The organism is Micromonospora sp. Mcm103, assembly GCF_024519755.1.
GTDB lineage: Bacteria > Actinomycetota > Actinomycetes > Mycobacteriales > Micromonosporaceae > Micromonospora > Micromonospora aurantiaca.
In genome coordinates, this window is the sequence record NZ_JALJRJ010000007.1 from 1 (window position 1) to 54,132 (window position 54,132).

Annotated in this window: 62 protein-coding genes and 1 pseudogene (1 of these 63 only partly in view); 40 read left to right on the top strand and 23 right to left on the bottom strand. The window is 71.4% G+C overall.

Translation table 11 applies throughout. The annotated features are described in order from the left end of the window. The 6 genes and pseudogenes from OC439_RS10885 to OC439_RS10910 form a co-directional block, all read left to right on the top strand. A pseudogene (locus OC439_RS10885) lies at positions 1-349 on the top strand (histidine kinase); the annotation flags it as partial. Next, positions 346-810, top strand: coding sequence for a roadblock/LC7 domain-containing protein (locus OC439_RS10890; RefSeq protein WP_013288866.1), 465 nt, complete (start codon positions 346-348; stop codon positions 808-810). The pseudogene OC439_RS10885 and the gene OC439_RS10890, both read left to right, overlap by 4 nt. Beyond that, positions 807-1,256, top strand: a complete 450-nt coding sequence (locus tag OC439_RS10895) for a DUF742 domain-containing protein (RefSeq protein ID WP_018787957.1) — start codon at positions 807-809, stop codon at positions 1,254-1,256. The genes OC439_RS10890 and OC439_RS10895 overlap by 4 nt, the downstream gene beginning before the upstream one ends. Next, a complete protein-coding gene (locus OC439_RS10900; protein ID WP_262013294.1) occupies positions 1,234-1,995 on the top strand; it encodes a GTP-binding protein in 762 nt (253 codons plus the stop codon). The genes OC439_RS10895 and OC439_RS10900 overlap by 23 nt, the downstream gene beginning before the upstream one ends. Positions 1,996-2,040: 45 nt before the next feature. After that, entirely contained in the window at positions 2,041-2,535 is a 495-nt protein-coding gene (locus OC439_RS10905; RefSeq protein WP_262013295.1) for a hypothetical protein, read from the top strand. A gap of 36 nt (positions 2,536-2,571) precedes the next feature. Then, positions 2,572-4,812 carry an AAA family ATPase gene (locus OC439_RS10910; protein ID WP_262013296.1) on the top strand — a complete coding sequence of 747 codons (2,241 nt, stop codon included), beginning with the start codon at positions 2,572-2,574 and terminating at the stop codon, positions 4,810-4,812. Between the two features lie 4 nt (positions 4,813-4,816). Here the strand turns inward: OC439_RS10910 and OC439_RS10915 are convergent, their stop codons facing one another. From OC439_RS10915 to OC439_RS10930, 4 genes are all read right to left on the bottom strand, one after another. Then, entirely contained in the window at positions 4,817-5,848 is a 1,032-nt protein-coding gene (locus OC439_RS10915) for an SRPBCC family protein (protein ID WP_262013297.1), read from the bottom strand. Between the two features lie 3 nt (positions 5,849-5,851). After that, positions 5,852-6,307: a hypothetical protein gene (locus OC439_RS10920; protein ID WP_262013298.1), complete on the bottom strand. Its 456-nt coding sequence runs from the start codon at positions 6,305-6,307 to the stop codon at positions 5,852-5,854. Positions 6,308-6,456: 149 nt separating this feature from the next. Then, on the bottom strand, positions 6,457-6,966 hold the full coding sequence (locus OC439_RS10925) for a GNAT family N-acetyltransferase (RefSeq protein ID WP_262013299.1): 510 nt from the start codon (positions 6,964-6,966) through the stop codon (positions 6,457-6,459). 150 nt (positions 6,967-7,116) lie between these two features. After that, positions 7,117-8,019: a hypothetical protein gene (locus OC439_RS10930; protein ID WP_262013300.1), complete on the bottom strand. Its 903-nt coding sequence runs from the start codon at positions 8,017-8,019 to the stop codon at positions 7,117-7,119. Between the two features lie 152 nt (positions 8,020-8,171). Here OC439_RS10930 and OC439_RS10935 point away from each other — a divergent pair, with 152 nt between their 5' ends. Continuing rightward, positions 8,172-8,384 (top strand): hypothetical protein, encoded by a 213-nt coding sequence (locus OC439_RS10935; protein ID WP_013288875.1) that lies wholly within the window; start codon positions 8,172-8,174, stop codon positions 8,382-8,384. A 6-nt stretch (positions 8,385-8,390) separates the two neighbouring features. Here OC439_RS10935 and OC439_RS10940 read toward each other — a convergent pair whose 3' ends face one another. The 4 genes from OC439_RS10940 to OC439_RS10955 all read right to left on the bottom strand — a co-directional run bounded on the left by OC439_RS10940 (position 8,391) and on the right by OC439_RS10955 (position 11,903). Further along, positions 8,391-8,876, bottom strand: a complete 486-nt coding sequence (locus OC439_RS10940; protein ID WP_262013301.1) for a DUF3263 domain-containing protein — start codon at positions 8,874-8,876, stop codon at positions 8,391-8,393. Positions 8,877-9,012: 136 nt separating this feature from the next. Next, entirely contained in the window at positions 9,013-10,026 is a 1,014-nt protein-coding gene (locus OC439_RS10945) for an ABC transporter permease subunit (protein ID WP_262013302.1), read from the bottom strand. After that, positions 10,023-11,021, bottom strand: a complete 999-nt coding sequence (locus OC439_RS10950) for an ATP-binding cassette domain-containing protein (protein WP_262013303.1) — start codon at positions 11,019-11,021, stop codon at positions 10,023-10,025. Before OC439_RS10950 ends, OC439_RS10945 begins: the two co-directional genes overlap by 4 nt. A 96-nt stretch (positions 11,022-11,117) precedes the next feature. Further along, positions 11,118-11,903 (bottom strand): DeoR/GlpR family DNA-binding transcription regulator, encoded by a 786-nt coding sequence (locus OC439_RS10955; RefSeq protein WP_013288879.1) that lies wholly within the window; start codon positions 11,901-11,903, stop codon positions 11,118-11,120. 199 nt (positions 11,904-12,102) lie between these two features. Between OC439_RS10955 and OC439_RS10960 the strand changes: the two genes are divergently transcribed. From OC439_RS10960 to nagA, 4 genes are all read left to right on the top strand, one after another. After that, a complete protein-coding gene (locus tag OC439_RS10960) occupies positions 12,103-13,032 on the top strand; it encodes an SIS domain-containing protein (protein ID WP_262013304.1) in 930 nt (309 codons plus the stop codon). Beyond that, positions 13,029-13,343, top strand: a complete 315-nt coding sequence (locus OC439_RS10965; RefSeq protein WP_262013305.1) for a hypothetical protein — start codon at positions 13,029-13,031, stop codon at positions 13,341-13,343. Before OC439_RS10960 ends, OC439_RS10965 begins: the two co-directional genes overlap by 4 nt. A 152-nt stretch (positions 13,344-13,495) precedes the next feature. Next, positions 13,496-14,428 carry an ROK family protein gene (locus OC439_RS10970; protein WP_262013306.1) on the top strand — a complete coding sequence of 311 codons (933 nt, stop codon included), beginning with the start codon at positions 13,496-13,498 and terminating at the stop codon, positions 14,426-14,428. Then, positions 14,425-15,534 carry an N-acetylglucosamine-6-phosphate deacetylase gene (gene nagA, locus OC439_RS10975; protein WP_262013307.1) on the top strand — a complete coding sequence of 370 codons (1,110 nt, stop codon included), beginning with the start codon at positions 14,425-14,427 and terminating at the stop codon, positions 15,532-15,534. The genes OC439_RS10970 and nagA overlap by 4 nt, the downstream gene beginning before the upstream one ends. 12 nt (positions 15,535-15,546) lie before the next feature. Here the strand turns inward: nagA and OC439_RS10980 are convergent, their stop codons facing one another. Next, positions 15,547-16,755, bottom strand: coding sequence for a DUF4032 domain-containing protein (locus OC439_RS10980; RefSeq protein WP_120572862.1), 1,209 nt, complete (start codon positions 16,753-16,755; stop codon positions 15,547-15,549). A gap of 111 nt (positions 16,756-16,866) precedes the next feature. Between OC439_RS10980 and OC439_RS10985 the strand changes: the two genes are divergently transcribed. After that, the gene (locus tag OC439_RS10985; protein ID WP_262013308.1) at positions 16,867-17,658 is read left to right on the top strand and encodes a phosphatase PAP2 family protein; all 792 of its coding nucleotides are present in this window, start codon (positions 16,867-16,869) and stop codon (positions 17,656-17,658) included. 16 nt (positions 17,659-17,674) lie between these two features. On the opposite strand, the gene OC439_RS10990 is transcribed toward OC439_RS10985, so the two are convergent. Beyond that, positions 17,675-18,820: a hypothetical protein gene (locus OC439_RS10990; RefSeq protein WP_262013309.1), complete on the bottom strand. Its 1,146-nt coding sequence runs from the start codon at positions 18,818-18,820 to the stop codon at positions 17,675-17,677. A gap of 274 nt (positions 18,821-19,094) precedes the next feature. On the opposite strand from OC439_RS10990, the gene OC439_RS10995 reads away from it, so the two are divergent. After that, a complete protein-coding gene (locus OC439_RS10995) occupies positions 19,095-20,336 on the top strand; it encodes an APC family permease (protein WP_262013310.1) in 1,242 nt (413 codons plus the stop codon). A 54-nt stretch (positions 20,337-20,390) separates the two neighbouring features. On the opposite strand, the gene OC439_RS11000 is transcribed toward OC439_RS10995, so the two are convergent. Beyond that, complete coding sequence (locus OC439_RS11000; RefSeq protein ID WP_262013311.1) at positions 20,391-22,175, bottom strand: potassium channel family protein; 1,785 nt, start codon at positions 22,173-22,175, stop codon at positions 20,391-20,393. 87 nt (positions 22,176-22,262) lie between these two features. On the opposite strand from OC439_RS11000, the gene OC439_RS11005 reads away from it, so the two are divergent. From OC439_RS11005 to OC439_RS11020, 4 genes are all read left to right on the top strand, one after another. Further along, a complete protein-coding gene (locus tag OC439_RS11005) occupies positions 22,263-22,742 on the top strand; it encodes an MSMEG_6728 family protein (protein WP_262013312.1) in 480 nt (159 codons plus the stop codon). A 78-nt stretch (positions 22,743-22,820) separates the two neighbouring features. After that, positions 22,821-24,365 (top strand): FAD-dependent oxidoreductase, encoded by a 1,545-nt coding sequence (locus tag OC439_RS11010; protein ID WP_262013313.1) that lies wholly within the window; start codon positions 22,821-22,823, stop codon positions 24,363-24,365. A gap of 54 nt (positions 24,366-24,419) precedes the next feature. After that, positions 24,420-25,556 (top strand): hypothetical protein, encoded by a 1,137-nt coding sequence (locus tag OC439_RS11015; RefSeq protein WP_262013314.1) that lies wholly within the window; start codon positions 24,420-24,422, stop codon positions 25,554-25,556. A 216-nt stretch (positions 25,557-25,772) separates the two neighbouring features. Then, positions 25,773-26,213, top strand: coding sequence for an HNH endonuclease (locus OC439_RS11020; protein WP_262013315.1), 441 nt, complete (start codon positions 25,773-25,775; stop codon positions 26,211-26,213). Positions 26,214-26,288: 75 nt separating this feature from the next. Here the strand turns inward: OC439_RS11020 and OC439_RS11025 are convergent, their stop codons facing one another. Further along, the gene (locus OC439_RS11025; protein WP_262013316.1) at positions 26,289-26,912 is read right to left on the bottom strand and encodes a TetR/AcrR family transcriptional regulator; all 624 of its coding nucleotides are present in this window, start codon (positions 26,910-26,912) and stop codon (positions 26,289-26,291) included. Between the two features lie 69 nt (positions 26,913-26,981). Here OC439_RS11025 and OC439_RS11030 point away from each other — a divergent pair, with 69 nt between their 5' ends. After that, positions 26,982-27,524, top strand: coding sequence for a peroxiredoxin-like family protein (locus OC439_RS11030; protein ID WP_262013317.1), 543 nt, complete (start codon positions 26,982-26,984; stop codon positions 27,522-27,524). Here OC439_RS11030 and OC439_RS11035 read toward each other — a convergent pair. The 3 genes from OC439_RS11035 to OC439_RS11045 form a co-directional block, all read right to left on the bottom strand. Beyond that, positions 27,508-28,110, bottom strand: coding sequence for a hypothetical protein (locus OC439_RS11035; RefSeq protein ID WP_262013318.1), 603 nt, complete (start codon positions 28,108-28,110; stop codon positions 27,508-27,510). The genes OC439_RS11030 and OC439_RS11035 overlap by 17 nt on opposite strands. A gap of 62 nt (positions 28,111-28,172) precedes the next feature. Beyond that, complete coding sequence (locus tag OC439_RS11040; protein ID WP_262013319.1) at positions 28,173-28,940, bottom strand: enoyl-CoA hydratase/isomerase family protein; 768 nt, start codon at positions 28,938-28,940, stop codon at positions 28,173-28,175. 75 nt (positions 28,941-29,015) lie between these two features. Then, on the bottom strand, positions 29,016-31,412 hold the full coding sequence (locus OC439_RS11045) for a M4 family metallopeptidase (RefSeq protein ID WP_262013320.1): 2,397 nt from the start codon (positions 31,410-31,412) through the stop codon (positions 29,016-29,018). A gap of 188 nt (positions 31,413-31,600) precedes the next feature. On the opposite strand from OC439_RS11045, the gene OC439_RS11050 reads away from it, so the two are divergent. Both OC439_RS11050 and OC439_RS11055 read left to right on the top strand, forming a co-directional pair. Continuing rightward, entirely contained in the window at positions 31,601-32,032 is a 432-nt protein-coding gene (locus OC439_RS11050) for a hypothetical protein (RefSeq protein ID WP_262013321.1), read from the top strand. A gap of 80 nt (positions 32,033-32,112) precedes the next feature. Next, a complete protein-coding gene (locus OC439_RS11055; RefSeq protein ID WP_262013322.1) occupies positions 32,113-32,769 on the top strand; it encodes a type 1 glutamine amidotransferase domain-containing protein in 657 nt (218 codons plus the stop codon). Between the two features lies 1 nt (position 32,770). Here OC439_RS11055 and OC439_RS11060 read toward each other — a convergent pair whose 3' ends face one another. Beyond that, complete coding sequence (locus tag OC439_RS11060) at positions 32,771-33,382, bottom strand: histidine phosphatase family protein (RefSeq protein WP_262013323.1); 612 nt, start codon at positions 33,380-33,382, stop codon at positions 32,771-32,773. A 49-nt stretch (positions 33,383-33,431) separates the two neighbouring features. After that, complete coding sequence (locus OC439_RS11065) at positions 33,432-33,851, bottom strand: VOC family protein (protein ID WP_135242286.1); 420 nt, start codon at positions 33,849-33,851, stop codon at positions 33,432-33,434. 157 nt (positions 33,852-34,008) lie between these two features. On the opposite strand from OC439_RS11065, the gene OC439_RS11070 reads away from it, so the two are divergent. Further along, positions 34,009-35,889 (top strand): hypothetical protein, encoded by a 1,881-nt coding sequence (locus tag OC439_RS11070; protein WP_262013324.1) that lies wholly within the window; start codon positions 34,009-34,011, stop codon positions 35,887-35,889. Here OC439_RS11070 and OC439_RS11075 read toward each other — a convergent pair. After that, entirely contained in the window at positions 35,858-36,328 is a 471-nt protein-coding gene (locus tag OC439_RS11075) for a helix-turn-helix domain-containing protein (RefSeq protein WP_262013325.1), read from the bottom strand. The genes OC439_RS11070 and OC439_RS11075 overlap by 32 nt on opposite strands. 38 nt (positions 36,329-36,366) lie before the next feature. After that, positions 36,367-36,867, bottom strand: a complete 501-nt coding sequence (locus OC439_RS11080) for a GNAT family N-acetyltransferase (RefSeq protein ID WP_262013326.1) — start codon at positions 36,865-36,867, stop codon at positions 36,367-36,369. A 73-nt stretch (positions 36,868-36,940) separates the two neighbouring features. On the opposite strand from OC439_RS11080, the gene OC439_RS11085 reads away from it, so the two are divergent. Both OC439_RS11085 and OC439_RS11090 read left to right on the top strand, forming a co-directional pair. Then, entirely contained in the window at positions 36,941-37,387 is a 447-nt protein-coding gene (locus OC439_RS11085; protein ID WP_262013327.1) for a hypothetical protein, read from the top strand. 164 nt (positions 37,388-37,551) lie between these two features. Then, complete coding sequence (locus OC439_RS11090; RefSeq protein WP_262013328.1) at positions 37,552-37,791, top strand: hypothetical protein; 240 nt, start codon at positions 37,552-37,554, stop codon at positions 37,789-37,791. Here OC439_RS11090 and OC439_RS30340 read toward each other — a convergent pair. Then, positions 37,735-38,004 (bottom strand): DUF6959 family protein, encoded by a 270-nt coding sequence (locus tag OC439_RS30340; RefSeq protein ID WP_410054907.1) that lies wholly within the window; start codon positions 38,002-38,004, stop codon positions 37,735-37,737. The two genes, OC439_RS11090 and OC439_RS30340, sit on opposite strands and share 57 nt — an antisense overlap. A gap of 63 nt (positions 38,005-38,067) precedes the next feature. Then, positions 38,068-38,367 (bottom strand): hypothetical protein, encoded by a 300-nt coding sequence (locus OC439_RS11095; protein WP_262013329.1) that lies wholly within the window; start codon positions 38,365-38,367, stop codon positions 38,068-38,070. Between the two features lie 408 nt (positions 38,368-38,775). Here OC439_RS11095 and OC439_RS11100 point away from each other — a divergent pair, with 408 nt between their 5' ends. From OC439_RS11100 to OC439_RS11125, 6 genes are all read left to right on the top strand, one after another. Further along, entirely contained in the window at positions 38,776-40,605 is a 1,830-nt protein-coding gene (locus OC439_RS11100; RefSeq protein ID WP_262013330.1) for an N-6 DNA methylase, read from the top strand. Further along, complete coding sequence (locus OC439_RS11105; protein ID WP_262013331.1) at positions 40,602-41,777, top strand: restriction endonuclease subunit S; 1,176 nt, start codon at positions 40,602-40,604, stop codon at positions 41,775-41,777. The genes OC439_RS11100 and OC439_RS11105 overlap by 4 nt, the downstream gene beginning before the upstream one ends. Then, the gene (locus OC439_RS11110; RefSeq protein WP_262013332.1) at positions 41,774-44,710 is read left to right on the top strand and encodes a type I restriction endonuclease subunit R; all 2,937 of its coding nucleotides are present in this window, start codon (positions 41,774-41,776) and stop codon (positions 44,708-44,710) included. The genes OC439_RS11105 and OC439_RS11110 overlap by 4 nt, the downstream gene beginning before the upstream one ends. Further along, positions 44,710-45,048 carry a M48 family metallopeptidase gene (locus OC439_RS11115; RefSeq protein WP_262013333.1) on the top strand — a complete coding sequence of 113 codons (339 nt, stop codon included), beginning with the start codon at positions 44,710-44,712 and terminating at the stop codon, positions 45,046-45,048. The genes OC439_RS11110 and OC439_RS11115 overlap by 1 nt, the downstream gene beginning before the upstream one ends. A gap of 6 nt (positions 45,049-45,054) precedes the next feature. After that, complete coding sequence (locus OC439_RS11120) at positions 45,055-45,183, top strand: hypothetical protein (protein WP_262013334.1); 129 nt, start codon at positions 45,055-45,057, stop codon at positions 45,181-45,183. A gap of 810 nt (positions 45,184-45,993) precedes the next feature. Further along, the gene (locus OC439_RS11125; protein WP_262013335.1) at positions 45,994-46,962 is read left to right on the top strand and encodes a hypothetical protein; all 969 of its coding nucleotides are present in this window, start codon (positions 45,994-45,996) and stop codon (positions 46,960-46,962) included. A gap of 420 nt (positions 46,963-47,382) precedes the next feature. On the opposite strand, the gene OC439_RS11130 is transcribed toward OC439_RS11125, so the two are convergent. Both OC439_RS11130 and OC439_RS11135 read right to left on the bottom strand, forming a co-directional pair. Next, positions 47,383-47,931 (bottom strand): 2'-5' RNA ligase family protein, encoded by a 549-nt coding sequence (locus OC439_RS11130; protein WP_262013336.1) that lies wholly within the window; start codon positions 47,929-47,931, stop codon positions 47,383-47,385. Between the two features lie 109 nt (positions 47,932-48,040). After that, entirely contained in the window at positions 48,041-48,841 is an 801-nt protein-coding gene (locus tag OC439_RS11135; protein WP_262013337.1) for a GntR family transcriptional regulator, read from the bottom strand. 126 nt (positions 48,842-48,967) lie between these two features. On the opposite strand from OC439_RS11135, the gene OC439_RS11140 reads away from it, so the two are divergent. From OC439_RS11140 to OC439_RS11190, 11 genes are all read left to right on the top strand, one after another. After that, a complete protein-coding gene (locus OC439_RS11140; protein WP_030500671.1) occupies positions 48,968-49,288 on the top strand; it encodes a hypothetical protein in 321 nt (106 codons plus the stop codon). Positions 49,289-49,583: 295 nt separating this feature from the next. Next, entirely contained in the window at positions 49,584-50,474 is an 891-nt protein-coding gene (locus OC439_RS11145) for a hypothetical protein (RefSeq protein WP_262013476.1), read from the top strand. Between the two features lie 2 nt (positions 50,475-50,476). Beyond that, positions 50,477-50,626 (top strand): hypothetical protein, encoded by a 150-nt coding sequence (locus OC439_RS11150; protein ID WP_193599537.1) that lies wholly within the window; start codon positions 50,477-50,479, stop codon positions 50,624-50,626. Between the two features lie 87 nt (positions 50,627-50,713). Continuing rightward, complete coding sequence (locus OC439_RS11155; RefSeq protein ID WP_262013338.1) at positions 50,714-51,586, top strand: FtsK/SpoIIIE domain-containing protein; 873 nt, start codon at positions 50,714-50,716, stop codon at positions 51,584-51,586. After that, the gene (locus OC439_RS11160) at positions 51,583-51,792 is read left to right on the top strand and encodes a hypothetical protein (RefSeq protein ID WP_262013339.1); all 210 of its coding nucleotides are present in this window, start codon (positions 51,583-51,585) and stop codon (positions 51,790-51,792) included. Before OC439_RS11155 ends, OC439_RS11160 begins: the two co-directional genes overlap by 4 nt. 85 nt (positions 51,793-51,877) lie before the next feature. Further along, on the top strand, positions 51,878-52,318 hold the full coding sequence (locus tag OC439_RS11165; RefSeq protein ID WP_262013340.1) for a hypothetical protein: 441 nt from the start codon (positions 51,878-51,880) through the stop codon (positions 52,316-52,318). Then, positions 52,315-52,614, top strand: coding sequence for a hypothetical protein (locus OC439_RS11170; RefSeq protein ID WP_262013341.1), 300 nt, complete (start codon positions 52,315-52,317; stop codon positions 52,612-52,614). The genes OC439_RS11165 and OC439_RS11170 overlap by 4 nt, the downstream gene beginning before the upstream one ends. Continuing rightward, positions 52,611-53,015, top strand: a complete 405-nt coding sequence (locus OC439_RS11175) for an RRQRL motif-containing zinc-binding protein (protein WP_262013342.1) — start codon at positions 52,611-52,613, stop codon at positions 53,013-53,015. Before OC439_RS11170 ends, OC439_RS11175 begins: the two co-directional genes overlap by 4 nt. Then, complete coding sequence (locus OC439_RS11180) at positions 53,015-53,305, top strand: hypothetical protein (protein ID WP_262013343.1); 291 nt, start codon at positions 53,015-53,017, stop codon at positions 53,303-53,305. Before OC439_RS11175 ends, OC439_RS11180 begins: the two co-directional genes overlap by 1 nt. Further along, positions 53,295-54,044 (top strand): hypothetical protein, encoded by a 750-nt coding sequence (locus OC439_RS11185; protein WP_262013344.1) that lies wholly within the window; start codon positions 53,295-53,297, stop codon positions 54,042-54,044. Before OC439_RS11180 ends, OC439_RS11185 begins: the two co-directional genes overlap by 11 nt. Next, positions 54,041-54,132, top strand: partial view of a hypothetical protein gene (locus tag OC439_RS11190; RefSeq protein WP_262013345.1) — the start only. Its footprint extends 178 nt past the window's final position; only the first 92 of its 270 coding nucleotides appear in the window; it begins with the start codon at positions 54,041-54,043; its stop codon lies off the right edge, out of view. The genes OC439_RS11185 and OC439_RS11190 overlap by 4 nt, the downstream gene beginning before the upstream one ends.

Sequence of the window (54,132 nt, forward strand, 5' to 3'; positions counted from 1 at the left end):
CGATCTGCCCGCCGGACCGGCCGGACCGGCCACCGGCGGTCCACTGATCGGCGTCCCGGCGGATCCGTCGAGCGTCCGGGCCCTGGTCGAGGCGTTCCAGGACGGGGTACGGCGGGCCGAGGGCGCGGTCGATCCCACGCCCCCGGCGACGGAACGGCCCCGGCTCAGCCGCCGGGTGCCCGGCGCGAACCTGTCCGTCTCCCCGGCACAGTCCGCGCCCCCCACCAGTTCCGACCCCGGCGATCCCGTCGAGGTCCGCAACCGGATCAGCGAATTCGAGGCGGGCGTCGCCCGTGCTCTGCGCGAAGTCAGTACCGACCGCCGCTACGAAGAGGACCCATCACGGTGACCAGCCCCTTCCTCCACGAGAACGTCGAACAGAGCACCACCGGCGACCTCAGTCCCGAGGCACGCACCTTCAACTGGCTGCTCGACTCGTTCACCTCCAGCACCGCCGGGGTGATGGAGGCGATCGCGGTCTCCTCGGACGGGCTGCTGATGGCCATGTCCGCGATCAAGGACAGGTCCAACGCGGAACGGCTCGCCGCCGTGGTCTCCGGCATGACCAGCCTCGCCGGGGGCGCCGCGAGCTGGTACGCGCTCGGCGCGCTCAACCGGGTGATCGTCGACATGGCCGAGGGATACCTGCTGATCAGCGCGATCAGCAGCGGCTCGGTCCTCGGCGTCGTCGCCGACCGCACCGCGAACCTGGGCACCGTGGCGTACGAGATGACGCTGTTCGCCGGACGCGCCGGCGGCGCTCTGAGTCCGCGTCTGATCGCCGAGCTGAAGAACGCCGTACAGCAATGATCCCAGGGGCCGCCGGCGCGGACCCGGAGCCGGAGCCCGGCGTCCGGATCCGCCCCTTCCTGAACGCGTCCGCTCCGGTGCCGGAGCCGGACGCGGGCGACGGGGAGCCGACCGGCCCACGCCCCTTCGTGCTGACCTCCGGACGGGTGGACGGTGACCCGGCGATCGGCCTGGAGACCCAGGTCACCGCTCGTCCGGGCAGCACCTCGTGGGCGGTGACCGCCCGGTTGGCCCCGGAGCTGGCGGCGATCGTCGCGATCTGCGCCGAGCCCGTCTCGGTGGCCGAGATCTCCGCCCGGACCCGGATGCACTTCGGGGTGACCCGGGTGCTGGTCGGCGACCTCCGGGCCGCCGGCCATCTCGACGTGCACGTCGCGGACGTCGACGACGCCCTCGATCCCGACATCATCCTGCGAGTGATTGATGGACTTCGTGCGATCTCCTGAATGGCCGGTGGCCGCCACGGGCGGGCCGGCCGCGAACAGCGCCCCGAGCCGCTACGGCGGCCCGGCGCCGCTGATCGGCCGGGCCACGCCGCCCCCGCCCACGCCGCCGCTGCCGTACCTGCCGCCGGGTGTGCCGCCGGCCGAACCGGCCCCGATCGTCAGCCGGGTGCCGGCGCCCCGGCCGCCGATCCCGGTCAAGATCCTCATCGCCGGCGGGTTCGGGGTCGGCAAGACCACCACCGTCGGTGCGATCTCCGAGATCGCTCCGCTGACCACCGAGGCGGAGATGACCACCGCCGGCATCGGCATCGACGACCCGGGCGGGGTCGCCGGCAAGACCACCACCACCGTGGCCATGGACTTCGGCTGCGTGACCATCGACCGCAGCCTGAAGCTCTACCTCTTCGGTACGCCCGGACAGGCGCGCTTCGGGTTCATGTGGGACGACCTGGCCCGGGGCGCGCTCGGCGCGCTCGTGGTGGTGGACAGCGCCCGGCTCGACGACTGCTACCCGGCGATCGACTTCTTCGAGCGGTCCGGGCTGCCGTTCGCGGTGGGCGTCAACGCCTTCGACGGCCGGCTGGCCCTGGACCTGCCGTCGATCCGCTGGGCGCTGGCGATCGGTGAGCACGTGCCGCTGGTGCAGTTCGACGCGCGGGACCGCCTCTCGGTGCGGGACGCCCTGCTCGTCGTCCTGGACCGCGCGCTGGACCGGGCCACCCGATCCCGGGCAGGCTGAACCGGCAGTCGTTTCGATCCGTTGTCTGGCGAAGGGGTGGACGCCATGAGAGGTGATCTGGACGAGACACTGGCCCGGATGGCACGGCGCGAGGAGGCGCTGCGCCGCCGGGCACCGATGCCCGGCGAACCGGCCGGGACGCCCGAGCGGGACGTACCCGCGGAGGCGGCGGACGAGCCGGGCGACGGGCGGGCGGGGCACGGCGCGTACCGGCTGCGCGGTGGCGAGGCCCCGGTGCGGCGTGACCCGGTCGAGGAGGTCGCCGAGGCGGTCCGCCGGGTGGTGGCCGAGCACCCGGGGCTGGCCGTGACGCTGCGGGTGGAACTGGGCGAGCAGGCGTACCCGCTGCGGGTCTCCTGGTCCGGGACGGCGGTGACGGTGGGGCCGGCGGCGCCGCCCGCGCCGCCGCCGGCGTGGCCCATGTCGGTGAAGACGGTGCCGGCGCCCGGCCACGACCCGCTGGAGTCCGACCCGGCGGCCCGGCTGGCCGAGATGATCCGGCGCGACCCCTCGCTGCTGGACGATCCGGGACCGCGCTGACCGGCAACCGATGATCGGGGCGGCTACTGTCGGCGGGTGGCCGAACCCGACCTGACCCTGACCGCGACGCTGCGGCCGGCCGCGCTCGACGCCCGCCGCGGCGTGGTGCGCCTGCATCCCGAGGTGCTCACCGCGCTGGCGCTGCGCCCCGGCGACCCGGTCCGCCTGACCGGCCGCCGGGTCACCGCCGGCATCGCTGCCGCCGCCGAGCCGAGCACCAGCGGCGCCCTCCTGCACGCCGACGACCTGCTGCTGGGCAACCTCGGCCTGCGGGCCGGCGGCCAGGTCACGGTGAGCCCGCTGCCGGCGGCCCCGGCACGCCGGCTCACAGTGTCCGGCCCGGCCGCTGTGGTCGCCGCTGTCCCGCCGGAGATGCTGCGGCTCGCGCTGCTCGGCAAGGTGGTCACCGCCGGGGACGACGTCTCGCTGCTGCCGCAGGACGTGCTGCCGGACGCCGCCGTGCGCGGCCTGATCGAGGCCGCGCGGCGCAGTCTCGCCAGTTCCGTCGGGTACGCCTGGACGAGCACGCTGCTCACCGTCGTGTCGGCCGAACCGGCGGTCGGCGCGCTCGTCACCATGGACACGGTGGTGGGCTGGGAACACGGTCCCGCCACCCGCGGCTCCGGCCCGGCGTCCTCCGCCTCCACCGCGCGCGTCTCCGCCCCCGCCACGCCGCCCGGGACGGAACCCGACGGGGACCTGCTCGGCCCGGAGGACGCGCCCGACGTGGACGAACTGCCCGGCCTGCGCGCCCAGGCCGAGGAGCTGACCGAACTGCTGGACCTGGGCTTCCACCACCGTGAGGTGCTGGGCCGGCTCGGCACCACCGTCTCGCTCGGCGTGCTGGTGGAGGGCCCGGCCGGTTCGGGCAAGTCCGCGCTGGTGCGTGCCGTCGCCGCCAAGGTCGGCGCGGGCGTACGGCCGCTCTGGGCGCCGGAACTGGCAGCGCTCAGCAACGACGCGGCGGCCCGCCGGCTGCGCGAGGCGGCCTCGGCGGTACGCGCCGGTGGCCCCGCCGTGCTGCTGGTCACCGACGTGGAGTCGATCGCCCCGGCCGACGAGCCGGGCCCGCTGGCCACCGTGTTCCGCCAGGTGGTGGCCGAGACGCTGCGGGCCGGTACCGCAGTGGTGTGCACCAGCGGACGCCCCGAGGCGGTCGATCCGGCACTGCGCGGCCCGGACCTGCTCGCGCTGCGGATCACCGTGCCGCTGCCCGACGCGGCGCTGCGCCGGGAACAGTTGACGGTGCTGACCCGTGAGGTGCCGCTCGCCGGTGACGTCCGGCTGGACGAGGTGGCCGCCCGTACCCCCGGTTTCGTCGCGGCGGACCTGGCGGCGCTGGTCCGCGAAGCAGGGGTACGCGCGGCGCGGCGCCAGAAGGCGGCGGAGACGCCGACGGTGGCGATGGCCGACTTCACCGCAGCGCTGGAGGTGGTCCGGCCGACCACGATGTCCGCGTCCACGCTGGAGCTGGCGTCGGTGACGCTGGACGACGTGGGCGGGCTGCACGAGGTCAAGCAGACGCTCACCGAGTCGGTGCTGTGGCCGCTCACCTACCCGGACACGTTCGCCCGGCTGGGCGTGACGCCGCCCCGCGGGGTGCTGCTCTACGGTCCACCCGGCTGCGGCAAGACCTACCTGGTGACCGCGCTGGCCGGGTCCGGGCGGGCGAACGTGCTGTCGGTGAAGGGCGCGGAGCTGCTGTCGAAGTGGGTGGGTGAGAGCGAGCGGGCGGTCCGGGAGCTGTTCCGCCGCGCCCGCCAGGCCGCGCCCACGCTGGTGTTCCTGGACGAGGTGGACGCGCTGGCCCCGGTACGCGGGCAGGCCACCGACGGCGGTACGACCGACCGGGTGGTGGCGGCGCTGCTGACCGAACTGGACGGGGTGGAGGCGCTGCGCAACGTGGTGGTGGTCGGCGCGACGAACCGCCCCGAGCTGGTCGACCCGGCGCTGCTGCGTCCCGGCCGGCTGGAACGGCTGGTCTACGTGCCGCCGCCGGACGGTCCGGCCCGCACGGAGATCCTCCGCGCCTCGGCCCGGGACGTCCCGCTCGCGCCGGACGTGGACCTCGACGCGCTCGGCGCCGAGCTGGACGGCTTCTCCGCCGCCGACTGCACCGCGCTGGTCCGGGAGGCGGCGCTGGCAGCCATGCGGGAGTCGCTGGAGGCGAGCACGGTGACCGCCGCGCACGTCGAGGCGGCCCGGAACCGGGTCCGCCCGTCCCTGGACCCGGTGCAGCTCGCGCAGCTGGAGTCGTACGCCGCCGGCCGGTCCTGACCGGTCAGCGCTCGTCGCGGCGGCGGGCGGCGGGGCGGCGGGGGCGCTCCGTTACACGGCGGCGGCGCTCGGGTTCGCGCTGCCCGCGAGCCGTCCGGCTGCGGGCACGCTCCGGCTCGGTCAGGACCGGCTCGCCGGCGTACTCGTCGTCGTCGAAGTCGTTGCCCTCGTCGTAGGCGGCGTACTCGTCGTCCGCCGGCCCGGCGTCTCCCCGCTCCTCCCGCAGCGCGGTCTCGTGGTCCTTGACCACCTGGGAGTCCTCGATCTCGCCGCGCCAGCCCTCGACCGCGTCCGGGTCGAGCACGGTCCGGGTCATCACGTGCCGGACGAAGTGCTTCAGCTCCAGCCGGACCCGTCGGCCCTGGGCCCGCCACAGGTTGCCGGTGTGCTCGAAGAAGCCCTGCGGGTGGTACTCCAGCACGACCAGGATCCGGGTCAGCTCCGGGCCGACCTCGTGGAAGCTGACGGTGCCGTCGACCGAGCCCTTCTCGCCCGTCGACCGCCAGTGGACGAGCCGGTCCGGGATCTGCCGGACGATCGTCGACTCCCAGCTCCGGTGCGACCAGAGCACCTGCGCCTTCCAGGTCATCTTCTCGTCGGCGTCGCAGTCGGCCTGCTCGACCTTCTTCATGAAGCTCGGGAAGTCGCCGAACGTCGTCCACCGGTTGTAGGCGACCCGGACCGGCACGCCGACCTCGACGGTCTCGACGATGTTCGTGACCTTGAGCTTCTGGCCGCCGTCCCGGCCGCGCCTGCGACCGAACGCCGCCATCAGCTTCTCCTTACCGCCGGCCAGGCCGGCCCGGAACATGGCAGTCACCGGCGAGGCGCCCTCGGCGAGCCGTTGCGCGCCGGTGGCGGCGGCGACCAGGCCCGGGTCGCCGCCCCGCTTCGCGTACTCGCTCAGGCGTCCGGTGGCGTCGGTGATCCGGTCGGTGACCACCTGCACGGCCCGCTCGCCGAGGGCGGTGGCGAGATTGTGCAGCTCGCCGCCGATCTGGTCGCGGGCCCGGTCGGCCAGGCTGCCCGTCGCCACGGCTCACCGCCCCCGATCGGCTCGGGCCGGCACCGGCGCGGCGGGCTGGTCGTCCAGCTCCTGCTCCTCGTCCGGCGCGGAACGTTCGGCGCCCGGCCCGGAACGGTCCTTGTTCGGCCCGGACTGCTCGCCGTCCGGCCGGCCCGCGCCGGTCCTGCGGCGCAACGCGCCGGCGCCCTCCCGCAGTCGCCCGCCGATCGCGTCGATGCCGTTGCCGGCGGCGGCGGTCGCGGCCGCCCGGCCCGCAGCCACCAGCGGCGGCGCCAGCCCGCCGAGGTTGCGCAGCTGCGGGTTCGCGGCCATCAGGTCCGCGCCGAGCTGCTTCAGGCCACCCGGGCGTCGGCTGGCCCGCCCGGCGGCGACCGCCGCCGCGAGCGTCAACGCGGTACGCATCTTCTTCCGGCGACCCAGCAGGTAGCCGAACCCGACGGCGAACGCCACCCGTGATCCGCTCTTCATCCGCTCTCCTCCGCGCTCCCCGGGGAGGTCGGGTCCCGGAGACGCGGGCAGTACCCGTCACCCCCTCGGCAAAACACTTCCGTGCGAGCACGAAACCGCCCGGCGAGGCAGCTCTGAGCAGGAGAAACGTGATCGGGGAACGAAACGGGTCAGCGGATCGGCAGGGCCGAGTCCAGGGACATCCGGGCGTGCAGTCTGCCGTCCTCCGTACGCAGTTCCGCGCCGCATCTGCGCAACACCGAGATCGCGCCCGCGTTGTCCGGCGTGGTGTCCGCGACCACCGTGTGCATCCCGGCCGCTGCGGCGGCGTGCAGCAACTGCCGCAGCGCGGCGGCACCGAGGCCCCGGCCCCGCGCCGACCGGCCGAGCCACATGCCGGTCTCCACGGTTCCCGGCTCGTCCCGGCGGGTCATCCGCACCATGCCGACGACCTCACCGCCGGAGACGATCGCGTACATGGCGGTGCCGGTCGGGCCGTTCAGCCCGCCGAGGTTGGCGCGGTGGAACTCGCGGAACGCGTCACGGCGGGCCAGCGACCAGCCCGCCGGGGCGTCCACCGGAGGCATGACGTCCTCCGGTTCCGCCTCAGCCGCCGCTACGGAGAGCAACGGTTCCAGGTTCCGTTCGTCCACCGGCTCCAGCCGTACAGCACCCGTCACGTCGCGCAGTCTGCCGCGCGTGGTCCGGGTCGTCCACCCCTTTGGGGAGGGATTGCCGCTATGGCCGACCGCCTCGTCCGGTCGTACCCCCGGGGTGTTCCCGCCTCACGCTGCGTTGTCATCCGACCGGTCGTTCCGACGTGAGCGTGGTCACGGCCGATTGTCGAACTCGCAGAGCACCGCCGACGCGTCATCGGTGCGCTTGCGTCGCCGTAGCCGGTCCGGCTGGTCCCGCTCGGCCACCCGGACCCGGTCGATCAGCCCGTCCGGGCCCTCCACCGTCAGCACCTCCAGCAGCCCGGCCCAGTCGAACAGGCCGAACTGGTCGACAGCGCAGGAGGCGCCGTCGCTGAGCAGCGCGGCCCGCCGCAGCGCACCCGGACCGCGCAGCGGAAGCGTCCCGGTCAGCGAGTGGTACGCCGCGTCCGGGTCACTCGCCGCCGCCCAGTAGCCGTGGGTGCGGTTCATCCGGGTGCGCTGCACGGTCGTCGCGCGCCGGAACCGGGTCGCCGGGTCGGTCTCGCCGTCGGGCAGCGCGGCGGCGCTGCGACGCAGGTCCGCCACCGCGTCCGCGAGCCGGTCGTCGGTGACCACCTCGATCCCGCGGTCGGTGTCGAGCACCAGCGGGCTGTCGCAGAGCACCAGGTAGTCGACTCGGTCGCCGCCGGCCCGGAGCAGGCAGACGGTGGACGACGGGGTGCCGGGATGGTCGAGGTCGCACGTCCCGCCGTGGTCGGCCCGTACCGCGAGGATCGCCGCCGCGAGGCTGCTCATCAGCGTGGCTGCGGGACGGGCCGCGACCGCCAGGCCGATCCGGGCGGCCAGGTGGCGGACGTACCAGGCGGGGCCGTGCGCGCAGCCGGTGTCGAAGCCCTCGGGCACCGTGGCCCCGTCGAGGACGCCGACGAGCGGGCCGAAGCGGAAGGCCACGTCCTCGTTCTCCGGCCGGCCGGGGGCCGGGTCGGAGGCGGAACGCACCCGCATCACCGGCGCCTGCGCGGCCGGGCGGGCCGGACTGCTGCCGATCGCGTACCTGCGGTCTGGTGCCCCCATCGTCGGCCTCCGTTCGTCGTCGCCGGCCGCCTACCCGGACCGCGCCGGGTCATCCGCCGCCGACCCCGATCGCGGTAACCGTGCGTCATCTTCCCCCAACCTTCGGTAGCGTCGGATGCGACCGGGTCGGTCCCGGTGACAGGGGGTACGAGATGTTGGAGCGGTTGCACGAGGGCGGCATCCGGGCGGAGCACGCCTACCTCGCCGGATTCGTCAGCATCGGCCTCTCGGTCACCAGCTGGTTCCTCTCCAAGCACATGGAGCGCGCCGGGGTGGCGCGGGCGGACCGCTGGGGCATCTTCATCGGCGAATGGGCGCCGACGTTCTTCGCCATCGGCAACGGGCTGCGCACGTACGAGAAGTGACGCCGGTCAGCGACGCCGGTTGCGGGCGCGCGACGACCGCAGCCGGCGTAGCCGGCCGATCAGCATCGGCTCGGCGGCGAGCGCGGCCGGGTGGTCGAGCAGCACGTTGAGGAGCTGGTAGTAGCGGGTCGCGGAGAGCCCGAAGGTGTCCCGGATGGCCTGCTCCTTGGCGCCGGCGTGCTTCCACCACTGCGCCTCGAAGGCGAGGATCCGCTGCTCCCGCTCGGTGAGGCCGACGGGCGTCGTGCCCGCACCGGCCGCATCTGCGGCATCCGGACCGGCCTGCTCGACCGGCGCGGCGGACTCGACGGGCGGCGAGGCGGGCCCGGCGGCGGGCTCGGCGGGCCGAGCGGACTCCGACGGCTCCGAGGGCGCGGTGGACTCGACGGGCGGAGCGGTGCGCGGCGGCGGAACGGTCCCGCCCGCGTGGCGCGTACCCGCTGCCGGGCCGGACCGGTCGACGGCGGCCCGCTGCGAGGCGTCGGCGGACATGGCGCTCCTCTCCGACGGCGGGTGACCGGCACGCGGAGCGCGCCGGCCGGGGGAGCCCCAGCGTAACCAGGGCCGCCCCCGGCCGCATCGGACGCGGGGTCCGCACCGCCGGGGGGAGCCGGCGGCGCGGACCAGGTCAGGCGATGTCCCGCCGCCGCATCGTCCAGAACGCGGCCACGACCGCGCCCACCAGCGCCACGCCGAACACCACCGCCGACTGCTGCCAGGTGACCACGTACGTCGCCGGCTCGCAGGCGCCCTGGGAGAACTGGCAGGTGTCGTAGTCGAACAGCTCCGCCTGCTTCAGGAACCACGACTGGGCGTACGTGGACAGCACGTACCGGTCACCGAACTGGGCGCCGAGCACCGCCACCGCGATCCGGATGCCGATCTCGCTCACCGCGAAGATGCCCACCGCCGCGCCGAGCGCCATCGCCGTGTGCCGGCCGAGCGAGGCCAGCGCGAACCCGACCGCCGCCACGAGCAGCGTCATCCCCAGCGCCCGCAACCCGTCCAGCCCGATCGACTGCCACACTCCGGCGGTCATCTTCGCGGTGCTGCCGCGCTGGCTGGCGATCAGCCAGAACGCCGCCGTCCAGAGCGCGCCGAGCACCACGGTCAGGCCGAAGACGGTGGCGAGCAGGGCGGCCAGCTTCGTGCCCAGCACGGTCAGCCGTTTCGGCCGCCAGAGCAACAGGTTCATCATTCCGCCGGTGTTCCACTCGGCGCCCACGAAGGAGGCGCCGACGATGAAGCCGAACAGTGCCACGGAGGCGGCGAACACGGCGATGAACAGGGGGAACTCGGCCCGGAAGTCGAACTGGTACGGCAGGTACCACTTCGCCTCGAACATGTCGGGCTGCGGCTGGTAGTCCTTGCCGCAGTTCGGGCCGTACCGTTCCTCGGTCTTCTCGCCGCGCGCCTGGGCCGCCTCGCACTCCGCGACGGTGCGCTTCCAGTCCGTCATCGCGGACTGGTAGTCGTTGTTCGCCTTGGCCTCGGCCTCGGCCACGGCGGCGGGCGAGAGCTTCTCGCTGGAGAAGCTGAACGCGGTCGCGACGGTGGCCAGGCCGAGCACCAGCAGCACGAGCATCAGCCGGGTCACCCGGCGCTTGCCGAGCCGGCGCAGCTCGGTGACGAACAGGCTCATGCGCCCCAACCTCCTGCGGTGCCGGTCTGGTCGACCTTGGCGGACTGATCGACCTGACGGTGCTGGCCGGGGACCGGCGCGGTGGCGGTCAGTTCGAGGAAGACGCTCTCCAGGTCGACAGCGACCGGGGTGAGCTCGCTGACGTACAGGCCCTGCTCGGCGAGCAGACGGCTGACCGTGGCCGGCTTGTCCACGCCGGACAGCATCAGGTGGTCCGGCTCGGCGGCCACCTGGACCCCGGCCCGGGTGAGCGCGTCGGCGGCCTGGGGCAGGTCGTCGACCGCCTCCAGGCGTACCCGCACGGCGCCCTGGGAGTGGGCCGCGAGCACCTGGTCGACCGGCCCGAACGCGACCCGGCGGCCGAGCGAGATGATGGTGACCGAGTCGCAGATGAGCTGGATCTCGCCCAGGATGTGGCTGGAGAGCACCACTGTCATCCCGGCCTCGGACAGCTCCCGCATCAGCCCGCGCATCTCCCGGATGCCGCCCGGGTCGAGGCCGTTCGCCGGCTCGTCGAGGATCAGCAGCTTGGGGTTCTTGAGCAGCGCGGAGGCGACCGCGAGGCGCTGCTTCATGCCGAGCGAGTAGGTCTTGACCCGCTCGCCGGCCCGGTCGCGCAGCCCGACCAGCTCCAGCACCTCGTCCACGCGCTGCTTGGGCAGCTCACCGGCCTGGGCGAGCAGGCCGAGCGTGTCCCGCGCGGTGAAGTGCGGGAAGAACTGCGGACTCTCCACGATGGCGCCGACCTGCCCGGCGACCGCCGGCAGCGCGTGCGGCAACTCCTGGCCGAGGATGGCCATCCGGCCGCCGTTCGGCTTGATCAGGCCGAGCAGCGTCCGCAGCGTGGTGGTCTTGCCCGAGCCGTTCGGGCCGAGGAAGCCGTGCACCTGGCCGGCCTCGACTCGCATGTCGAAGCCGTCGAGCGCGTGGCGGACCCCGCGTTTCCGGCTCCGGTACGTCTTGCGGAGACCTTCGATCTCCAGGACAGCCGACACAGCTGACCTCCCCCGATAAGTAGGCGTCAGCGACACCATACGCGGTATGCACCGGAAGGCAATACCCGGTATGCAGTGTCGGTGTGTCGGGAGAGGTCAGGCGCAGACGACGTGGACGCCCGCCTCGCGGAACGCCGCCACGACGTCCGGCGACGCGCCGGAGTCGGTCACCAGCGTCTCGACCCGGTCCACCGGGCAGATCCGGGCGAACGCGTGCCCACCGAGCTTCGACGAGTCGGCTATCACGACGACCCGCTTGGCCCGGGCCACCATGAGGCTGTTCATGGCCGCCTCGCCCTCGTGGTGCGCGGCGGCGCCGAGCTGCGGGTCGATCGCGTCCACGCCGAGCAGCGCCACGTCCAGCGTGACCTCGCGCAGCAGCGCCCCGCCCAGCGGGCCGACCAGCTCGAACGACTTCGGCCGGACCACGCCGCCGGCCACCACCACCTTCATCCGCGAGCGCACCAGCAGCTCGTTGGCGATGTTCAGGGCGTTCGTGACCACTGTGAGCTGGGCACCCTCGGCGCTGGTGTTGAGATCAGGGCGGACCGCCAGCGCCCGCGCCACCTCGGTGCTCGTGGTGCCGCCGTTGAGACCGACCACGGTGCCCGGCGACACGAGCGCCGCAGCGGCGGTGCCGATCCGCTGCTTCTCGGCCGAGTGCTTCGCGGTCTTGTAGCGCAGCGGCAGGTCGTAGGAGACACCGTTGGCGACCGCGCCACCCCGGGTACGGGTGATCATCTGCTGCTGGGCGAGCTGGTCGAAGTCGCGCCGGATGGTGGCCTGGGAGACGTCGAGCCGCCCGGCCGCCTCCTCGACGCTGACCCGGCCGCTGTCGGTCAGCATCTCCAGCAGCGCGTTCCAGCGCGCGTAGCGGTCCACCGCGGGGCCCTCCCCAGACTGTGCGTGAACGGTGATCGGTTGCGTGCACACTAGTGCGCGAAACTGGGTCCGCGCAAAACCCTGCGCTGCGCGAACGGGGAGACGGTTGCCACGACCACCAGCTTTCGCGCAGAATGACGCGCGAAAGGCGACCGTATCGCGCCGTATTGCGCAAGGTCTCCCCTGGGGAGGAGTTGTCATGGCGTACGTGCACGCGGAGATCGCGAGCCAGCCCGACTGCTGGCGGGAGGCGGCGCGACTCGCCCCGACCGTCGCCGAGCACCTGCCGCGTCCCGGCGAGCGGGTCGCCGTGGTCGGTTGCGGCACGTCGTGGTTCATGGCGATGGCGTACGCCGGGCTGCGCGAGGCCGCCGGCCAGGGCGAGACCGACGCCTTCCAGGCCAGCGAGTTCCCGGCCGGCCGCCACTACGACCGGCTCATCGCGATCACCCGCTCCGGCACCACCACCGAGGTGCTCGACCTGCTCACCGCGCTGCGCGGGCGGATCCCCACCACGGTCCTGGTCGGCGACCCGGACTCGGCCGCCGTCACGCTCGCCGACGCCACAGTCGCGCTGCCCTTCGCCGACGAGCGGTCGGTGGTGCAGACCCGCTTCGCCACCACCGCGCTCGCGCTGCTGCGCGCCCACCTCGGCGAGGACCTCGGGCGGCTGGCCGCCGACGCCGAGGTCGCCGTACGCGCCCCGCTGCCGATCGACCCGGCCGGCATCGAGCAGGTCACCTTCCTCGGCCGCGGCTGGACCGTCGGGCTGGCCCAGGAGGCCGCGCTGAAGTGCCGCGAGGCGGCCACGTTCTGGGCCGAGGCGTACCCGGCGATGGACTACCGGCACGGCCCGATCTCGGTCGCCGCGCCCGGCCGGCTGGTCTGGGCGCTCGGCGAGATCCCGGACGGCCTGTCCGAGGACGTGGCCGCGACCGGCGCCGCGTTCGTGCACAGCCGCACCCACGGCTGGCGCACGGTGCTGACGAGCTGGTCGGCCGGCCGCAACCCGGTAGACCCGATGGCCGACCTGATCCTGGCCCAGCGCTTCGCGGTCGCGCTCGCCACCAGCCGCGGTCTCGACCCGGACGCGCCGCGTCACCTGACTCGGTCCGTGGTCCTGGCATGAGCGAACGCACCGAGCGAAGCGAGGGCCGTGAGCGCATGCCCAACCGGCACAGCATGACCGAACGCACCGAGCGCAGCGAGGGCCGTGAGCGCATGCCCAACCGGCACAGCATGACCGAACGCACCGAGCGCAGCGAGGGCCGTGAGCGCATGCCCAGCCGGCACAGCATGAGCGAACGCACCGAGCGCAGCGAGGGCCGTGAGCGCATGCCCAGCCGGCACAGCATGAGCGAACGCACCGAGCGCAGCGAGGGCCGTGAGCGCATGCCCAGCCGGCACAGCATGAGCGAGCGAAGCGAGCCCATGGCATGAGCGAGCGAAGCGAGCCCATGGCATGAGCGAGCGAAGCGAGCCCATGGCATGAGCGAGCGAAGCGAGCCCATGGCATGAGCGAGCGAAGCGAGCCCATGGCATGAGCGAGCGAAGCGAGCCCATGGCATGAGCGAGCGAAGCGAGCCCATGGCATGAGCGCAGGCGACGAGGTCGTCGTCGCGCTGGACGTGGGAGGCACCGGGATGAAGTGCGCCCTGGTCCGGCCGGACGGCACGACTGTGCACACCGAACGGCACGCCACCGGCGCGCAGCGCGGCCCGGAGGCGGTGGTCGGCACGATCCTCGACGTGGCCGAAGGACTCGCCGGCAAGGCCCGCGCCGACGGCCGTACGCCGGTGGCCTGCGGCATCGCCGTACCCGGAGTGGTCGACGAGGCGCGCGGAGTCGCGGTCTGGTCGGCGAACGTGGGCTTCCGGGACGTACCCCTGCGGGAGCTGGCGGGCACGCGGCTGGCACTGCCGGCGGCGCTCGGCCACGACGTGCGGGCGGGCGGCCTGGCCGAGGCCCGGCTCGGCGCCGGGCGGGACGCCGGCCACGTGCTGTTCGTCGCGATCGGCACCGGCATCGCCGCCGCCCACGTGGTCGACGGGTCGGCCGCCACCGGCGCGCACGGCGCCGCCGGGGAGATCGGCCACATCCTGGTACGCCCCGGCGGCCCGCGCTGCGGATGCGGACGGACCGGCTGCCTGGAGGCGGTGTCGTCGGCCTCGGCGATCGGGCGCCGGTACGCCGAGCTGTCCGGCGCGCCCACCACCGCCGCTCAGGTGGCCGACCGCGCGGCGGCCGGTGAGCCGCTCGCCGTGGAGGTGTGGCAGGAGGCGGTCGAGGCGCTCGCCGACGGACTCGCCACCGGGCAGGCGCTCTACGATGTCTCGACAGTGGTGCTCGGCGGCGGGCTGGCCCAGGCCGGTCCCCGGCTGTTCGACCCGCTGCGGGCGGCGTTGCGTGAGCGGCTGACGTTCCACCGCGAGCCGCGCCTGGTCGCGGCCGACCTCGGTGACGAGGCCGGCTGCCTGGGCGCCGCCCTGCTGGCCCTGGACACCCTGGCGAAGGAGAGTCGATGACCCGGCGCGTGACCGGCAAGGTGGTGACCCCGACCGGCGTCATCCGGCAGGGTTGCGTGGAGATCGCGGACGGGCGGATCACCGCCGTGGCCGAGTATCCGTCGGTGCGCGACGGCCACTGGATCGTGCCGGGCTTCGTGGACATGCACACCCACGGCGGCGGCGGGCACACGTTCACCACCGGCGACGCGGAGTCGGCCCGGCAGGCCGCCGCGTTCCACCTCGGGCACGGCACCACCACGCTGCTGGCGAGCCTGGTCAGTTCCCCGTTCGAGCTGATGCGCGACGCCACCGCCGCCTACCGCCCGCTGGTGGAGTCCGGCGTGCTCGCGGGCGTCCACTTCGAGGGCCCGTACCTGTCCGCGGACCGCTGCGGCGCGCAGAACCCGGAGTTCCTGCGCGACCCGTCCACCGCCGAGCTGAGCGAGCTGATCGAGCTGGGCGGCGGTGCCGTGCGCATGGTCACCATCGCTCCCGAGCGGGACGGCGCCACCAAGGCGATCGAGCTGCTGGTGTCGCACGGCGTGGTCGCGGCGGTCGGGCACACCGACGCCACCTGGGAGCAGACCCGGGCGGCGGTGGCGGCGGGCGCGACGGTCGGTACCCACCTGTTCAACGGGATGCGCCCGGTGCACCACCGTGAGCCCGGCCCGGTGGTGGCGCTGCTGGAGGCCCCGAACGTGGTGTGCGAGCTGGTGGCCGACGGGGTGCACCTGCACGACGGCATGCTCGGCTTCGCCACCTCGGTGGCCGGCCCGGAGCGGGCCGCGCTGATCACCGACGCGATGGCCGCCGCCGGCATGCCCGACGGCGAGTACGAGCTCGGCGGCCAGGCGGTCACCGTGGCCGGCGGGGTGGCCCGGCTCAGCCGCGACGGCGCGATCGCCGGCAGCACGCTCACCATGGACGCGGCGCTGCGGCACGCGGTCGGCGCGGGTGTGGCCCTGCCGGACGCCTGCCGGATGGTCGCCACCACCCCGGCCCGCGCGATCGGCCTGGGCGACCGGGTGGGCGCGCTGCGCACCGGGCTGCGCGCCGACCTGGTGGTGCTGGACGACGACCTGAACGTGGTACGGGTGATGCGCGGCGGCGACTGGGTGGAGTGATCCGCCCGGGCGTCAGACGGTGGGCACCTCGACGCCGAGCACCGCCTGCTCGTCGGGGCGGTGCACCAGCACGTCGGCCAGGTACGACTGCACCGCCCGGCGCATCCCGACGTCCCGACCGGCCTGCTCGGAGAGCAGCCACTTGTGCTCGATGATCTGGGCGAACAGCTCCTGCGGCTCCAGCTTGCGGCGCAGGTGCGCGGGCACCGCCCGGACCACCGGCTCGAAGACCTCGGTCAGCCAGCGGTGCGCCGCCTGCTGCTCGTCGGTGAGGTCGCTCTCCAGCCGGTAGGCGTCCAGGTCGTTGAGGAGCTTGCGGGCCTGGTTCTCCTCCGCGTCCAGGCCGGTCAGGCGCAGCAGACGCCGGGTGTGGTAGCCGGCGTCGACCACCTTCGGCCGGACCAGGTAGCGCCCGTTGTCGACTGTCGACATGGCCACCTCGGCCACGTCGAAGCCCAGCTCGTTGAGGCGGCGGATGCGGCGCTCGATGTCGTGCCGGGCGGCGCGCTCGACCTGCTGTTCGTAGGTGATCTCGTGCCAGAGCCGCTCGTAGCGCCGCACGACCTCCTCGCAGACCACCTCCGGGTCGATCGACTCGTGCAGCAGGCCGGCGGCCTGGAGGTCGAGCGCCTCGCCGAAGATGTTGACCCGGGCGATCTCCAGGTCCTCGCCGCGCTGGCCGTTTGACAGCGACGGGTACAGCGCCCCGGTCTCGGCGTCGACCAGGTAGGCGGCGAACGCGCCCGCGTCGCGCCGGAACAGCGTGTTGGACAGCGAGCAGTCGCCCCAGAAGAACCCCGTCAGGTGCATCCGCACGATAAGCGCGGCCAGCGCGTCCAGCAGCCGGTTCATCGTCTCCGGGCGCAGCGTGTTGGAGAACAGCGCCCGGTAGGGCAGCGAGAACTGGAGGTGCCGGGTGATCAGCACCGGGTCCAGCGGCTCGCCGTCGTCGGTCTGCCGGTCGGCCACGATCGCGATCGCCTCGACCGACGGGAAGTCGATCCGCTCCAGCGCCCGCAGCAGGTCGTACTCGCGCTCGGCGACCCGCTCGCCGGTCTCCTTGACCGCGTAGACGTACCCGCCGAGCCGGACGAACCGCACGATGTGCCGCGAGATGCCCTGCGGCAGCGCCACCAGGTGCTCGGCAGGCCACTGCTCCAGCGGGGTCGACCAGGGGAGGTCGAGCAGCGCCGGGTCGACGAGAGCCGAGGTGATCCGCACGGCAACCAGTGTGACCGCTGACCCCCGCGCCGCGCCTCCCTTCGTGGCTGGGCACACAGCCGCCGATGCCCGCGCCGCCCGGCCGCCGCGGACGGCCGGTAGCGTGGTCGCGTGCGTCAGACCTCGGGGGTACGCGGTGAACTGCGGCTGCGGCCGGTCCGGCCGGCCGGGTGGTGGTTCGACGGACTGCTGCTCGCGGCAGTGGTGGCGCTGACCGTCGCGCTCGCCTCCGGTCACCTGTTCGGCCTCGACCGTGCGGTCGCAGACTGGTCCGACGAGAACCGCCCGGCCGCCGCCCGCTGGGTGGCGATGACGCTGAACCTGCTCGGCCAGGGCACGCCGCTGACGCTGCTCGCGGCCGGGCTGGGCGTTCTGCTGGCGTGGCGGCTGCGCTCGGTACGGCCGCTGCTGCCGCCGGTGGCCGGTTTCGTGCTCACGTTCTTCACGGTCGGCCCGCTGAAGGTGTGGACGGCCCGGCCGGCGCCGAGCGCCTCGGTCAAGGAGCCGTTCCTGTCGCCCGAGCAGACGCTGCCGCTGTTCCAGCACGACCTGCCGGTGCGTTTCGCGCAGTCGTACCCGTCCGGGCACGTCGCCAACTCGATCGTCTGGTACGGCGTCCTGGCCCTGCTGCTGGCCCCGCTCGTGCGGACGCTCGGCCGTACCGTCCCGGCCGGGCTGGTCACCGCGGTCCGGGTGGTGCCCCCGGCGGTGGTCTTCTGCACCACCGTCTACCTGGGCTGGCACTGGCTGACCGACTCCGTCGCCGGGCTGCTGCTCGGCCTGCTGCTGGACCGCCTGCTGCGCCGGGTGCCCTGGGACGACCTGCCGCTGCCGCGTCGCCTCGGCGACCGGGGACGGCCGGTCGCCTGGTCCGCGCCGCCCGCCGCCTCCGGAACGCGGTGACGGGCGGGCGCGGCGCTCAGCCGGCCGGCCGGATCTCCACGATGCTGATCCGGGTACGGGTGCTGTAGGTGAGCTTGCGGCGGTGGTCGCCGTCCTCCGGCCGCACCGCCACCTGGATGCGGATCTGGGTGCCCTTCGGCAGCTCGACCCGTTCGTCCGGCGTGCTCACCACGAACACCCCGCCGGTGGTCTCCGGGTCGACGGACACCCGCTCCTGCCGCAGCAGCGGGGTGTCGTTCTCCGAGTCTCCGGGCCGGGTGTACTCGGCGCGGATCCGGACCAGGTCGTCGCGCCGCAACCCGCGCAGGTCGACTGTCGCCTGGATGCTCACCAGCCCGGTCTCCGGCACGGTCCAGTGGTAGAGGCCGGTGGCCCAGCGGATGGCGTGGAAGACGTCAGTGGTGCCGAGCGTGTCGCCGGCGTGCGCGGTGCTGTGGAAGGTGGCGATCACGTCCCGTTTCGTCGTCGTGGACGTCTTCTCCCCGATCATCTTCGCGAAGTCGTCGGTGGTGCCGCGGAACGCGTCCGCGTCGCAGGTGTGCTGGCGGCCGATGATCGCCGAATCGGTGAACTGCCAGATGCGCGGCGTCTCCGCCGGCTTGCCGTAGCGGGTCCAGCCCGGCCCGGAGTCCCCGCCGGCCCGCGCGTACGCGGCCTTGAAGTCCTCGGCCACCCGGTACGGGTAGTCGGCGTTCCAGCGCGGGAAGTCGCCCAGGTCGTCGTCGCCGTACTCACCGCGCGAGGCGTACATCACCGCCACCTTGCCGGTGCGCTCCTCCAGTTCCTTACCCACGTCGACGCCGATGTGCGGGGGCACGTCGTCGGTCGGCCAGCGCTCCAGGTCGATCTGCCAGAAGAACCCGTCGTAGGTGCGCCACCAGGGGGTGTGCTTGTCGGCGTAGTCGATGGCGGTGGTGGCCTGGTCCTCGATGGAGACGTCGGAGTGCACCACCACGTACATGCCCAGGAACGGGATGCCCGCGTCCTTCGCGGCGGTGAGCATCACCCCGTAGTACTGGCTGTGGAACGTGCCGTCGCGCGACTGCTCAGTGCCCTTGTAGGTCATGAAGTCGATGCCCGCGGCGCGGGCCTCCCGGATCCGGTCGGCCGTCAACCCCCGGTCGACGTCGTAGTCACTGGCGTCCCAGCCGAAAAGCGTCATGTGCGGTACCTCCCGCGTTCGCGGAGAAGACGTTCCCGAAATTGCCGGAGCCGATTCGAGGGCGCCATTGCCCGATCGACGCAGAAAGAATCTGATCATCGCCATCGGATAATCGGAACGGAACATTTGCAAACTGCTTGACCTGCGTAAACGACTCTACCCAGGCCCTCCGCAATCAGCCACCGCTGAGCACCGGTTAAATTACGCAAATCATTTTCGTCAATTTCCGGTCGCGGGGCACCTCCCGTTCACCCGAGCACCCTAGGCTGCCGGTGTGGAACAGCTGGCGCGGCGACTCGGCGTACTCGATGCGGTGGTCGTCGGTCTGGGCTCGATGCTCGGCGCGGGCGTCTTCGTGGTCTTCGCACCGGCCGCGGCTGCGGCGGGCGGTCCGGGCCTGCTGGTCGCGCTGGCGGTCGCGGGCTTCATCGCCTACTGCAACGCGACCAGCTCGGCCCGGCTCGCCGCCCGCTACCCCGAGTCCGGCGGCACCTACGTCTACGGCCGGGAACGCCTGCACCCGTTCGCCGGTTTCCTCGCCGGCTGGGGATTCGTGGTCGGCAAGACGGCGAGCTGCGCGGCGATGGCGCTGACCGTCGGGGCGTACCTGTGGCCGGGGCGGGCGCGGCTCGTCGCGGTCCTCGCGGTGGTGGCGGTGACAGCGGTGAACCTGCGCGGCATCGGCAAGACCGCCACCGCCACCCGGGTCCTCGTCGCGGTGGTGCTGGCGGTGCTCGCCGTGGTGGCGGTGACCGGCGCGCCGCAGATCGCGGCCGACCGGCTCACCGCGCCCGCCGGCATCGGGGCGGGCGGCGTGCTGACCGCCGCCGGGCTGCTGTTCTTCGCCTTCGCCGGGTACGCGCGGATCGCCACGCTGGGCGAGGAGGTCCGCGACCCGGAACGCACCATCCCCCGGGCGGTGCCGCTGGCGCTCGGCGCGGTGCTGGCGATCTACCTGACGCTGGCGGTGGTCGCGCTCGGCGTGCTCGGCGCCGACCGGCTGGCGTCCACCGACGCGCCACTGGTCGAGGTGGTGACCGCCGCCGGGCACCCGGGGCTTGCCTGGCTGGTCCGGGCCGGCGCCGCCGTCGCGGTGACCGGGGTGCTGCTGTCGCTGCTGGCCGGCGTCGGCCGCACGACGCTGGCGATGGCCCGGCGGCACGATCTTCCGGGCGCGCTGGCGGCGGTCCATCCGCGCCACCGGGTGCCGCACCGCGCCGAGCTGGCGGTGGCCGCCGTGGTCGCCGCCGTGGTGACAGTGGGCGACATCCGGGGCGCTATCGGCTTCTCCAGCTGCACGGTGCTCGTCTACTACGCGATCACCAACGCGTCGGCGCTGACGCTCGGCCCGGACCCGGACCGGCGCCTCCCGGTACGGCTGCTCGCCGCGCTCGGGCTCGTCGGCTGCCTGGTGCTGGCGGTCAACCTGCCGCTGCCGAGCGTGCTCGCCGGGTTCGGCGTGCTCGCCCTCGGCGCGCTCGGGTACGCGATCCGCAGCCGTCGTCGACCTGCCTGACGCGGCCCGGCGGCCCCTGATGCGCCCGGCGGCCCTGACCGCTGACGCGCCCGGTCACTCCTGCGGGCGGCGCGCGGCGGGCGGGCCGGTGGGCGCCGGCGGCGGCGCGGGCGTGGTCTCCCGGAGCAGCGCGGTCAGCCCGGCCCGCCGGGCCACCACCGTGAGCCGGTCACCGGCCTGGATCACCACACGCGGGTCGGCCGACCAGTCGGCCTTCTGGCTCGGCCGGGTGTGCGCGAGCAGGCGCACCTCGCCCGGCCGGGCCACCGCGCTCAGCGGACGCCCGTCCAGCGGCGAACCGGCCACCACCGGCACCTCGGTGACCAGCAGTGCGTGCCGGTCGACCGGGATGGTGGCGACCACCGCGCGATCCAGCAGGGCCGCCGCGAACGCCGGCGCGGCCAGATAGGACACGCTGCGCGAGATGCCGATGCCGAACGCCTGCTGGATCCGCTCGGCGAAGTCGCCGTCGAACAGCCGCAGCACCACGCGCAGGTCCGGGTCGAGGGACCGGGCGATCAGCGCGGCCCGAAGGTTCGTCCCGTCGTCGGTGGACACCACCACGAGCGCCTGGCAGGTGTCCACCGAGGCGGACCGGAGCGTCTCCTCCCGGCCCGCGTCGCCCACGATCAGCGGCACCCCCAGCCGGCGCGCCAGCGCGGCGCCGCGCGCGTCCGGGTTCTTGTCGATCGCCACCACCTCGACGCCGAAGTCGTGCAACTGCGCCATCACCCGGGTGCCGATGTTGCCCAGCCCGACCATCACCACGTGCCCGGAGCGGTCCGGCTGAACCCGGCCCGCGTGCAACGCCAGCCGGGCGTTGACGATGCCGTCGACCACCGCGGCCGTGATCAGCGGGATCAGCGCCAGCCCGGCCAGGTTGAGCACCACCTGCATCACCTGGGCCGCTACCGGCTTGCCGACGTCCGGATCCTGGCCGGTGAGCGTGGTGACAAGCGTCAGGTAGATCGCCTCGCTCCAGCTCACGTCGGCGGCCCGCGCGTTGAGCCAGCCCAGCGCCGCGATCACCCCGAGCAGCACCAGCACCGCGATGCCGATCTTGCGGGTGGCGAAGTGGCGGACCGCCCTCAGCAGCACCGCCACCGGCTGCCGGCGCCGCCGCGCGCGTACCAGCCGCCGGGCGGCGACCTCGGTGCCCGCCGGGCGCCCGGTCGCCTCGGCCAGCACCACGTCGGCCGCCGACTCGTCGGCGGGCAGCACCCGGACCAGGTCCGGATCCGTGGTGACGGCGAGGCCGCAGACCACGTCCTGCGGGCGTACGTCGTCCCGGCGGGCCACGTAGAGCGTGCGCCCCGCGTGCCGGAAGTGGGTCGGCGCCACCTCACCCAGCGCGGCGGCCACGAAGGCGGGCGCGGCCATCGAGGCGTCGGAGAGCACCGCCGAGTCGGGGAAGAGCTGCCGCAGCCCGTCCGCCAGGTTGGTGTTGAACATCCGCACCACCAGGCGCAGCCGCGACTCGACCTCCTGGGCGCAGAGCGCGGCGTGCATGTTGCCCACGTCGTCCTGGTGCAACAGGGCCAGCCCGGCCGCGCCGGCCAGCCCGGCCCGGCGGAACGCGGCCTCGTCGAGCCGTTCGGCAGTCACCACCCGTACCCCGGGCACGTCGCGCCCGTCGGGGCCCTCGGACCGGCGGCGGCCCGGCACCACGAGCGTCACCCGCACCCGGCCGTCGGCGTTGTCGGTCGCGAGCAGCGACCGGACCACCCAGTAGGCGAGCGGGTCGGAGCCGCAGACCACGTAGTGGGGGCGTTCGTCACCGTTCATCCGGAGCCGCCAGCCGGTCGCGCGGCGCGCGCGGTCGCGGAGAGGCTCGGCCATGTCCGGATCGTAGTCAGCCGCTCGCGATGTGCGCAGCCCCGGCGATCATGGACGCATGGCAGGGGCGGGTACGGGTAGAGCACCGGCATGCAGACGTTCCTGCCGTATCCGGACTTCCTGGCCAGCGCGCGCACGCTGGACCAGAAGCGGCTGGGCAAGCAGCGCGTGGAGACGATCCAGGTGCTGCGCGGGCTGACCCGGCCGGACTACGGCTGGCGCAACCACCCCGCGGTGAAGATGTGGGCCGGGTACGAGGAGGCGCTGACCCGGTACGGGCTGGACATGTGCGCGGTGTGGTGCGAGCCGGGCCGGGCCGACACCTGCGCCGGGACGCTCGCCACCGACCTCGCCGCCGCCTGCGGCATCACGCTGATCCGTACCCAGGACGAGCTGGCCGCCGCCGGTGAGCTGCCGCCCTGGCTGGGCCGCGACGACCTGCACCGCAGCCACCGGTCGTCGCTGCTGCGCAAGGACCCCGCCCACTATGCCCGGTTGTTCACCGACGTCTCCCCCGACCTGGAGTACGTCTGGCCCCCGTCGGCCCGCCCCCGCCGCTGCCTGCCGTGAAAGCCCCGTCGACGCGTACCCAGCGTGTTGCCCTTTCAAGCGGCAGACTGGGGGGACCGCCGACTGGAGGATGCCCCCGTGAGTCTGTCGCAAGTGGTAGGTCGTCTCATCGGCGTACGCGAGCACCTGGTGGACCCGGGCGGCGGTGGCGCCGACCGCGTGCCGCGACCGGTCCCGGCGCTGGTGGTGGGCGGCGGCATCGCCGGCATGTCGGCGGCGGTGGTGCTGGCCGAGCGCGGCGTGGCGGTGACGGTGCTGGAGGCGGCGCCGCACCTCGGCGGGCGGCTCGGCGCCTGGCCGGAGGAGCTGTCCGACGGCGTCCAGCGCAACGAGCACGGCTTCCACGCGTTCTTCCGGCAGTACTGGAACTGGCGGTCGATCCTGCGCCGCGTCGATCCGGCGCTGGGCTTCCTCAAGCCGATCCCGGGCTACCCGATCCTGTCCGAGCAGTGGCCCACGGAGGAGTTCGGCAAGCTGCCGCCCGCGCCGCCGGCCAACCTCCTGGCGCTGCTGCTGCGCAGCCCGAGCCTGCGCCTGGCGGACCTGCGCACGATGGATCGGGACGCGGCGCTGCCGCTGCTCACCTACGACCCGGTACGCACCTACGAGGAGTTCGACGAGCGGACCGCCGACGAGCTGCTCACCTCGCTGCGGCTGCCGGACCGGGCGCGGGCCATGCTGTTCGAGGTCTTCTCCCACTCGTTCTTCAACCACGAGGCGGAGATGTCGGCCGCCGAGATGATCGCGCAGTTCCACTTCTACCTGCTCGGCAACCCGGAGGGGCTGGCCTTCGACTGCCCTGATCGGGACTACGGCACCGCGATCTGGGAGCCGCTGACCCGGTACGTGGAGAAGCACGGCGGCCGGGTGACGACCGGCGCGGCGGCGGCCCGGCTGGACCGTACCCCGGCGGGGTGGCGGGTGACCGGCGCGGACGGCGACGTCTGGGAGGCGCCGCACGTGGTGCTCGCGGTGGACCCACCGGCGCTCGCCGCGCTTGTCGGCGCCTCGCCCGGCCTGGTCGCGGCGGCACCCGAGCTGGTGGCGCGGATGCCCGCGTTCGGCACGCCCGGGCCGCCGTACGCGGTGGCACGCTACTGGATGGACGGGGACGTCCGGGCGGACCGGGCGGTGTTCAGCGGCGTCTCCCGGCAGCCCACGCTGGACTCGGTGACGCTCTACCACCGGCTGGAGGAGGAGCCCCGCCGCTGGGCCGAGCAGACCGGCGGCTCGGTCGTGGAGCTGCACGCGTACGCCTGCGAGCCGGACGTGCCGGCCGACGAGCTGGCAGCCCGGATGCTGCGGGAGCTGACCGCGCTCTGGCCGGAGGTGGCCGACCTGCGGGTACGCGAGCTGCGCGCCCGGGTCGAGGCGCAGGCGCCGGCGTTCACGCCGGGCAGCCACGCCTGGCGTCCCGGGGTGGAGACCGACGCGCCGGGCCTCTACCTGGCCGGGGACGGCATCCGCACGGAGTTCCCGAGCGCGCTGATGGAACGGTCGGCGGCCACCGGGATCATCGCCGCGAACCACATCCTGCGGGCCGAGGGGGCGGCGGCCGAGCCGGTCCGCTCGATCCGGCCGCGCGGCCTGCTGGCCGGGAAGACGGGACCGAAACGGCTTTAAGCGGACAAAAACGGCTCTAGGCTCGACTGATCCGGTGACACGGGAGGTCGGGCGGTGAGCACCGCGACACGGGAGCGGCGCGACGAGGAGCACGGGACACCACGGGACGAACGGACCGCGGTGGTCACCGCGCTGCGACTCGGCTGGTCCATGGCGGACGCCTACCACCACGCGCAGACAGCCGACCTGACCGACGGCGGGAACCGGCCGGTGGCCGCGCCGCCGAAGTTGTCGAACCTGACCGAGCTGGCCGGATGGCACCGGCTCGGCATGTACCTGGACGGCGTGGACGTGGCGCTGGCGCAGATCGCGCCACTGACCCCGGCGGGCCGTACCGTGCCGTCCGCCGCCGCCGCGCGCCGCGCCACCGGCACCGACCGGGAGCCGCTGCTGCGCGCGCTCGACGACCTCAACATCGACGTGCTGCGCTGGACGATGGCGACGAACCACCGGGTGGGTGTGGCGTACCGGCTGGGGCGCTCGCTCGCCGACACCGTGCGACGTGGCGACGCCGACCAACTGGCCACTCGGTTCGGTGGCCGGCACCTCCAGATCAGCAGGTGGCTGGACGAGCTGGCGAGCGTGCTGCCGCCGTACTCGGCCGCCGTGGTGCGCCGCTCACTTGCCGCCTGGGCCACGGCTGTCGGCCGCGCCACGGTGGGTGACCCGGGCGAGGCCGGGCTCGCCGAGCTGGCCCGCGAGCTGCGCAACCAGGGCGACCTGTGGCAGGACGTCCTGACCGGCGGCCTGCACCCGCGCGACCTGCTGGACGAGGAGAACTGGGCGGTGGTCGCCCGCAACGTCATCATCCGGGACCGGAAGCTGGTGGCGCAGGCGGCCCGGGGCATCTTCTGGCCGGTGCTGGCGCCACTGCTGGTGGTGCTGCTGGCGGTGGTCGGGGTGAGCGCCGCTGCCGCGGCCGGCTCCCCCACCACCCGGGCGGCGGTGGCGCTCGTCGGTCTGGGCGCCGGGCTCACCGCGATCTGGCGGTCGATCTCCACGCCCACGCTGTCGGTGGCGGCCGAGGTGAACCGCCCGCTGCTGGACAGCGAGCTGGTGGTGCAGATGACCGCCCGGATCGACCGGCCGCTCACCGCCGCGCGGCTGGCGGGCCGCGCCGGACGGCAGCGGCGCCCCGCCGACGACGGATCGAAATACGTTGCCCACGATTCCCGAATCGATCTACCGTGAGCGCGCAAGGCCAACCACCGCTCCGGGAGCCGTCCATGTCGCTGCGATCCGCCACCACGACGACGTCGTGGCTGCTCGGCGACGGCTGCCGGGAACACGGTCCCCGGCCCGGAGGGCACGACTGACGCGCCTCGCGCGTCCCCGTCGTCGCCGCCCGGTCCCGTGGACCGGGCGGCTTTTTCGTCGCCGTACCGCCGATCGTGAAGGGAGAGCCCGGTGGACGCCGTCCTCGTCATCAACGCCGACCTCGGCCCGCTGCACCGGGTCACCGTCAAACACGCGATCCGGATGCTCTGCCGCCGGGTCGCCGAGATCCACGAGGCCGAGCCCGACCGGGTGATCGGCGTCTTCCCGCTGCCGCGGGTGGTCCGCCTCGTCCGGTACGTGGTGACCCGCTGGCGGTTCAGCGCCGGCCCGGCCTGGTCCCGGCCTGGGGTGCTGGCGCGTGACCGGCGGAAGTGCGCGTACTGCGACGGCGCGGCGAGCACGATCGACCACATCCTGCCCCGCTCGCGCGGTGGCCGGAACACCTGGGGGAACACCACCGCCGCCTGCTACGCGTGCAACCAGCGCAAGGGTGACCGGACCCCGGCCGAGGCGGGCATGCCGCTGCGGCGGGAGCCGGTGACGCCGAGCTGGGCCGCGCTGGCGCGGTGACCGACGGCCGGCGGGCACAGGGGGCGGTGTCGGGGGTACGCCCCGGCGCCGCGCCCGCCGGTCCCACCAGGGCGCCTACCTGTCGAGACGCCGGGCCAGCCCGTCGAGCAGGAGGTCCAGCCCGCCCCCGAACTCGTCCTCCGGTGCGACCCCGCCGGCCTCGCGCGCGGTCGCGGCGAGCAGGGGGAACTCGTCGCGGGGCAGCGCCGCGATGACAGCCGTTCCGGGGCCTGACAGCGCGCCGAGGTGCTCCATCTGGATCGCCCCGACCACGTAGCCGAGCAGGGCGCGGAACGCGATCACCCGTCCGACGCCGGTGAAGCCGGCCCCTGTCAGCACCGCGAGCACCGCCTCGCCCCAGCGCAGGATCGTCGGCGAGCGGTGCCGGTACGCGGGGAGCAGCGGCACCACTGCCGGGTGGACACCGACCGCGCGGCGTACCCGCTCGGCCAGGTCGCGGATGCCGTCCGCCCACGGGACGTCGCCCGGCGGACGGGTGTCCACCCGTTCGAGGACCCGCTCGACGACGAGCGCCTCCAGTTCGTCGCGGTCGGCGACGTAGCGGTAGAGGCCCATCGTGCTGGTGCCGAGCTGCGCGCCGACCGCGCGCATGGTGAGGCCGGCGAGGCCGTCCCGGTCGAGCACCGCGAGCGCCGCGTCGGCGAGCTGGGCCGGGGTCAGAGAACGGGGACGGGGCATGGCCTTGACAGCGTACAAGATACGCCTACGGTTGTAGGAGTACGTCGTACGCCTACAACGGGAGCGCGCATGGACGTCGTCACCCCTCGCCACCTGACCAGCGTGACCGGCGCCGGGATCGACCTGCCGGATCCGGACCGCCTGGTCCACCTCCAGTTCCGGCGCTTCGCCGGCTGCCCGGTCTGCAACCTCCACCTCCGCTCGATCGTCCGTCGGCACGCCGAGATCGAGGCGGCAGGCGTACGCGAGGTGGTGCTCTTCCACTCCCCCGCCGACGAACTGCGCGAGCACGTCGCGGACCTGCCGTTCGCCGTGGTGGCCGATCCGGACCGGCGGCTCTACCGGGAGTTCGGCGTGGAGTCGGCGCGACGGTCGCTGCTCGACCCGCGCGCCTGGCTGCCGATCCTGCGAGCCGTGGTGACCGGCACCTGGCATGTGCTGCGCGGCCGGGAGAAGCTGCCGTCCACCTCCCCGCACGGCGGGCGGCTCGGGCTGCCGGCCGACTTCCTGATCGCGCCCGACGGGCGGGTCCTCGCCGAGAAATACGGCGAACACGCCTCCGACCAGTGGTCGGTGGAGGAACTGCTGGCCCAGGTCAGGGAGAGCCGGTGACCACCGGATCGCCGGGGTGTTCCCGCAGGAACGCCTCGGCCCGGGGCGCGTCCCGGAGGATCTGCCAGCAGGCGAACGCGAACATCGCCCCGGTGACGCCGAACAGGACGAACCACATCGGGGTGAGGCTGAGCAGTATCTGGCCGAGGTTCATCGTCACCAGGCCCCCGATCATCGGGACGAATCTCCGTTGCCGGATCATCTGCGCAGCGGTCGTCCGCAGCCAGGGCAGGTCGCCCGGGGAGTCCACCACCCCGCGCCGGACCGCCCGGGCCAGCTCCCGGCGACGACTGATGCTCACCGCCCACAGCCGGGACTCCCGGTCGGCCCGGTAGGTGCCGCTGCGGATCATGCGGACCAACGCGACGATCTCGAGCACGAGGCCCAGCACCGTGAGGACCCCGCCGGTCACCGTCATCCAGGTGGGCGGGTCACCGCGTTCCAGCCAGCTGCTCGGGAAGACGCCGCCCGCCATCAGCCCCACCAGCAGCGACACCAGCGCGAACACCAGCGCCACGCCGACCAGCAGCAGCCGGAACCGACGGCGCCCCCGCCGGATCTCGTGACGTTCCCGCCCACCGTCCACGATGGTCTCCCCCGTTCGACGGCCTGAACGTACCCGCCGGGGGGGCGCCGTTCAAACGGCGGTCAGCGCGTGGCGGGCGGGGTCCAGCCGAAGCGCGGCGGGCGGCGCTCGTTGATCGCCGCCACCCCCTCGCGGGCCTCGCCGCTGTCCCGCACCTGGGCGTGCCACCAGGCGAGCCGGTCGGCGTCGGCGCGCCCGTCGACGATCTCCTTGGCGGCGGTCACGGTGAGCCGGGACCGCTCGGCGATGGTGGCGGTCAGCGCCGCCACCCGCCCGGCCAGCTCACCGGCCGGCAGCACCTCGTCCACCAGGCCGATCCGCAGCGCCCGCTCGGCGTCGACCAGCTCGCTGGTGAACAACAGGTGCTTGGCCGCCGACGGACCGACCAGCGCGGCCAGCCGCCGCGTGGTCGGCGCCGGGTAGACCAGGCCGAGCCGGGCCGGGGGTACGCCGAACCGCGCGTCCGCCGCGGCCAGGCGCAGGTCGCAGGCGACGGCGAGCTGGCAGCCGCCGCCCACGCAGGCGCCCTCGATCGCGGCGACCGTGGGGCGGCCGAACGCGGCGAGCCGTTCCTCGGCGGCCACCGCGATGCTGCCGTCACCGGCGGCCAGCAGCTCGTCCAGGTCGCCCAGGTCGGCGCCGGCGCAGAACGTGCCGCCCGCGCCGGTGAGCACCAGCACCCGTACCGCCGGGTCCGCCTCCAAACCGTCGAGCAGTACCGGAAGCTGCCGCCACATGGCCGGGGTCATGGCGTTGCGCCGGGTCGGGTTGTGGATGACCACAGTCGCCACCGGCCCGTCCAGGGTGACTGTCAGTTCCGCGTCGGACATGGTGCGACCGTAACGGCCGGGGCCCGGCGACCACCCGCGTGGGGTGGCCGCCGGGCCCCGGAGTCGGTGGTCAGGTCAGGAGACGTTGATCGCGGTGTCGTCGAGCACGAACGAGGTCTGCAGCGAGACGTCCTCGGTGCCGGTGAACTTCAGCGTGACGGTCTGCCCGGCGTACGCCGCCAGGTTGAACGACTTCTGGCTGTAGCCGCTGGCCTTGTTCAGGTTCGAGTAGGTCGCCAGCGTGGCCAGCACCGAGCCGGACGAGTTGAGCACCTGCACGTTCAGCTTGTCGTACTGAACGCTGCTGGTGGTCTCGGCCGAGTCGATGTGCAGCCAGAACGACAGGGTGTACGCGGAGCAGCCGCTCGGCAGGCTCACCGACTGCGACAGCGTCTCGGTACGGGTGCTGCCGTAGCCGTTCATCCACGCGTTCCAGGATCCGGTGCGGGTCGGCTGGCTGCTGCCGTGCTGCCCGATCACGCCGGAGCTGGCGGACCAGACCGTGTTGCCGGACTCGAAGCCGGGGTTGCCGAGCTTCTGGCCGGCGCCGGTGCAGCCGCCGCCGACGCTGCTCACGGTCAGCGAGTACGTGGCGGTCTTCGTGCCCGACGCCGCGCTGCCGGTGACGGTCACCGAGTAGGTGCCGGCCGGGGTGCTGGAGCTGGTGGCGATGGTGAGGGTGGACGACCCGCCCGAGGTCACCGAGGTGGGGCTGAACGACGCGGTGGCGCCGGTCGGCAGGCCGGACGCGGAGAACGTCACGGTCTGCGCGGTGCCGCTGGTGGTGGACGTGCCGACGGTGGCGGAGGCCGATCCGCCCGCGGTCACCGACCCGGAGGTCGGCGAGAGCGAGACGGAGAAGTCGTTGCCGGTCGAGCTGCACGGCGCGTCGTTGCCGGCCACGTTCACCGCGGTCCACGCGGCCTGGACGGTCTTGTACTCGGTGGAGCAGTTGCCGTACAGGTCGGTCGCGGCCCGCAGGGTGTACGCGCGGGCGGTGTTGGCCGGGTTGCTGGTGTTGACGTACGAGGTGTTCGAGGTGAAGTACACGTCGAGCGCCCGGTACCAGATCTTCTCCGCCTTGGCGCGGCCGATGCCGGTGACCGCCGGGGCCGAGCCGCAGACCGGCGAGGTGCCGTACGCGGTGGCGCCGGTGCCCTCGGCGAGGTTGAAGAAGAAGTGGTTGCCGACGCCGGAGGAGTAGTGCACGTCCTTGTTCTTCGTGCTGGTGGACCAGCAGGAGTCGGACGAGCCGTCCAGCGACGGGTTGTACATGTAGCGCAGCGGCGTACCGTTGCCGTTGATGTTGATCTTCTCACCGACCTGGTAGTCGCCCGGGTCGCTCGGCGCGGCGGCGTAGAACTCCACCATGTTGCCGAAGATGTCGCTGGTGGACTCGTTGAGGCCACCGGACTCACCGGAGTAGACCAGCCCGGCCAGCGCCTCGGTGACGCCGTGGCTCATCTCGTGCCCGGCCACGTCCAGCGAGACCAGCGGGCGGGAGTTGCCCGAGCCGTCGCCGTAGGTCATCTGGGCGCCGTCCCAGAACGCGTTGACGTAGTTGTTGCCGTAGTGCACCCGGCTCGGCACGCCCTGGCCGTTGCCGAAGATGCCGTTGCGGCCGTGCACGTTCTTGAAGTAGTCGAACGTCTTGGCGGCGCCGAAGTGCGCGTCCACGGCGGCCGACTGCCGGTTCGAGGTGGCGCCGTTGCCCCACGCGTTGTCCGCGTCGGTGAACGTGGTGCAGGTGGAGGTCCCGTTGTTCATGTCGCAGGTACGGCCGTTGCCGCGTACCGGGTCGATCATCTGGTACGTGCTGCCGGAGAGCGTGGTGTCGATGGTGACCGAGCCGGTGTAGATGCCCTGGCCGGTGCCGGCCACCGTCTCGATCTCGTCGTACGAGCCGATCACCTTGCCGGTGGTGGCGTCGGTGATGACGTGCAGCTTCGACGGCGTCTGCTTGTCCGCCTTCCAGCCGGTCGCGACGGTCTCCCAGGCGAGGCGGCCCTTGCCGCTGCTGGCGTCGACGAACAGTTCCGGCGCGCCGACCGAGGTGAGCGAACCGGAGAACGTCTTGCGGGCGCTGGCCTTGGCCGCGTCCGCGCCGACCTTCGCGGTGGTGCTCAGGGTCAGCGGGGCGGACAGGCTGACCGACGCGCTGGTCAGGGTGCCGTTCGGGGCGGTGTGGATGACGAAGTCACCGCCGTACACCCGCAGGCCCTGGTAGGTCCGGCTGTACCGGGTGTGCGCGGCCCCGGAGGGGTCGACCTTGGTGCGGACGGCCTGATAGGCCTCACCGCCGGCGCCCTGGACGACGCCGGGGTTGGCGCGCAGCAGGCTCGCGGCCTTGGCTGCGGCAGAGGTCTCGGGGCTGGGGGCGGTTGGCGCTGCCGCTTGCGCCGAGGTGGTGACGCAGGCCAGCACGCCGCTGGTGAGCAGCGCTGCGCTGACGGCGGCGACGGATCTTTTCACGGGCCCTCCTGGAAGGCGAAGTTGTGACGGGGGTAGTCACTGATGTAGATATAGCGATACATCGAAGAACGTGAAAGAGGCTGGCGGGATCCCGCCGGAGACACTGACCGAACGGATGAGGAGGAGCGGTGACCCGGAACCGGGTGGTCCCGTCGCGCGTCCGAACCGGTATGAGAGCTGCCCCCGCCGTGGCGGCCGTCGCCGCCCTTCTCGTCCCGCTCGCCGGCTGCGCCCGCACCGACGCGCCACCCGTCGTCACGGACGGGCCCCCGCCGCTCGTCTCCGAGGTCGTGCTCGAGAAGTCGGGAGGCATCGCCGGGCTGTCCGACACCGTCCGGGTCGGGCCGGACGGCCACTGGACGAGGACCGACCGCGCCGGCGCCTCCCGCGAGGGACAACTCGGCGCGGAGAAGCTCACCCGGCTGCGGCAACTCGCGGCCGACCCCCGGCTGGCCACCGAGGCCGCCGCCACCGTCCCGCCGACCATGTGCGCCGACGCGTTCACCTACCGGCTCACCATCGGGCCCCGGCAGGTCGGCTACGTCGACTGCCCGCCGGAGACCACGCCGCCGGCCGTCACCGCGCAGGTGGTGGACCTGCTCAACGGCGCCACCGGCTGACCCGGCCCGATTTCAAACCCGTTCCGGCTGTGACATCGGCCTATGGCCGGCCGGCGGGCGACCGGGCCAGCATGGAAGGCATGACTCGCGCACTCATCGCCCTGACCAGTCATTCCGAGCTGGGCCGCACCGGCCGCTCGACCGGCTACTACGTCGGCGAGGCCGCCGAGCCGTGGGAGGTGTTCCGGTCCGCCGGGTACGACGTCGACCTCGTCTCCGTGGCCGGCGGGGAGCCGCCCGTCGACGGGCGGGACGAGAACGACAGCACCCAGAACGACTTCCTCGCCACCGCCGGCGTCACGGACACCCCGAAGGCCGCCGACGTCGACCCGGCCGGGTACGACGTGATCCTCTTCGCCGGCGGCCACGGCACCATGTGGGACTTCCCCGACGACCCCGACCTGGCCCGGATCGCCCGCTCGGTGTACGAGCGCGGCGGCGTGGTGGCCGCCGTCTGCCACGGCCCGTCGGCGCTGGTGAACCTCACCCTCACCGACGGCTCCCGGCTGATCGTCGGCAAGCGGGTGGCCGGGTTCACAAACAGCGAGGAGGCGGCCGTCGGCCTCACCGACGAGGTGCCGTTCCTGCTCGCCGACAAGCTCGGCGAGGCGGGCGCGCAGCACGTACCGGCGCCGGACTTCACCGAGCACGTGGTGGTCGACGGGCGGCTGGTGACCGGCCAGAACCCGCAGTCCGCCCGCGCCGTGGCCGACGCCGTGGTGAAGCTGATCGCCTGAGTCAGATCCGGTAGTCGTCGGGCAGACCGGTGGCACGCAGCTCGGGCGGCAGGTGGGCGACGTCGTTGAACGCGATGAGCGCCGGCGGGCCGCCCGAGCTGTAGCGGATCACCGTCAGCCCGCAGTTCTGCTGGTTCAGCCCGATCCACCGGCGCGCCGGCGCGTCCACCGCGTGCAGCACCAGCCACGCGACCAGGAAGTTGTGGGTGACTACCAGCTCGCGTACGTCACCCTCCGCGGGAGCGGCGGCGAACCGCGCCACCGCCTCCGCGGTCACGCGCGGTCCGTCGCGCCGCTCCCGCTCGGAGAAGCCGGCCAGGAACGCCGCGTACGACTCCGGCAGGCCGGCCGGGTCGGTGTCGTGCGGCATGTGGTCGCCGGCGCGGTCGTCCTCGCGTACCGGAACACCTGGCAGCGACGCCGCGACCAGGGCGGCGGTCTCCGCGGCCCGGCGGGCCGGCCCATGATGTACGGCGGCGAAGCGCGTGCCGCGCAGCCGCGCGCCCAGTAGCGTCGCCTGCCGCCGCCCTCGCTCCGACAGCCCGGTGTCCGCCTCCTCCTCCGGCCGGTCCTGCTCGCCGTGACGGACCAGGTAGAGCAGGCGGCTGGGCATCGGCACCTCCACGGTCGGGGACCGCGAGCCTAGCCCGCCGCCGCGCCGTTCACTGCCCCTGGCGCATCTGCCCGATCCGGATGCGGTTGCCGAACGGGTCGCGGATGCCGAAGTCGATGCCGTACGGCTGGTCGGTCGGCTCGTCGGTCACCTCGACGCCCTTCGCGACCAGGTCCGCGTACGTCTTGTGCGCGTCGTCGGTGGTGAAGAACAGGAACCCGCCCGCGGCGCCCTTGGTGAGCAGTTCCCGGACCTGCTCGGCGGTCTTCGGGTCCAGCGCCGGCGGGCCCGGCTTCTCCAGCAGGATCTCCCGGCCCGGGTCGCCCGGCACGTGCACGGTGAGCCAGCGCATGAAACCGAGATCCTGGTCGAGGCTGACCTCCAGGCCGAGCTTGCCGACGTAGAAGTCGAGCGCCTCGTCCTGGTCGAGCACGTAGATCTGGGAGCGGGAAGTCGAAAGCATCGTCATGCCGACGACGCTAGAGCAGCGCCCCGGCCTGCTGCTTATCCAAAACCGCGCAGTCCTGCCGCCCGGCACCCTGGTCCGGCTTGCGTCGTTTGCCCACACGGGGACACCATTTCGTCACCCGCTGTTGACGTCTTCGCGACGACATCGGGGGAAGTCGATGCAGTTGATGTTGGCCTGGGCCGCCACGAGCGCCCTCCCGCCCTCCCGTGGTGACGCCGCCGTCGCCCGATTCCACAGCGCCGCCGCCGAGCTGGTGCCGGAGAGCTGGCACCGCCGGCACCTCGGTGGCACCGACTGGGGTGTGCTGGTGCTGCACCCGGCCGACCCGGGCGGCTACCGGTGGCCGCCCGTCGCCGGCGACGGCGACGTCACCGCCGTCTCGGTGGGCATCCCGGTCGGCGTCGACGGCGACGACCCGGTGACGCTCGCCCGCCACCTGCTCACCGGCGCGGACGTGCACCGCGACGTCGTACCGCCGTTCGCGCTGCTCGCCCTCGGCCACGACCGCCTCGCCCTGCAACAGGACTGGTTCGGCATGGCCCGCGTGTTCACCGGCACCTCCGACGGCGTCACCGCCTGGTGCACCCGGCCCGGCCTGCTCGCCGCCTTCCTGCACGGGCAGGCCCGCCCCGACCCGGCCGGCTGGTCGTCGTATCTGCTCACCGGCCACTTCGGCGGCGACCTCTCCCCGCTCGCCGACATCCGGCTGCTGCGGCCGGGCGAGCGGATCACCGGCCGCCGCCGCGCCGACGGCGGCTGGCAGCTCACCAGCGAGATCCGGTACGCCACCGACGACGTGGTCCGCAGCGGCCTCGCCGACCGGGACCGGCCGCTCGGCGAACGGCTGGACCGGGCCGCTGACGCGCTGACCCGGGCCGTCGCCGGCCTGCACCGGCTGCACGACGGTGGAGTGACGCTCGGCCTCTCCGGTGGGAAGGACTCCCGGCTCATCGCCGCGACGCTCGTCGCCGCCGGCCGTACGCCGAACCTGGCCACGAACGACGACACCGCCGCCGAGGGCGACGTGGCCCGCGAGCTGGTCCGGCTCGTGCGGGACCGGCGCGGCCTGGAGCTACCGCACCGCCTCGTGCCGGCCGCGCCCCCGGCCACCGTCCTCGGCGTCGGCCTCCGCGACCGGGCGCGACGGCTCGCCGCGCTGCACGACCACCAGTTCCCGTCGAACTACCTGGCCCGGCCGGCCGTGCGCACCCGGCTGCCCGAGGTGGTACGCGCGCCGAGCCTCACCGGCGCGGCAGGCGAACTGGTGGTCGGCTACTGGTACCCCCGGGCCGACGCCGACCCGGCGCCCACCCCGGAGCAGGCGGGCCTGACCAAGCTGCTGGCGGGCGTGCCGAACGCCGCGGTGTCACCGGAGGCACTGGCCACCGAACGGGACTGGGTCACCGCCCTGCTGGCCCACGCCCGCGACATCGGCCTCCGCGACGAGCACCTGATCGACTACCTCTACCTGGTCGAGCGGATGCGCCGATGGTGCACCTCCGCGTACACCACCGGGATGGTCACCCCGTTCCTGGCGCCCGGCTTCGTCGCGGCCAGCTTCGCGTTCACCGTGGCGGAGAAGCGGGCACGACTGCCGCACACCGCGCTGATCGCCCGGCTCGTACCGGAGTGGGCGGACGTGCCGTTCGTCAGCGCCGCCACCGGGCCGTCCCGGGCCACCCGGATCTGGGAGGGCGACGGCGTCGCCGCCGTGGCCGACCTGCTGGACACCGTGCACGGGCCGCTCACCGAGCTGATCCGGCGGCCGGTCGTGGAGCGGGACCTGCGTACCGCCGCCCGGGGCGGCCGACCCGATTCCCGGGTGCTCGCCCAGTTCACCGCGCTGGCGGTCGCCTCCGAACGGCTGGAACCCGCCTTCACCAGGCCGTCGACAGGTACCACCTACGCCCGGGTCACCGCGCCGCCGCGCCCGCGTACGCCGGTGAAGGGCCGGCTGGCCGGATTGCGCTGGGTACGGCGCAGCCGGCTCGGCGACCGGCTCTGGGTCATCGTGCGGCGGCAGGCGCGGGGGCGCTGACCGCGGCGGCTGGCCTCTTGCCCTCCGTGGCCGGCTCGCCCGCCGTGCTGCTCGGGCGCATCCAGGCCTTGGTGAAGCAGCCCGGGACGCCGGCCGGCACGGTCTTGCGGCGCCGGTAGGCCGACGGCGACTCACCGACGATGCCGTGGAACGTCCGGCTGAACGTGCCCAGACTGCCGAAGCCGACCAGGTGGCAGATCTCCGTGACCGGCTCGTCGGTGCGTACCAGCAGGTACATGGCCCGTTCCACCCGGCGGCGTTGCAGGTAGCGGTGCGGCGTCTCGCCGAACGTGGCCCGGAAGGTACGGATGAAGTGCGCCTCCGAGACGTACGCGATCCGGGCCAGCGCGGGGATGTCCAGCGGCTGCGCGTACGCCCGGTCCATCGCGTCCCGGGCGCGCAGCATCGCCCGGTTGGACTCCTCGACGGCGCGACTCATCGCTGGTCAGCCTACTGCGCGGCCCGCGCCTCGCGTCCCTACGGCTCGTTCGCGAGGCTCCTGGTCATGATGTGCTCGCGGCGCACGCCGTCGGGCATCAGGCCGCCGACGTCGCCCGTGTCCCGGAAGCCGTTGCGCAGGTACAGGGCCCACGCGTTCGGGTTGCCCTCCGCCACGGCGAGCCGCAGCGTCCGCGCGCCTGCAAGCCGGGCCCACTGCTCGACCGTCCGGACGAGGTGGTCTCCCACGCCCCGGCCGCGCCCCGCCGGTGCCACGTACATCGAGATCAGCTCGACGACCCCGTCGTGCTCGGTCGGCATCCCGCTGGCCATCCCGACCGATTGCCCGTCGAGCAGCACCACGACGTTGTACGAGCCGGGCACTGCGAGCCGCCCGCGCCAACGTTCCTCGCGGTCACCGTCGCCCTGCCAGTCCGCCAGCTGGGCGCCGAAGGCGTACCCGGCCTCGGTGAGCGCGGCGAGCCGCAGCTCCCGCCACACCTTCCAGTCGTCCTCGCCGAGGACGCGCGTCTCAAGCATGCGGAGAGGGTGACGCAGGCGTCCCGGGCGGACAATCGATATCCGCCGACTGCGACGACCAGGGAGCCCGACCATGAGACTGCCGCCCGGGGCCACCGGCTTCCACGCACCCGGCGCACGAGCGGACGTCAGGGCCTTCACCGCCGTCTGTCACCACGCCGCCCGCGCCCTCGGTGCCACCGTCACCGGCGTGACCCCCGCCGGCGTCACGCCCAGCTTCCACACGGCCGACATCGCCGATGCCCGGCACCACGTCGCGGTGCTGCGGCACGTCACCCTGCCGTTCATCGCCTTCTCCCGCCCGCGGGCCGGCGACGAGGCCACTGTCGCGTTCGTCGACCACCCCGGCCTCGCCGCTGTCCTCGCCACCCTGACCGACGCCCAGGTCCTCCCCGCCGATCAGCTAGGGATCCCGCTGTCACAGGCCGACCTGACCGCTCTCGACCGCGTCGAACTCGACCAGATCCGCTACTGGACACCGGCCACCGTCGGCGAGCTGATGTTCAACTTCTGGGACTGACCATTCGTGGCCCGACCCGCCCGCCGGAGAGAGCCTCCGCAAGGGCAGCACGTCGCGCTGGTCCTCGTCCGGGTCGCCGGAATGGCTGCTCGTCAGACGCCAGGGGCCTCTCTAGCCTGAACCCGGCAGGCTCGGCCTGACAGCACCCAGCGGGGGAGAAGATCATGGAACGCGTGACGGGCATCGGCGGCGTCTTCTTCCGCGCCCACAACCCGGACCGGATCAACCGCTGGTACGCCACCCATCTCGGGGTCGACCTGGCACCGGAGTCCTACGACGTGTCTTCCTGGTGGCAGAAGCCCGGCCCGACCGTCCTGGCGGCCATGCCGGCGTCGGCGACCGCCCCGTCAGTACGGCCGCCGGATGCCTCGCTTCGCGAGCGCCGCCTCGTAGAAACGAAGTAACTCCCCCGCCCCTCGGACCGCATCGTCCAGGTCGTCGAGAGCCTCGCCGTTCCCGGGATCCTCGCGGAGCATGCGAGCCGCTCCGGCGAGCTGCGTCCAGAGGGCGGCAAACGTATCGCCCTGCACGTGAAGGCCGGGAAAGGCCCGACCTGGCACCTGCACGACTGCCCAGTTGGCACCACGGGACAGGACCTGCGCTTGCTCCTGGCTCATCCGAGCAGATTCCCACTACCGCTCGACGAGCGTCCAGCCCGAACTGTCACCCACGGCGCCGGCTCAGGCGACGAACCAACCCGACGGCTCCCAGGCGTCGCCATCAGCGGGAACCGCGGCTGCGAACGCCTCGGACCGCTGGGCCTCTGCACGCAACCGAGCTGCCTGCTCTGCGGTGACCGCATACAGGACGAGCCGTCGAGGCTGGCCCGGAACCCAGTCCGGCCCGGCCGAGAACCAGAACAACCGACCCCCGTGACGGGCCAGGCCGTCCAGCGGTCCGTCGTACCAGTCCAGCACCTCGACGATCTCGACTCCGACGACCCCGGGCAGAGCAAGCGAGCCGCCATCCTCGTGACCCATCCCCGCACGTTAGCCGCTTCATCGAGCCACTGCGATCCCGCTGTCAGGCGGCCACGAACGTCCGATCGTGACGGCGGCGTACATCCGGCGACGGGCGACTGGGCGGCCGTGCGTCTCGTGGCGACGGCGGCCCCGGAACACCTTGTGAAAATGGAGCCCCCGGCCGGGATCGAACCGGCGACATCTCGCTTACAAGCTCTGTGCGTCGCGTCCGCACACGTCCGGCAACGGCTGCACGCTCGGAGCCTCGTCCATGCCAGCGCCCGTCAGTGTGCCGCCGTCCGGCGGCGTTGCTGTCAGCGTTGCTGTCGACAGCCGTTCCGTCGGCGACCCAGGCTGACCCCCGCCGGGGGGAGCCCGGCGTGTCGGGGCTTGACACGAGTTTGCGATATAACAAAGATAACAAACATGACATCTGCGGTGGCGGTGCCCGAGGCGCTTCGGGCCATCAGAGCGAACTTGGGGCTCACTCAGGCGGGGCTCGCGGAGCGACTCGGCGTATCCTTCGCGACCGTCAACCGCTGGGAGGGCGGGGACGGCAGCACCATGCCCCAGAAGGCCAAGCTGGCGAGCATCTTGGCGCTGGCAGAGGAGGCGGGGGTCGACGTCGCCAACCCCGGCGATGCTCCCAGCGTCCGATCGGGACGCCGCAAGCGCGTGAGCAAGGCCGATACCAAGACGACCAAGCCCATGGAGCAGATGCTCTGGGATGCCGCCTGCTCGATACGGGGCGAGAAGGACGCGGCCAAGTTCAAGGACTACCTGCTGCCGCTGCTGTTCATGAAGCGCCTCTCGGACGTGTTTGACGACGAGATCGACCGCCTGGCCGAGGAGTACGGTGACCGCGACGTGGCGCTTGAGATCGCCGAGGCAGACCACTCGCTTCTGCGCTTCTACCTGCCGCCGGAGGCGCGCTGGGCGGTCATCTCCGAGCGCGAGAGGTACGAGTGGCCTCTGGACGAGCGTGGCCGTTCGACCGCCCCGAAGGACATCGGGGAGCATCTGACGAAGGCCGTGCGAGCGGTGGTGCGCTACAACCCGAGCCTGGCCGGCGTCATCGACATCGTAGACTTCGCTGAGGTGCGCAACGGCGAGCGCGACATCAACCCGTCGAAGCTGAAGGACGTGGTCCAAGCTTTCGCGGACCCGCGCTACCGGCTCGGGCTGGCTGATGTGCAGCCCGACTTCCTCGGGCGCGCCTACGAGTATCTGCTCAGGAAGTTCGCCGAGGGCTCGGGGCAATCGGCTGGAGAGTTTTTTACGCCCACCGAGGTCGGCTTCCTGATGGCGCGCATCATGCGGGCCAGGCCCGGCGAGACTTGCTACGACTACGCCTGCGGCTCAGGCGGTCTACTGATCAAGTTGCAGCTGATCGCCCGCGAGATCGACCCGACGAGCAAGGTGCCACTCAAGCTGTTCGGTCAGGAGCTCCAGGCCGAGAGCTACGCCGTAGCCACGATGAACGCCATCATCCACGACATGGACGTCGACATTCGTCGGGGCGACACCATGATTAACCCCAAGTTTCGTGACACCGCTGGCGGGCTTCAGAGGTTCGACATCGTGGTTGCCAACCCGATGTGGAACCAAACTTTCGCAACCGACATCTTTGACAAGGACCCTTACGATCGTTTCAGCAAGGCCGGTGGCGCCACGTCTGGCAAGGGTGACTGGGCGTGGCTCCAGCACGCACTCGCCTCGATGAGCGATAGCGGACGGGCCGCGGTAGTCCTGGACACCGGCGCGCTGACGCGGGGTTCCGGCTCCAGGAACGAGGACAGAGAGCGGAACATCCGCAAGTGGTTCGTCGAGCACGACTACATCGAAGGTGTCGTCCTGTTGCCCGACAACCTCTTCTACAACACCACCGCTGCTGGAATCATCGTCATCCTCAACAAGCGTAAGCCTGCGGCGCGCAGGGGCAAGGTCGTCCTCCTGAACGCCAGCAAGCGGTTTAGGAAGGGGCGCCCGAAGAACTACCTCGCGGAGGAGGAGCTCCAGCAACTTGCTGACCTGTTCCGCTCAGACCAGCCTGTCGACGGCGAGGTCGGAATCATCACGACCCAGCAGGCTCGAGACGCTGACTACAACCTCAGTCCAGGGCATTGGGTCAAAACGGCTGACGATAGCGAGGTCGCGGACATCTCCACGCTGGTAACCGAGCTTCGCGGTCTGGTGATTCGTCAACGCGAGACCGACGAGCGCGTTCTGCAGCTGCTGGGAAGGTTCGCCAAATGAGCGAGTGGCGCGAGTCGACCCTGGGCGACGAAATCGATCTGGTCTACGGCAAGGCGTTGCCTGCTCACGCTCGCGTGGAAGGCAAGGTCGGGGTCTTCGGTTCCAACGGCCTGGTCGGCAACCACGACGAGGCGCTGGTCGACGGGCCGGGCATTGTGGTCGGACGCAAGGGCTCAGTCGGCGCCGTCGCATACTCGGAGAGTGGCTTTTGGCCCATTGACACTACCTACTACGTGGAGAACAAGGGCGGCTTGAGCTGGCGCTATCTCTACTTCCTCCTTCGGAGCAGCGGGCTGACCGGCCTCAACAGCCACAGCACTGTGCCTGGCCTGAACCGCGCGGACGTGTACTCGATCCCCGTGCGAATTCCACCACGCGATGTTCAGGACGACATCGCCCACGTGCTCGACTACATCTCATACGCGGAAGAGCTCGAGGTGAAGGCGTTGCGCAACGGTGAGGAGCTCATGCGCTCCGTTGCGCAGGCCGTATTCCCGGCCGGCGATCCGAATGATTCAAGTGGGTGGGTTTACGAGCGCATTGGTGATAACCATAACGTGACTTCTGGAGGAACGCCGTCGCGCACCGTCGCTGACTATTGGGTCGGAGGCACCATTCCGTGGGTGAAGACGACAGAGATCAACTACTCGGTCATCACGGAGACCTCGGAGCGCATCACCAAGCGGGGTCTCGACGAGTCGGCCGCGAAGATCCTTCCCGCCGGCACAGTCTTGCTGGCCATGTACGGACAGGGTGTGACCCGCGGGAAGGTCGCCGTGCTCGGGATCGACGCGGCAACTAACCAAGCATGTGCGGCTATCCGTCCTGCGAGCGACGCTGTGGACCCGCGCTACCTCTATCACTACCTGGCGCATCAGTACGAAGACCTTCGGCAACGAGCGCACGGCGGACAGCAGCAGAACCTGAACCTAGACATCGTCCGCGATTTCCCGATCAGCTACCCGAGCGATCGCACCGAGCAGGCGAGGATCGTCGAGATCCTTGATGCGATCGAGGACAAGATCGCGACGCATCGCCAGCGCAAGTTAGTGCTTAGGCGCCTCGTCGTTTCGTTGACGCACCGGCTCGTGCGTGAGGACATCAGTCTCGACGACCTCGACCTGTTTGCTCTGCCCGTTGCCCAAGAACAGTTGGAGGAGGCGTTCGCATGACCACGCTCAGCATCGGCGAGGCGCGCACAGTTCAGTTCCCCATGGTTGGGCACGCTGAGGGGATCGGCTGGACCGTCCTTACGCCGGTCGAGGCTGAGGCTCTGCGTCACGGCCACGAGAACATGCTCTTCACCGACGTGCTGGAGGAGAAGATCCTTGACTTCAACACGTGGCTCAGCGAAGAACAGGCGCGCTCGATCATCGAGACCATCGAGGCCATCACTCCGAGCATCGAGGGCAACTGGGAAATGCTCAAGTGGATGCGCGGCGAGCACATGTGGCGCGACGAGAACGAGAAGCGTGTCCGTCCGGTCCGCCTCATCGACTTCGACAACCCCGAGAACAACGCCCTGCACGTGACGTGGGAGTGGCGGATCGATCCGGTCGTTCGCAAGGGCAACCGCGCCGACGTGATGTTCGTGGTCAACGGCCTCCCGGTCACCATTGTCGAGCACAAGAACCCCAAGGACGGCGACGCCCTGAGCCGCGCCATCACCCAGTTGCGCCGCTACGAGATCGAGACGCCGGAGCTGCTCGCCCAGACGCAGCTTCACAACGTCACGCACCTGGTCGGCTATTGGTACGGCGTCACCTGGAACGTGTCTCGGCGCTTCCTCTTCAAGTGGAAGCACACCGAGGATGAGTCCTACAAGAGTGCCGTGGAAGCGTTCTTCGAGCCGCGCGACTTCCTGCGTACCCTCCGCGACTGGATCTTGTTCTATGTCGAGGACGGCGAGACCAAGAAGTCGGTCCTGCGCGAGCACCAGCGCGTTGCGGTCGACAAGATCGTTGCTCGCTGTGCTGACCCTGAGAAGGACCGCGGCCTGATCTGGCACACCCAGGGTTCGGGCAAGACTTTCACTCTGCTGACCGCCGCCAAGCAGATCTTGGAAGATCCGATGCGGTTCGCCGGCTCCACGGTGATCCTGGTCGTCGACCGTAACGAGCTGGAGGGTCAGCTCAAGGGCTGGGTCGAGCGCCTGATTGGTGAAATGCAGTCCAGCGCCATCGCTTGGCGCCGAGCCGACAGCAAGGCCGACCTCCAGAGCATCTTCGACTCGGACTTCCGTGGCCTGGTGGTCGCGATGATCCACAAGTTCGAGGAGATACGGAAGAACAGCTCGCTGCGGGACAACATCTATGTCTTTATTGACGAAGCGCACCGCTCCGTGGCGGCTGATCTCGGCTCCTACCTGATGGGTGCCGTTCCGAACGCTACGATCATCGGCTTCACCGGTACGCCGGTGGGGAGCAGCCGCGCTGGCTCGGGTTCCTTCGAGATCTTCGGTACGCAGGACGAGGACGGCTACCTCGACAAGTACTCGATCGTTGAGTCGATCACCGACGAGACGACGCTGCCGATCAAGTACATGCTGGCGCCATCCGAGATGACCATGGCGACTGAGGATCTCGAGCAGCAGTTCTTCGCCCTCGCCGACGAGGAGGACGTGACCGACATAGAGGAGCTGAACAAGGTCCTCGACCGGGCCGTCGGTCTGCGCGCCTTCCTTGGTGCCGACGACCGCATCGAGAAGGTCGCCAAGTTCGTCGCCGAGCACTTCAAGGAGAACGTCGACCCGCTGGGCTACAAGGCGTTCATGGTGGCCGTCGACCGTGAGGCGTGCGCCAAGTACAAGCGCGCCCTCGACCGGTATCTCCCGCCGGAGTGGTCGGAGGTTGTCTACTCCAAGAATCCGAACGACATCGTCGACCGGCCGGATGTGCACGCCCTGCAGATCACGGAGAGCCGCGAGGAGGACGTCCGCAAGCTGTTCAAGAAGGCGGACGAGCAGCCCAAGATCCTCATCGTCACCGACAAGCTGCTCACCGGGTATGACGCCCCGGTGCTCTACGCGATGTACCTCGACAAGCCGATGCGCAATCACGTGCTGCTGCAGTCGCTGGCTCGCGTCAACCGACCGTACATAGACGACAACAACGTCATGAAGCGCGTCGGCCTGGTCGTTGACTTCGTCGGCATCCTGCGCAACATCACCAAGGCTTTGAGCTTCGACTCCGCGGACGTCAAGGGTGCGCTTGAGGACCTCGACATCCTGATGGCCAGTCTGCATGAAAAGATCGCTGCGGCCGCGGCCGAGTACCTACAGGTCGACGGCAAGCTGACACCGGACGCCCAGCTGGAGAGCGTTGTCTACGGCCGGTTCCTCGACCTCGATGCTCGCAAGGTGTTCTACGACGACTACAAGGATGTTGAAGCGCTCTGGGAGATCCTGTCGCCCTCGGCTGAGTTGCGTGACCACATCACGACCTACAAGCGGCTGAGCCAGCTTTATGCCGCAGTGAGGGCGGCCTTCTCGGAGACCGGCTCCTTCCTCGGTGACTTGGAGCACAAGACCAAGCGTCTTATCGAGGAGGGCGCGGTTCAGGAGGGTCTCGGGCGCTTCTCCAAGGTCGTCACGTTCGACATCGAGGCGCTGGAGTCGCTCCGCTCGGACGAGGGTCCTGACGAGGGCAAGGTCTACAACCTCCTACGCGGGCTCAAGAAGGAGATGGAAGAGGATCCGGCCGGGGCTGTGGTGCTGCAGAGCATCCGCGTCAAGGCTGACCGGATTCTTCTCGACATGGAGACGCGCAAGATCGATGGGCTCGCGGCTATGGACGAGCTCGCGGCACTCGTCCGCGAGAAGGCCGAAGCTAGGAAGCGGGCCGAGGAGAGTGGCCTGAGCAATGTCGGTTTCGCGGTGTTCTGGACGCTCAGCCACGAGAGTGACGCCGATGCCGCCGGATTCGACGCCATGACAGCAGCTCGCGAGATCGAGACGGTACTGGCCAAGTTCCCGACCTGGCAGGACAACTCCGAGGAGCGCCGGCGGCTCCGCGCTCAGCTCTACAAGCCGTTGCTGGCGCTCAGCAAGGACGACCGTGCCGGGGCTATCGAGCGGATCATGCAGGTACTGGAGCAGGCTGGCTGATGGTGGTCAAGTCTCCTCTCTACCCGGAGCAGCAACTTCGTCGGAGGGCCATGGGCTGGGCCCTCAAGCTCAAGGTCAATCCGGAGCAAGTCCAGATCAAGCCGCTACCAGGCAAGTGGGGGTCCTGCGCGCCTGACGGTGTCGTTACCTTGGCGGATGACCTGGCGACCGAGGCGGAGGGCTTCCAGGACTACGTGATCGTCCACGAGCTCCTACATCTCCGTTACCGCGACCACGGCCGGCAGTTCAAGGCGATGATGACTGCCCTCGTCCCGAACTGGCGCGAGCTGGAGAGCGGCAGCAGGCACTCGACCGAACGACAGATCGACGCAGAGTAGGTCGACATGGGTGCGGCCGAGAATCCGTCCTCTGACGGCGGCGATGAGGAGCCCGGCCTGACGCCCGAGCAGCGCGAAGATCTTCGGCGGCAGCTTCCGTATATCTCTCTTCGAGAAGATGATGCCGAGGATTGACGCCCAGCCACGCACCCAGCGCCACTCCGCCATCCCGTCTGCCGTCGACCCGCCCTTGTGGGGAGCGGGCCGCCGCCCGGCCCGCCACGTCAAGACGGCCTTGACGCAGGTTCGGACCCTGGCGGGTCGGGAGGTGGTCTGCTCGGCTTGCCCGGGTCGATGGCAGGCGGGGTGGCTCACTGCAACCACCCACGGACCGCGACCGGCCGACGGTGCCCCGGCCATCCTGGAGCCGGAGCGCCCCCGCCGGAGGCGCCCTAACCGCAACCCCGCGACCGCCGCGAGCTCGCCGACGCGGCCGGCGTGCCCTCCCCTCCGCCGCGCGGGCTCGTGGCCGCGCGGCCCGGCCGGCTGCCGGCCCACCACACCACCGGTCAACAACCTGTCGTTCTGCGGCGGCCCTCCGGGCTTCCCGCTCTCCGCGCCAGCCGCCGGGCGTCAGGCGTGTCGGCCGCAGAGCGACAGCGGCAGCGGCCGGCGCGCGCCCAGGCGGCGGCGCGTGCGGCCCGTTCAGGGCCGCCTTGAAGACGTACAGAAACTTTGAACCGCAGCGCCGGCAGCCGGTGTGTCCTCCGTCGCCTGATACGCGACACTCGTCCGCCAACTGATCTGCGACACCTCCGCGCGCTGATCGCCCCATGAGCGGATGTCTCAGGCGTCGCGCTCCAGAGTGAATCGTCGGTAAAAGGTGGGGACGCCGGTGACTCCAGTTGAGGGGTTACAGGGACCCTGAGAGTGCCGGGCACCGACGGTGACGCGCGAGTTCACCACACTGGCGTGCTGGCGGCCCAGGCGGGAAGATCCCGAGTCATGAGCCGCGTGGTGGAGGTGTCGAGCCCGCTCGACGTACACAAGCTGCGCGTCGGGCTCGGCGATGCTGCGGTTGCTCAGTTCAGCCAGCCGCTCGCCGAGGCGGAATACAGGTCGTTCGCCGCGGCCTTGACGGACCATCCGACGGTCACTCTGCGCGCGTACGGCTTCGACGACGACCTCGCCACGCTGCGGTTCCTGCGCTGGTTCCCACACTTGCGTCGCTTCAGCGTCGCCCACCTACACAACCTGACCGACCTGGTGCCGCTGCACCAACTCAGCTCCGACGTCGAGCTCCTCGACATCGGCGAGACCCGCAAGCCTCTCGACCTCACCCCGGTCGCCGCGTTCCACGACCTTCGCCAGCTGCGGATCGTGGCGCACCGACGCGGTCTTCCGGAGTTGCTCAACGCCAACTCCGGCCTACAGGGGCTGGCGCTATGGCGGCTCCCGGTCGACCAACTCCTCCCGGTGATCGACCTGCCCCATCTGCAGTCCCTGGCCCTGACCTTCGGCTCGTTGGCAGAGGGGAAGTGGCTCCTCCAGGCCCCCACCCTCCGCTACCTCGCGCTTCGTGCGGTTCGCAAACTCACCGATCTCGACGCGGTGACGCGCCTGCCCGAACTGCAATGGCTGTGGCTGGATGCCCTCACCTTGGACCGGCTTCCCGACTTCAGCTCCTGCACCGCGCTGCTACGCGCCGACTGCACCGCCATGCCCCACCTTCGGCATCCGGCATCCCTACAGGGTCTTGCCGCTGCCCCCCAGCTGCGGGAGCTTCTGGTCACTGAGTCGCTGCTGCCGGTTGATGCGTTCGTGCCGTTCGTTGATCACCCGACACTTGAATACGCGGGCGTCGGCCTTGGCACCGAGCGCCGCAACCACGAGGCTGAGCACCTGCTGGGCCGGACATCACCCCGCGCCGATAAGGACTTCGCCGCGACGCACGGGCTTCTCCGCATGCTCTAGCCCAGGCGGCCCACCAGTTACGCACTGTGACACCGAAGCCCGAGCAGGGCCGGCAACTTGTCACTCTTCAAGTGAAGCCGATGTGTAACGCGTCAAGTGGAGCCCGACACCGCCGGCAGTCCGGCCGGCCCCTACCCCGGCGGCTGCGTGGCTGCGTCGCTGTTCTGCTCCCGCCACTGGCCGCCATCGGCTTGAACGAGTCGCCGCACCATCTGACGGGCACCGTCCTCGGTGTCGAACTCCCACCGAAGCACCCTGCCCGTCTCGGAGTCGCCTGCCCTGGCGACGACATGCCATCGAACCTCTCGGGCGAGCCACACGTCACGCCGGGTCAGGCGTCCCCACGAGCCGTTCCACCAGCGCGCGACCAGCTCCCTAACCACTGCCGAATCGTACGCATGTTCTAGTTAGAGGCGGGGCCTAACCCCCGACCGAGACCTGGCTGGCTCGCGTCCACTCATACATGCGGTTGTCCCGGTGGAACTCCAGCAGCCCGACATGGTCGAGAGCCACGGTGACCGGTTCGGCCTCGACCGCCGCCAGCGCTCCAACAATCGGCTCCGCGGCTTGCGTCGTATTCGAGTAGGCGACGCTCACATGGGGGCGATACCCCTGGGTATGTTCGGGCGCCAACTCGACGTGGTCCGGCCCGAGGACATCTGCGATGACCGCCCTGACAGCGTCGCGGACCGCTGCCACGGGCTCGGGAGGCGATGCGGGCAGGTACACAGCCTCCGGACGCACCACGGGCCGATGGAACATCACGACTGGTGCAGGAGTTTGCATCAATTTCGACCGGATAGCACGTTCGACCTCGGCGACCTGGCCGCCATCGAGTTCGTCGAGGAATCCGATGCCCTGCATGGTCAGGTGGAGCCAGGTCGAAGGTATGAGGTCAAGCCCAGGGAAGGGGCGGAGCGCCTCCTGGTAGCGGCGCACGAGCTGGACGAGCTCCGGGTTTCCGCTCATGGTGAAGTGGCAAGCGTAGAAGTGGCGTCCCGCTCGCCATCCTGGCCTCCACCACCAGTGGTCTTGCAGGTTGTCTACGTGGTCGAAGGGCTCTGACACCCTGCCCCCTTTAGATATCGGAGCGGCCGTCGGCGTCTTCAGGCTGCTGGGTGACGTCGTACTCGTCGATGATCTCGATACGGTCGGCCGGCCAGACCGATTCCGACACCTCAAGAACGGTGTCATCCTCGGCTCGGGCCACGTGTACGACGTGCACCACGCCTGTGCCCGGTGAGATCTGTAGGGCTTCCGCCTCGACCGCTGTGGGCATTCGCCACTGCCAGTGGTCTCTGGCTCGGCTGTACCTCTTGCCGCTCAAGTCCTCGATGCATAGAAAAAGGGCCTTCGGCACCACCTGTGGTTGTTCAAGGAAGGTGTCGGCGGCGAAGCCCAACGGGATGTAGCTCGCGCCAACCTCCTGCGGTCGGCCACTTTCGCGGTCAGACAGGACGCGACGCCGGATCACGACTCGCTCTCCTGGCTCCATGCCCGCCGCTTGAGCAACATGCTCTGGCACTGGACCGCGCCCAGCGAAAGGGATCTCATGCTGCAAGTGGGCGGTGAGCAACTTGCCGTCAGTACGGGCTCGTCCGTACCGGTCGCGGGAACGCCGCTGGAGTCGGCGGTTGGCAGTGACGAAGGTGCCCACGCCCTGGCGGGCTTCAACGATGCCCTCTGCCCTGAGTACCCGAATGGCGTTGCGGAGGGTCTCCATCGAAAGGCTGGGGAAGGTTGCGCGAAAGCGCTCAAGTAGTGCGGCCTCGGCAGGCAGCCGCTCCCCTGGCTCATAGGTGCCGTTTTTGATGTCGCGCCGCAGCTCGTCTGCGATGCGCTGATACTTGGGGGCCTTTGCCCCCAGCTCACTAGTCATGTCGACCTCCACTCGAAATTCTAGTCCTCTAGAGGACTTGACGCCGTCAGCCGCATGGACCTACCTTGATTGCACCCACAGTCCTCTAGAGGACTAGAGCAATAGACCTAGGAAGGGGTCACGCTCATGAAGCTGTACGTGGACACCGCGAGCAAGCAGGTCCAGGTGACGAAGGACCCGGAGCCGAAGAACGACCAGAACGGCAACCAGCGGTCGGAGAAGAACACTGGCCGGCTCATGTGGTCGACCCAGGTCTTCGTTCTCGACGAGACCGGCGGCGAGATCATCACCATCACCACGGCGGGTGAGAAGCCGAGCGTGACGGTGGGACAGCTCGTCGCTGTCGAGCAGTTGGAGGCCATCCCGTGGGCGACCAACGGGCGCAACGGCGTCGCGTTCCGTGCCGTGTCGCTGAAGCCGAAGGCTGGCACCTCGGCGGCGAAGTAGTCCCTCGTTCCACCTGTGCTGCGTGAGCTTCTGGTGTCGATGCGCTGAGGCGCGAAGCGGCCTGATGGTCCGCTGAATCCAGTGAAGAACGGTCCGGGAGTGGTTCCGACTCCTGTACTCCCGGCCCGGTCACCACGTCGTGGTGGTGGCAACCCCGTAAGAGCTGGCGCGGGGTCGGTCCGACTCCTACATCTGCCGACCCCGTGCCCTCCAACTCATCCACCCACGTATGGGAGGACTCGTCGTGTCCAAGTCTAGCCCTCGCCGCCCGTTCGGCGGCAGGTCGAACAACACGATCACGGTGATCGAGGCCAAGGTCCACCGGTCATCGGCCAGGAATGCTCGCCTGGCGTTCATCCTCACGGCGGTCATCGTCGGCCTTCTGTCGGCCGTGGTGGCCGCTTCCTCCATCCACCCCATCCTCGCCCTGCTCACCGGCGTTCTGATCGGGGTTCCCCTCGGCGGCCTCGCCTGGCTGCTCGTGCGGATCTGGCCGGTACTGCGGCTGCTGTGGTGGTGGACCCCCGAAATTGGGATCACCACGGCCCTTGGCGCTGCCTGGGTGCAGCTCGTCAACCACACCTCAACCCCGATCACCCTGCTGGTGATCGCCTTGGTCGTCGGCGTCCCCGCCGGCCTGCCGGTGTCCCGCCGGTTCCTGGTCGCCTGGACCTGGTGCCTCGTGGTGCGGCACCGGCTGCGCGTGTGCTTCGCGCAGTTCATCATCGCCAACCAGTCCGGCAGCCTGCCGCTGATCCTGTGGGCCAAGCCCACGCCCGTCGGTGAGCGGGTCTGGGTCTACCTGCGACCCGGTCTGTCCCTGGCCGACCTGGAAGGCCGCCTCGACCGGATCGCCGTGGCCTGTCACGCCTCCACCGCCTTGGTCGAGCGGGCCTCCGACCGTAACGCCGCCTATCTGCGGTTCGACATCAAGCGCCGCGAGGTGCTGACCGCCCAGGTCGGTTCCCCGCTCGTCGACGTCATCGACGACACCGTTCCGGCGACCGAGCGGATCCCGGCCACCGTGCCCACCGCCCTGGACCTGCCCGACGTCGACATGCCCACCGTCACCCTGCCCACTCAGGGCAAGCCGACCGGCAAGAAGCCGCCGGCCACCACCGCTAACGGCAGCAAGCCCGCTGCGACCTCCTCGGTTGTCGAGGACGACGTTTCGGACTGGATCTGACCATGACGCAGATCGAGTACGACGAGGCCACCGACGCCTTCTACTTCCACTGCTACGCCTGCGGCCGTGACGGCCGTACCTGGGACCGCCGCCGTGACGCCGAGCTCGACGCCGACCGGCACGACGAGCAGCACGACGACGGCCTGATCTAACCGCCTACCCAACCTGGACGCGAGGAGCCCTGCGGGCTCGTTCGTGTGGCTCCTCGCGCCCACCAACTGCCCAAGGAGGGCACACCTATGACCACCACAACCACCCCGGATACCGGGGTTCCGGTGGGGCCTGGCCTGTCGATGTTCGACCCCATCTTCGTCGGCATCGACGAGTTCGGTCACCCCGTCTACATCACCCTCGCCTACCGCAACCTGCTCGCCGGAGGCGAACCCGGCGGAGGCAAGAGCGGTCTGCTCAACACCATCGCGGCTCACGCCGCTCTGTCCGTTGACAGCCGCCTGGTGCTGCTGGACGGCAAGCTCGTCGAACTCGGCCAGTGGGAGGACTGCGCCGACGCGTTCATCGGCCCCGACATCACCGCCGCCCTCGACATCCTCCGCCGACTCCAGCTGGTGATGAACAACCGCTACGCCTGGCTGCGCGCCCACGGCCGCCGCAAGCTCACCGCCGCCGACGGCCTGTCCGTCATCACCGTCCTCGTCGACGAAATCGCCTACTACAGCGCCACCGTCGGTTCGAAGCAGGAACAGGAAGAATTCGTCGCCCTGCTCCGCGACCTGGTCGCACGCGGCCGTGCCGCCGGTATCCCGGTGGTCGCCGCGACTCAGCGGCCGTCGTTCGACATCATCCCCACCAGCCTGCGGGACCTGTTCGGCTACCGGGCCGCGTTCCGCTGCACCACCCCGAACACCTCCAACATCGTGCTCGGGCACGGCTGGGCCGAGCAGGGCTACACCGCCACCGACATCGCCCCCACCAACCAGGGCGCCGCCTACCTCATCGCCGAAGGCGGCACCCCCAAGCGCATCAAAGTCGCCTACCTCACCGACGCCCAGATCGCGGGCATCGCGGACTACGCGGCCTGGATCCGCCGGCCCCGGCCGTTACCGGCCCTGATCCCGGACTTGACCCGGGTGGATTTCGAGGTGGCGGCATGACCACCCGCGAACAGGCCTACGCCAAGGCCAACAGCCAGCGTGCCGCCCGGTACGTCGAGATCTGGATCGTCGCCCAACCAGCGGAGATCGCCTCGATGGTCCAGGTCGCCTCGGCCAGCGGCCGACTCGTCTACCTCAGCCCACCCCAAGCCATGGGCGGCGACGACACCCGCCAACGCCGCTACCTGCGGCTACGCACCCGATAAATCGGCCGACAGGACCAGTAACCCGCCTGGCAGCAGAGCTGGTCCTGCCGACCTCCACCAACAGCCCCGAAAGGACGTGGCTGCCATGAAGGCTACCCAACACCCCACCACCGCAGCTCAGGTCACACCCGCTGACCTGCTGCGGATGGCTGCCCTCTACCTACGCCGGCACGGCTGGCACCAGGGCACCTACTACCCCCACACCACCGACACCCCGACCCCGCCGTCCTGCGCCGTCGGGGCCATCGGCATGGCCTGCACCGGACACCCGGTGCACCACTGGTACGACCTCGACACCGACGAGCGGATCACCTACCTCGCCGCCATCGCCGCGTTCGTCGACTACCTCGACGACTTCGCGCCGGTCTTCCACATCGACGAAGACGGCTACCTGCTCGACGAGCACATCTCCCCCTACTCCTGGAACGACGAGCCCGGCCGCACCGCCGAGCAAGTCATCACCGCCCTCGACGCGGCTGCCGACGAGTGGGACCGCCTCCACAACCAGGGAGGCGAGAACCGATGACCACCGTCAAGCACACCTTGACGCCGCGCATCCCTTCGCCACGTCGCCGGGATGTCGTCGAGAATGACGCCTTCGCCGCCTTCGCCCGGCGCATCATCCGCGCCCACGGCCGCCGCGTCGCTGACGGCGACGTCGAAGCCCTCCGCGACCTCGTCGCCCTCTCCGCCGACCTCGACCGCGCGATCGGCGAGGCCGTCATCGGCCTACGCCAGTTCGGCTACTCCTGGGCCGAAATCGGCCAGCGCCTCGGCATCTCCCGCCAAGCCGCCCAGCAGCGCTGGGGAGGCCAGTCATGACCGACCTGCGTTCTCCCGAGCTGGAGCAGCTCCCCGACCGCACCGGCATCCGGGTCGAGTTCTACGACCCGACCGGCACCCGCTACGGGTTCCCCACCTTCCCCTTCCACACCGCCCCGACCGGTTTGGCCACCCGCCGCCAGCTCCGCGCAGCCGGTCTTCGCCCCGGCGGACACGACCCCGTCGCCCAGATCCTCTGGCGACACCGCATGCACCGCCGGGTCGCCTACCTCTACCGCCTCGACCTCGCCGCACCCAAACGCATCGCCACCCCCGCACAGCGAGAGGCCATCGCCAAAGCCCTGCTCGCCCGGCGGACCTGCCGCCACTGCGGCCAGATCAAGCCCTATTACATCCCCCGCCGCTACGGCTGCTGCCTCGACTGCCACGGAGGCCACTGATGACCACCACCGCCGTCAACTTCGCCGCGCAGGAGCGGATGACCCCGGACGACTACGTCGTCACCGCCATCGCCCGGGACTTCGCCGCCCGAGGCGAACTGTCCTTCGAACGGTTCCTGTCCGGCTACTACGCCGAAAGCCTGCGCATCATCCACGACGCCCACCTCACCCAGTGCACCGCCGGACCCGACCAGCACTGCCCCACCTGCAACGGCATCCGCGTCGGCCTCGCCGGACTCGCCGCCGAACAGCACGCCGTCACCACCGGGCAGGTCACCCATGACCACTGACCGACCCACCGGTCCGCGTATCGAGGGCGTGGTCCTGGTGCTCATCCTCATCGCGGTTGCCGGGTTCGCCGGGGCCGCCTCCTTCACCCACGTCAAAGACTGGACCCTCGCCAACTCCCCTGACGGGACGGGTGCGTGGTTCGGCTGGGCCAACGCCGTCATCTCCGAACTGGTTCCCATCGCCTGCCTGCTGACCATCCGCCGACGCCGCCGCAGCGGCGCACCCATCGGCTACCCCCTGTTCCTGCTCATCGCCGCCGCCAGCCTCTCCCTCGCCGCACAACTCGCGGTCGCCAAACCCGGCATCTCCGGCTGGCTGCTCTCCGCCGTCCCCGCCCTGGCCTTCATGGCCCTGGTCAAACTCGTCCTCGCCCCGGCACCCACACCGAACCAACCCACCACCGCCCCGGCGGCTGCCCCGGCTGGACCCATCCGGGTTCAGGTGGCCGAGCAGGTCACCACCGAGCCGGTACCACCGGCTGCCATCACCCCGGCCGCCGAGCCGGAACCGGCCACCGCCCCGACCCCCACTCCGGCCACTGAGCCGGTGCCCGTCGCCGCACCGGCCGAGCCGGTCGACGTTCCCACTCACCTGCTGCCGATGGCGCGTTTCGCCGCCGTGCAGCACGAACAGGCCACCGGCCAGCCCATCACCCCGGCCGAGCTGGCCGACCGCCTCGACGTCACCCCACCGGTCGCCGGACGCCTCCTGGCCACCATCGGCGGTGGTGCCCGGTGAGCATCCACACCGTTGACGTCGTGCAGCTCCTGCACACCTGCCCGGCCGAGCCGGAGCCCCACCCCTACGACATCCGCCGGACCGTCAT

What these genes read in the sequence shown, in the direction of transcription:
- OC439_RS11100 (WP_262013330.1), top strand. Translation starts at nt 38,776, where the DNA reads ATGACATCTGCGGTGGCGGTGCCCGAGGCGCTTCGGGCCATCAGAGCG.
- OC439_RS11090 (WP_262013328.1), top strand. Translation starts at nt 37,552, where the DNA reads ATGGAACGCGTGACGGGCATCGGCGGCGTCTTCTTCCGCGCCCACAAC.
- nagA (WP_262013307.1), top strand. Translation starts at nt 14,425, where the DNA reads ATGACCCGGCGCGTGACCGGCAAGGTGGTGACCCCGACCGGCGTCATC.
- OC439_RS11170 (WP_262013341.1), top strand. Translation starts at nt 52,315, where the DNA reads ATGACCACCGTCAAGCACACCTTGACGCCGCGCATCCCTTCGCCACGT.
- OC439_RS11130 (WP_262013336.1), bottom strand. Translation starts at nt 47,931, where the DNA reads ATGAGCGGAAACCCGGAGCTCGTCCAGCTCGTGCGCCGCTACCAGGAG.
- OC439_RS11105 (WP_262013331.1), top strand. Translation starts at nt 40,602, where the DNA reads ATGAGCGAGTGGCGCGAGTCGACCCTGGGCGACGAAATCGATCTGGTC.
- OC439_RS11115 (WP_262013333.1), top strand. Translation starts at nt 44,710, where the DNA reads ATGGTGGTCAAGTCTCCTCTCTACCCGGAGCAGCAACTTCGTCGGAGG.
- OC439_RS10970 (WP_262013306.1), top strand. Translation starts at nt 13,496, where the DNA reads ATGAGCGCAGGCGACGAGGTCGTCGTCGCGCTGGACGTGGGAGGCACC.
- OC439_RS10920 (WP_262013298.1), bottom strand. Translation starts at nt 6,307, where the DNA reads ATGAAGAGCGGATCACGGGTGGCGTTCGCCGTCGGGTTCGGCTACCTG.
- OC439_RS30340 (WP_410054907.1), bottom strand. Translation starts at nt 38,004, where the DNA reads ATGAGCCAGGAGCAAGCGCAGGTCCTGTCCCGTGGTGCCAACTGGGCA.
- OC439_RS11065 (WP_135242286.1), bottom strand. Translation starts at nt 33,851, where the DNA reads ATGACGATGCTTTCGACTTCCCGCTCCCAGATCTACGTGCTCGACCAG.
- OC439_RS11140 (WP_030500671.1), top strand. Translation starts at nt 48,968, where the DNA reads ATGAAGCTGTACGTGGACACCGCGAGCAAGCAGGTCCAGGTGACGAAG.
- OC439_RS11110 (WP_262013332.1), top strand. Translation starts at nt 41,774, where the DNA reads ATGACCACGCTCAGCATCGGCGAGGCGCGCACAGTTCAGTTCCCCATG.
- OC439_RS11165 (WP_262013340.1), top strand. Translation starts at nt 51,878, where the DNA reads ATGAAGGCTACCCAACACCCCACCACCGCAGCTCAGGTCACACCCGCT.
- OC439_RS10940 (WP_262013301.1), bottom strand. Translation starts at nt 8,876, where the DNA reads ATGTCCGCCGACGCCTCGCAGCGGGCCGCCGTCGACCGGTCCGGCCCG.
- OC439_RS11060 (WP_262013323.1), bottom strand. Translation starts at nt 33,382, where the DNA reads ATGCCCAGCCGCCTGCTCTACCTGGTCCGTCACGGCGAGCAGGACCGG.
- OC439_RS11085 (WP_262013327.1), top strand. Translation starts at nt 36,941, where the DNA reads ATGAGACTGCCGCCCGGGGCCACCGGCTTCCACGCACCCGGCGCACGA.
- OC439_RS10965 (WP_262013305.1), top strand. Translation starts at nt 13,029, where the DNA reads ATGAGCGAACGCACCGAGCGAAGCGAGGGCCGTGAGCGCATGCCCAAC.
- OC439_RS11005 (WP_262013312.1), top strand. Translation starts at nt 22,263, where the DNA reads ATGCAGACGTTCCTGCCGTATCCGGACTTCCTGGCCAGCGCGCGCACG.
- OC439_RS11070 (WP_262013324.1), top strand. Translation starts at nt 34,009, where the DNA reads ATGCAGTTGATGTTGGCCTGGGCCGCCACGAGCGCCCTCCCGCCCTCC.
- OC439_RS11125 (WP_262013335.1), top strand. Translation starts at nt 45,994, where the DNA reads ATGAGCCGCGTGGTGGAGGTGTCGAGCCCGCTCGACGTACACAAGCTG.
- OC439_RS11080 (WP_262013326.1), bottom strand. Translation starts at nt 36,867, where the DNA reads ATGCTTGAGACGCGCGTCCTCGGCGAGGACGACTGGAAGGTGTGGCGG.
- OC439_RS11150 (WP_193599537.1), top strand. Translation starts at nt 50,477, where the DNA reads ATGACGCAGATCGAGTACGACGAGGCCACCGACGCCTTCTACTTCCAC.
- OC439_RS10895 (WP_018787957.1), top strand. Translation starts at nt 807, where the DNA reads ATGATCCCAGGGGCCGCCGGCGCGGACCCGGAGCCGGAGCCCGGCGTC.
- OC439_RS11160 (WP_262013339.1), top strand. Translation starts at nt 51,583, where the DNA reads ATGACCACCCGCGAACAGGCCTACGCCAAGGCCAACAGCCAGCGTGCC.
- OC439_RS11000 (WP_262013311.1), bottom strand. Translation starts at nt 22,175, where the DNA reads ATGGCCGAGCCTCTCCGCGACCGCGCGCGCCGCGCGACCGGCTGGCGG.
- OC439_RS11095 (WP_262013329.1), bottom strand. Translation starts at nt 38,367, where the DNA reads ATGGGTCACGAGGATGGCGGCTCGCTTGCTCTGCCCGGGGTCGTCGGA.
- OC439_RS11175 (WP_262013342.1), top strand. Translation starts at nt 52,611, where the DNA reads ATGACCGACCTGCGTTCTCCCGAGCTGGAGCAGCTCCCCGACCGCACC.
- OC439_RS11185 (WP_262013344.1), top strand. Translation starts at nt 53,295, where the DNA reads ATGACCACTGACCGACCCACCGGTCCGCGTATCGAGGGCGTGGTCCTG.
- OC439_RS11040 (WP_262013319.1), bottom strand. Translation starts at nt 28,940, where the DNA reads ATGTCCGACGCGGAACTGACAGTCACCCTGGACGGGCCGGTGGCGACT.
- OC439_RS10945 (WP_262013302.1), bottom strand. Translation starts at nt 10,026, where the DNA reads ATGAGCCTGTTCGTCACCGAGCTGCGCCGGCTCGGCAAGCGCCGGGTG.
- OC439_RS10900 (WP_262013294.1), top strand. Translation starts at nt 1,234, where the DNA reads ATGGACTTCGTGCGATCTCCTGAATGGCCGGTGGCCGCCACGGGCGGG.
- OC439_RS11025 (WP_262013316.1), bottom strand. Translation starts at nt 26,912, where the DNA reads ATGCCCCGTCCCCGTTCTCTGACCCCGGCCCAGCTCGCCGACGCGGCG.
- OC439_RS10960 (WP_262013304.1), top strand. Translation starts at nt 12,103, where the DNA reads ATGGCGTACGTGCACGCGGAGATCGCGAGCCAGCCCGACTGCTGGCGG.
- OC439_RS10905 (WP_262013295.1), top strand. Translation starts at nt 2,041, where the DNA reads ATGAGAGGTGATCTGGACGAGACACTGGCCCGGATGGCACGGCGCGAG.
- OC439_RS11155 (WP_262013338.1), top strand. Translation starts at nt 50,714, where the DNA reads ATGACCACCACAACCACCCCGGATACCGGGGTTCCGGTGGGGCCTGGC.
- OC439_RS11075 (WP_262013325.1), bottom strand. Translation starts at nt 36,328, where the DNA reads ATGAGTCGCGCCGTCGAGGAGTCCAACCGGGCGATGCTGCGCGCCCGG.
- OC439_RS10935 (WP_013288875.1), top strand. Translation starts at nt 8,172, where the DNA reads ATGTTGGAGCGGTTGCACGAGGGCGGCATCCGGGCGGAGCACGCCTAC.
- OC439_RS11135 (WP_262013337.1), bottom strand. Translation starts at nt 48,841, where the DNA reads ATGACTAGTGAGCTGGGGGCAAAGGCCCCCAAGTATCAGCGCATCGCA.
- OC439_RS11030 (WP_262013317.1), top strand. Translation starts at nt 26,982, where the DNA reads ATGGACGTCGTCACCCCTCGCCACCTGACCAGCGTGACCGGCGCCGGG.
- OC439_RS11180 (WP_262013343.1), top strand. Translation starts at nt 53,015, where the DNA reads ATGACCACCACCGCCGTCAACTTCGCCGCGCAGGAGCGGATGACCCCG.
- OC439_RS10990 (WP_262013309.1), bottom strand. Translation starts at nt 18,820, where the DNA reads ATGACGCTTTTCGGCTGGGACGCCAGTGACTACGACGTCGACCGGGGG.
- OC439_RS11055 (WP_262013322.1), top strand. Translation starts at nt 32,113, where the DNA reads ATGACTCGCGCACTCATCGCCCTGACCAGTCATTCCGAGCTGGGCCGC.
- OC439_RS11120 (WP_262013334.1), top strand. Translation starts at nt 45,055, where the DNA reads ATGGGTGCGGCCGAGAATCCGTCCTCTGACGGCGGCGATGAGGAGCCC.
- OC439_RS10930 (WP_262013300.1), bottom strand. Translation starts at nt 8,019, where the DNA reads ATGGGGGCACCAGACCGCAGGTACGCGATCGGCAGCAGTCCGGCCCGC.